This window comes from Arthrobacter sp. NPDC093125 (assembly GCF_044754225.1).
Taxonomy (GTDB): domain Bacteria; phylum Actinomycetota; class Actinomycetes; order Actinomycetales; family Micrococcaceae; genus Arthrobacter.
On record NZ_JBIVOQ010000009.1, the window covers coordinates 57,672 to 115,342 of the forward strand.

The window sequence follows — 57,671 nt, forward strand, 5'->3', positions numbered from 1 at the left end:
TGCGCCTCCATGGCGGCAGCAAGCGTTGCCGGAATGGCGCTAGGCCTCGTGTCGGCACTGGCCGGCTGAGCGAGTGCCAGGGAAGACAGCATGACAGCGGGCAGGGTTGCCGTCGTCGCAGCAATCATCGGAAGGCTCTGCCTGGGGGGCTGCTTTGGCGAGCTGGTCGTCGTCATGGGGAAGATCCTCTTCTCAGCGGCGAATGCTGTCGGTCAGGCACGTGTGACTAATGATACTAGTGTTACTAAAGTTCTTTTTGTTACAAATGTGATCAATGAGAATCTCTCACGATTCTGCCAATAGCACAAGAATCTGCCGTCACGCGGAAAGGGCGGATAAATGGGAGTGTCGCCGCAAGAGTCTCCCCAGAATTCACGTTGGCCGGTTGCTGACTAGGCGCGCAGGCGCCAGCCGTGGCAACCTTGACCCGTGAGTACTGTAGAAAGCCTTGTTGGCGACTGGTTGCCCCTGCCCGACGTAGCCGAGTTGCTGGACGTTTCCATCACCAAAGTCCATGGGTTGCTGGATGAACGCGCCCTTGCTGCCCTCCGGGTGGGCGAACGAAAGATACGTTCCGTACCTGCCGCTTTCCTCCAGGACGGACACGTCGTCGAGAGCCTCAAGGGCACCATTGTTGTCCTGTCCGACGCCGGGTATTCGGACGAGGAGCTGATTACCTGGCTGTTCACTCCCGATGATTCACTGCGGGGCCGGCCGATCGATGCCCTCCGGGAAGGCCGCAAAACGGAAATCCGCCGCCGCGCCCAATCCCTGGCCTGGTGACTCAGTCCCTGGCCTGGTAACCCGCCCACAACTAAGTAGCACGTCAGGTCGTTCCCAGCTCTGGGAACGACCTGACGTGCTACTTAGTTGTGGTACCGGCGGCGAGATTTAAGCGGCGCGGCTGACAGTTGCTTCGGCGAGCTTCCTCAAGGCCGTCTTAGGCAGGTCGTCCAGCGGGAGAAGTTCCAACGCCTCGTAGGCCGCGGCCCCGAACTCTTCAATCAGGACTTCGGTGGCATGCAGGGCGCCAGAATCAGCGATGATCCTGCGGATTTCCGTCACGTCTTCCTCGCCCAGATCGGGACTGCCGAGCTTCGCGTCGATAAAGGCTGATTCCTCCGGCGCGGAAAGGTCGAGGGCAAAGGCCACCAGCACGGTCCGCTTGCCTTCCCTGAGATCGTCCCCGGCCGGCTTCCCGGTGGTGACCGGATCCCCAAATACACCCAGGACATCGTCCCGGAGCTGGAATGCTTCGCCGAGCGGCAGAGCGAAGGCAGAGTATCCGCGGAGCAGGTCATCCGTCGCCCCACCCAGTGCTCCGCCCAAAGCCAGCGGGTGTTCCGTCGAATACTTGGCGGATTTGAACCGGATGATCGACTGGGCCCGGCTCACCGCCCCGGCACGGTCGCGGACCGGACCCGCCACTTCTTCCAGGATGTCGAGGTATTGCCCGGCCATGACTTCGGCGCGCATGAGGTTGAAGATCAGCCGCGCCCGGCTTCCGGATGCCGCCTGCTCACCGATCTCCGTGAAGGCTTCCTCGCTGAAAGACAGGCACAGGTCCCCGGCTAGGATGGCTGCAGCGTGGCCGAAGCGTTCACTGTCCAGGGCCCAGCCCTGGCTCTCATGCAGCTGGCTGAAGCGGCGGTGGACACTTGGACCCCCGCGCCGCGTATCGGAGCGGTCAATGATGTCATCGTGAATGAGGGCCGCAGCCTGGAAGAGTTCGAGGGCCGCCCCCGCCGTGATGACGTCCTCTGCCGCCGCCGGCCCGCCGGCGCCGCGCCATCCCCAGTAGCACATGAGCGCGCGAAGCCGCTTGCCTCCGGTTACCAGGTTCGAGATGGACCCCATGATGGGATCGATGTCCGGGGAGATCGAGGTCATGACAGAGTGCCTCGACGTCAGGAAGTCCGTGAGCCTGCCTGCTACAGCCGCGACGAAGGCTGTCTGTTCGACGCGGAGCTGCTCGGCCACCGTCACTTGATGGACCCGGGCGACACGTTGGCGCCGATCGTGAAGGTGGAGACACTGGCCGTCTGCGGTACCGCGATGTTGACTGTTTCGGTTCCGGCGCGGACGAAGTCCCGGGAAGCTACGGCCCCAACGGCGTTGCCCGGAACGGCCTTGAACCCCTGCGCCTCCAGCGCCTTGGTGTAGAAGGAGATCACCGCCGCCGGCTTGGCGGACACAGAGCCGACCAGGGCCACGGTCGCGGGGGAGGATGACGTGTCGAAACTGCTCGAGACGACCTTTGCTCCCGGCATGAGCGGAAGGAGCTTTTGCGGGAATCCTGCGACTAGCTCACCTATGGTGGCAGAAGTGCCCGGAGACGCCGTCGGGCTGGGCGGTGCCGTGGTGGCCACCCGCGCCGCCTCCGCGACGGACGCGGTTTCGGTGGCCGCGGTTTCAGGGGATGCGGCGGGTCCGGGGGCCGGTGCGCCGCAGGCTGACATCACCACCATCACCGTGCCGGCCGCAAGCAGGCCGAGGCCTGCAGGCATGTGCGTTCCAATGACCTTCACAGGTGCGTTCCTCCTGGGGTTGATGCCGGATCCAGCCTCCAGTTTAGTCAGCCCTTGGGCATAGGATTGCAGACGTGGTGCAGGAGACAGATAAGGAGCAATTCGAAGCGCGTCTTCGGGAGCTTCGGCGCAGCAGCATCCTGCACGTTGATATGGATGCCTTTTTCGTCTCCGTGGAACTGCGCTCACGTCCTGAGCTTCGCGGCAAGCCTGTAATTGTCGGTTTTCCTGGGGACCGGTCAGTCGTGCTGTCCGCCTCCTATGAGGCGCGCGCTTTTGGCGTGAAGTCGGCCATGCCCATGGCGGTTGCGCACCGCTTGTGCCCGCAGGCGGTCATCATTGAGCCGCGGCACAAGGTGTACTACGAAGTCTCGGGGCAGCTGATGGGTATCTTTGAATCCATCACTGAACTGGTGGAGCCGCTGAGTGTCGACGAAGCATTCCTCGACGTCGGAGGTGCCATCCGCCGGCTGGGGTCGCCCCGGAACATTGGGGAGCTGATTCGGCGAAGGGTGGCCAGTGAACTGGGCATTACCGCCTCCGTGGGAATTGCCGCCACCAAATTCGTTGCCAAGATAGCCTCCACGCGCTGCAAGCCCGACGGGCTGCTGCTGATAACGCCCGAGCAGACGGTGCCGTACCTGCACAGTCTCCCTGTCGGTGCTCTGTGGGGTGTCGGCGCCAAGACGGCAGAGGTGCTCGCGAGGATGGGCATCCGGACGGTTGCGGATGTCGCAGCCACTCCCGTCGCATCCCTTAGAAAGGTCCTGGGGGCCACGGGCGAGCACGTTCATCGGCTGTCCTGGGGAATCGATCCGCGGACAGTGACTCCCGTCAGGGTGGAAAAGAGCATCGGGGCGGAGGAGACCTTCGCAGCGGACACCGCTGACGACGCCCAGCTCCACAGGGAACTGTTGCGCCTGTCCCACCGCACTGCTGAGCGCTTGCGGGCTTCCGGGATGGTGGCGCGGACGGTTGCCCTGAAGCTGCGGTACGCCGATTTCTCTACAGTGACCCGGAGCAGGAGAGTGCATACGCCCGTGGACAGCGCGCAGCTGATTTATGCGGTGGTCCTCCAGTTGCTGGAATCCCTGGGAAGCCGGCCCATGACGGTACGGCTGGTGGGGGTCCGCGCCGAGCAGCTCGAGGCTGCCGCGCAAACGTCCCTGCAGCTGAGCTTTGACCGGCGGGATGACAACTGGCGGGCTGCGGAACAGGCGCTGGACCGGGTGGCGGAGAAGTTCGGCAACAAGTCGGTTCTGCCGGCTCGGCTGCTGGACCCGGGGGCGCCCTCCTCCAGACCGCCCCGGAGCGAGTCCGACGCGAAGCCCTGAGGGCCGGAAATACTCCCGGATTTAGGCGTCTCCAGCCGTTTCGGCCGGTGAACAGCGTCTTTCACAACACCGCACAACAAACTATCCTTAGAGATACATAGATTTCGAACGTCTGGACATGTGTGGATCGCCTGACCCGCCCGCGTCCGTATGCTTGGATCCCTGGACCTGCCAAGGATGGAGGGCCGGGAACCAGTACAGCATGTGGATCGTTGACGAGGCAGAAACAACTGGTCCCGGCACGTCCGGACGTTGGCCTACTTAAGGAGGTCGTGATGCCGCTCTCGGAGCACGAACAGAAGCTGCTCGAGCAACTCGAGAGGCAACTGCATGAGGACGATCCCAAGTTCGCCAGTTCCATGGGCTCGGATCCAGGCCGCACCTGGTCCACCCGGCACATTGTGATTGGCGTCCTGGCAACATTGGCCGGAGTCATGCTCCTGCTGGTGGGGGTTTCCCTTCAGAACATTTTCGTAGGTGTCCTCGGATTCATAGTCATGGGTGCCGGGGTGTACTTCGCGACGATGCGCAGTGCTTCGACAGGCAAGGCTAAGACGGGTGGTCATGGAAAGAAGTCCAAAGGCAAGAGTTCGTTCATGAGCAGCCTCGAAGAGCGCTGGGATGAAAGGCGCCGCGGCGAGCCCTGACCTGCTGCGCGTCGCCGCACGTCCAGATCCCTCCACTTTCCCCCCTGTACGGCCTCCACTTTGCACCACCTGGCCCTTCAGACGGTCACAAACGAAGACCCGCTCCGGCGGGTCTTCGGTGTTTAACCGGTCTCTCGTCGTCCGGCGGCCCGTGGAACAGGCCTGAGCGCCCACCCGGCTCCGACACCGCGCAAAATCCCTCCACTTGGCCCCCCGCCCCAATTTCCCCGAAAATTCGGGCCAATCGGGACTTCAAATAGCCTTTCGATTACCCGTGTTGCGTTGACTGTGGGGAGAAGTGGAGTAAAGTGGAGCACGTAAGAGGGTAGTGGCAGCGCGGGGGTTGTTCGGCTTCTGACGGCAGACGGGCGGTGGGCATGTGTTCCTGGGGACACACTCGCCGCGTCTGGATGAGAAGGGGCGCATCATTCTTCCCGCCAAGTTCCGAGAGGAGCTTGCCGGCGGGCTTGTTCTCACACGAGGCCAGGAGCGCTGCATCTACGTCTTCAGCGAGCAGGAATTCGCGAGGGTTCACGAGCAGATCCGGGAGGCTCCCATCTCCAATAAGCAAGCTCGTGACTACATTCGCGTGTTCCTCTCCGGAGCCTCGGACGAGGTGCCTGACAAGCAAGGGCGGGTGACTATCCCACCAGCCCTCCGGGAGTATGCAGGCCTCGGCAGGGAGTTGGCTGTCATCGGCGCCGGCACCCGGGCTGAGATCTGGGACGCCGAGGCTTGGAATGCGTACCTGGCGGAGAAGGAAACCTCCTTCTCCGAAACCGACAACCCCATCGCCGGGATTCTCTGAATACCGGCGGAAATATCTGCACCTGCTTCTTGAACGAGATCTCCAGCCGCCCATCCACCGTTTTCCTGGCTCACTTCCCCGGAGCCAGGCGACGGCCAGGACAGGCGCGGATGGGGATCTGGCTTAAGAAGCATTCCGCTTAAAAGCAAGCAACTGCGAGGCAGGGAGGACGAAGGTATGAACGAGCATGACGACGCCAGGCCTACGTCCGAACGCCATGTGCCGGTCCTGAAGGACCGGTGCATCAATTTGTTGGCCCCGGGATTCGAAGCGGCGCGCCTCCGCGGCGAGACCCCCGTGGCGATCGACGCCACCCTTGGGATGGGCGGTCACTCTGAGGCAATGCTGCAGCGGTTCCCGGATCTTCACCTGGTGGGCATCGACCGGGACGAGGAGGCGCTGGCCCTGGCCGGTGCGAGGCTCCAGCCGTTCACCGCTCGGACGGACCTGGTTCATGCGGTCTACGACGAAATCGCCGACGTCCTGGAGGACCTCGGCATCTCCGAGGTCCACGGAATCCTGATGGACCTCGGAGTGTCCTCGCTGCAGCTTGATGAGCGGGAACGCGGCTTCGCCTATTCCTTCGATGCGCCGCTGGACATGCGGATGGACACGAGCCGCGGGCAGACCGCGGCGGACGTCGTTAACAACTACAGCGAGGAAGAGCTGGTCCGGATCATCCGGAAATGGGGCGAAGAAAAGTTCGCCGGCCGGATTGCAAACCGGATTGTCACAGCCCGGGCCGCAAGGCCGTTCACAACAACCGGTGAACTCGTGGAGCAGATCCGGGCGGTTGTTCCCGCGGGTGCGGCCAAGTCCGGAGGGCACCCGGCCAAGCGGACTTTCCAAGCGCTGCGGATTGAAGTCAACGAGGAACTCGACGTCCTGGAACGGGCAGTGCCCGCGGCGGTGGACGCCCTTGCCATGGGCGGCCGGCTTGTCGTCATGTCCTACCACTCGCTTGAGGACAAGATCGTGAAGGGTGTGTTCCAAGCGGGGTCGAAGTCCTCAGCCCCGCTGGGCTTCCCCGTGGAGCTTGAAGAACACAAGGCAGAGCTGAAGACCCTGACCAAAGGCACGGAAGTACCCACCGCCGTCGAAATCGCCGAGAATCCGCGCGCAGCATCCGCCCGACTGCGCGCTGTGGAACGAATCAGAGCCAGGAGAGCCGCATGAGCACCGCAGCTGCCAAGAACCTCACCTTCGCGCCCGGCCGCCGAGCCGGCGAAGTTGATCCCCTGCTTACTGGTGCCCGCAAGGCCCGGACACCCCTGTCGGTGGTCCGCTCTGCTCCCAGGAAACGCCGGGCGCCCTTTGTGGTTCTCTGCTTCGGGCTGCTGGCGGTAGCCCTGATAGCCGTCCTCGTCCTCAACATCTCTGTGTCTACGGCGCAGTATCAGCTGGTTAAGCTGCGCAGCGACCAGACGGCGCTGACCAAGCAGAACCAGGACCTGACACAGCAGGTGCAAAACTTCCAGGCTCCCCAGAATCTGGCTGCCAAGGCCTCAGAATTGGGAATGGTTGCTTCCACCGGCAAGGGGCAGATCGATCTGTCCACGCTGACGGTCAGCGGCTCGGCTAAGCCGGCGGCCAAGGGAGAATCTGCCGGTGCGGTCATCGCCGCCCCGGCTGTTCCCGGCCAGCTCAACGTGGTGCCGCCTGCGAGCACCAATGAACCGCTCGAAAGCCGGAAGCCGGTCGTGGAAGAAGCCGCGGCGGCCCCGGCAAAGAAGGCAGCCGCAGCCAAGCCGGCGCCTGTCCTCAACGGGGGCACAATCCCGGCGCCGGCCCAAAAGGTACCGGGGCAGTAGCAGGGAGTACGGACGCGGCCAGCGGCCGGGCAGGCAAGAGGTTAGGGATTGATCGTGGCGCAAGGCAAGGCAACCAGGCAGAGGGTCCCCAGCCCGCCGAAAAAAGCCGGCGCGCCAAAAAAGGCCGGCGCGCCGAAGAAACCCGCCAACGCCACGAAGCGGCTGCGGCTCGGGCTGAGCATCATGCTGGCGCTGCTGCTGGTGGTGGGCGGAAAGCTCTTCCTGGTCCAGGGACTGGACGTCGGCGGCATGGCCGAAGCCGCCCTGAGCAACCGGCTGCGTCCAACAGTGCTGCCCGCCGAACGCGGCAGCATTGTTGACGCCAACGGCACGGTCCTCGCCAACAGCGTGATCCGCTACAACATCACGGTGGACCAGGCCGTCAACACCAAAACGGAGTCCTTCAAGCGGCTAGAAACAGTCAACGGCGAAGAAGAATTGGTGACGGTTTCCCGGGACCAGGGCATTTCGGAACTGGCCGCAGTCCTGGGAATGAAAGTGGAGGATGTCCGCGACTCCCTGACCGGGACCAAGACCTACTACATCGTGGCCAAGGACCTCAAGCCCGACGTTGAAGACCGGGTGTCCAAGCTGCAGATCCCGGGCGTCTTCTCCGAGGGAACCAGCAAGCGCGTTTACCCGAACGGCTCTGTGGCCGGCGGCATCGTGGGTTTCCTGGAGAACGGGGACAGGGGTCTGGCCGGCCTGGAGCAGACACAGGATGCCATCCTCCGGGGCGCTGACGGCAAGCGCGTTTTCGAAATCGGCGCCGACGGGCTCCGCATCCCGGTGGGCGTGGACGAGCTGACTCCGGCCCAGGACGGCAAGGACGTCAAGCTCACCCTCAACTCCGACCTGCAGTACTTCGCGCAGCAGGCCATCCAGAGCCAGACGGACAAGCTGAGCGCCGAATGGGGCACCATCATCGTTTCCGATGCCAAGACCGGGGACATCCTGGCCATGGCGGACACCAACGCCCCGGATCCCAACGATCCCGGCAAGGTGGCGGCAAAGGACCGCGGCGTCCGCGCTGTCACCGCCGCGTACGAGCCCGGTTCGGTCGAAAAGATGATCACGGCTGCGGCGGTGATCGAAGAGGGCAAAGCGAAACCGCTGGACACGTTCGTCATTCCGCCCTCCTACGTGGTCGACGGGCAGCAGTTTGACGACTCCTTCAACCACGGCACCGAGAAGCGCACCCTTGCCGGAATCCTTGGCTGGTCTATGAACACCGGAACCGTCATGGCCGGCGAGCGGCTGACCAAGCAGCAGCGCTACGACTGGCTGCGGAAGTTCGGCATCGGCGAGGCCCCGGAGATCGGCCTGCCCGCGGAGGCCAAGGGAATCCTGACGCCCCCGGACCAGTGGGACGGCCGCCAGCAGTACACCGTGCTCTTCGGCCAGGGCGTGTCGCAGTCGACGCTGCAGACGGTCCGCGCCTACCAGTCCATCGCGAACGGCGGAGTGATGCTCCAGCCGAGGCTCATCGACAGCTACATCAACCCCGACGGAACGGAAGAAAAAGTCCCGGCAAAACCTGCCCGGAAGGTCGTCTCCACGGAGACCGCCAAGCAGGTGCGGGACATCCTCGAAAGTGCCGTTACGGAGGGCCAGATCAAGGAAGCCGCGATCGACGGTTACCGTGTCGGCGCGAAGACCGGAACGTCACAGTCGCCCTGTGATGACGGCACTGCTGGCTTCTGCGGCTACACGGCATCGATGGTGGGAATGGCGCCGATGGACGATCCGCGGTTTATTGTTGAGGTGGTCCTGCAGCGGCCCAAAGGTTCCATTTACGGCATCACGAACGGTCCCATATTCCGTTCAGTCATGAGTCAGGCATTGCGGACGTACAACGTTCCGCCGTCGAAGGGCCAACCGGTCAGGCTGCCGCAGTTCGCCAAGTAGTAAACCCGCTTTCAAGACCGCGGCACGCCCGAACCCTTCGTTCTGCTGTGTCCGTTGGTCCACTAGTACCAACGGAGATTCCCTTGTCAGAACACAATGCCCCTGGCACTGCCGATGCCCAGCAAGGGCAGGCCACCCGCAGTGCGTTCCGGCCCTCCGCCGTCGCCCCAGTTGAACTGGGGACCCTTGGCCGGGACATCGGGGTCTCCGTCCCAGGAGCCTCGGCAGCCGTCCCGGTGACAGGGATCTCCCTCAACTCCCGGGCGGTGGAGCACGGCGATCTCTATGTGGCACTCCCGGGGTCTGCGCGCCACGGGGCCGACTTCGCCGCCGCGGCCATTGATTCCGGAGCGGTCGCCGTTCTGACGGACGACGCCGGCGCCCGCATCCTTGCCCTGGCTGCGGACGTATCGGTGCCGGTGCTGGTCGTGGACGAGCCGCGTGCCGTCGTCGGGCGACTTGCCGCGGTGATTTACCGCAGCCAGGCAGCAGACGGAACCGCACAGGCACTTTTCGGGGTCACCGGCACCAACGGCAAAACCACCACCACCTACTTCGTCAACTCGCTGCTCCAGGCCCTTGGCAAGAAAACGGGCCTGATCGGGACCATCGAGATTGTGGCCGGCGGTGAGCCCATTCCCAGCCTCCTGACGACACCTGAGTCCACCGATGTCCACGCCCTGCTCGCCCTGATGCGGGAACGCGGCCTCGACGCGGCATCCATGGAGGTGTCCTCGCACGCCGTTTCCTTCCGCCGGGTGGACGGCGTGGTGTTCGACGTGGTCGGATTCACCAACCTCACCCAGGACCACCTCGATCTGCACGGCACCATGGAGGATTACTTCCGCACGAAGGCGGAGCTTTTCACTGCCGAGCGCGCCCGCGCCGCCGTCGTAACGGTCGACGACGACTGGGGCCGCCGCCTCGCCGCTGACGCAAAGCTTCCGGTCACCACGCTTGCAACGTTGCCTTCCAACGGAACCGCTGCCCCGTCCGCTGAGACGGCTCCGTCCGGGGCAGCCGACTGGACCGTCACGGAGACCCGGCCCCGCGGCCTGGGCACGGAGTTCACACTGCGCGGCAGGAACGGCGTGGAGCTCCACGTGCACACCGGGCTCCCCGGCAGCTTCAACGTCTCCAACGCCGCCCTGGCCCTTGCCATGGTCCTAGCCGGGGGTGCCGAGCCCTCTGACGTTCAGGCCGCCCTTGACGCCACTGACCCCTTCACTGTCGCCGTGCCCGGGAGGATGCAGCTTGTCTCCACCGCGCCCGCGGCAGTGGTCGACTTTGCTCACAACCCGGATGCCCTGTCCCGGGCGCTGGAGGCCGTTCGTTCAGCTGACCCCTCGTCCAAGGTCATCGTGGTGTTCGGCGCCACCGGCCAGCGTGACCAGGGCAAGCGGCCCGCCATGGGGGCCATCGCAGCCCGCCTGTCCGACGTGGTGATCGTCAGCGACGACGATCCGCACGACGAGGACGCCGCCGCGATCCGGGCCGAAGTGCTCGTTGGCGCAACCGACGCCAAGGAAGCTGAGCAGCTCGACTGCCGCATCCTGGAGGTTTTCCCCCGCGACGAGGCCATCCGGAAGGCCGTGGAACTGGCAGCGCCCAACGACACCATCCTGGTTGCCGGCCGGGGGCACGAAGTGTGGCAGGAGGTCAAGGGCGTGAACCTTGCCCTTGATGACAGGGTGGAGCTCCGGAACGCCTTGACGGCACGGGGATTCACCGTTCTTGAAGATGACCGGATAGAGTCCTAGACCGACATGATTGCATTTACTGCGGCGGAAATCGCCGACATTACCAGCGGCCGCCTCCTCGCCGATCCTCAGCTGACCCCCGGCTCAGTGGTTACGGACTCCAGGGAAGCCATCAGTGGTTCCCTCTACGTCGCCAAGCCGGGCGAGAACGCTGATGGGCACGCCTTTGTGGAGGCCGCCTTCAGCCGCGGCGCCATCCTGGCCCTCACGGAGCGCGAGGTTTCCGACGCCACGGGCAGGAGCTACCCCGCCGTGGTGGTCGAGGACGCTGTGCTGGCCATGGGCGCGCTGGCAGCCGAGGCGGTCCGGCGGATCAGGGAACGGCGGCAGTCGGCGGGCGAACCGTTCACGGTGATCGGCATCACCGGTTCTGCCGGCAAGACGACCACCAAGGACCTCCTGGCCGGCATCCTCTCCGGGGAAGCGACCACTGTTGCGCCGCAGGGCTCCTACAACGGTGAGGTCGGGGTCCCGCTCACGGTCTTCCAGGCAGGCTATGACACCCGGTACCTCGTGATCGAGATGGGCGCCACCGGGATCGGCCACATCAGCTACCTGTGCACCATGGTCCGCCCCGAAATCGGCGTGGTCCTGGGCGTGGGCACGGCGCACGCGGGCGAGTTCGGGGGAGTGGACAACATCGCCGTCGCCAAGGGCGAGCTGGTGGAAGCGCTGCCGGCGGACGGCACGGCTGTCCTGAACCTGGATGATCCCAGGGTGGCTGCCATGGCCTCCCGCACCAAGGCCGCTGTCCTTGGGTTTTCGTCCCGGAACGCCGCTGCTGAAGGTCCCGTTGTCCGGGCCCTGCAACTGGACACGAACGCAGCAGGGCACCCGGAATTCGACCTCGGGCTGCCCGGGGAAGAGCCGGTCCATGTCGCAAGCAGGCTCATCGGTGAACACCACGTCGCCAACCTGCTCGCAGCCGCGGCCGCAGCGCACGCTGCCGGTGTTCCCGCGGAGCGCATCGCAGGATCGCTCAGCTCCCAGACCGCCGCCAGCCGCTGGCGGATGGAGCGCACCGAGCGTCCCGACGGCGTGACCATCATCAACGACGCCTACAACGCCAATCCGGAATCCATGCGGGCCGCGCTGCGGACACTCGCGGACCTCGGCCGCGGCCGCCGTACCTGGGCAGTGCTCGGAGCCATGCTCGAGCTGGGCGACGAGTCCATCCGGGAGCACACCGCCGTCGGCACCCAAGTGGTGCGCCTGAACATCTCACGCCTGCTCGTAGTGGGGCGGGAAGCGCGGCCGCTCTACGTCTCCGCCATCCAGGAAGGATCGTGGGGCGAGGAATGCATCTTCGCCGAGACGGCCGACGAGGCCTTCGAAATCCTGGAAGCGCAGCTGGAACCAGGCGATCTGGTGCTGTTCAAGTCCTCCAACAGCGTGGGACTCCGCCATTTGGGCGATCGGATAGCATTACCCCCGAAAACCCCCGCAACCGCCAATGAAGGGAGCGAGCTGCTGTGATTGCACTGCTGATCGGCGCTGGCCTGGCCCTGCTGATGGCATTGGTGGGTACACCGCTGTTCATCCGACTGCTGGTCCGCAAGAGCTATGGCCAGTTCATCCGTGATGACGGGCCGACGTCCCACCACACAAAGCGCGGCACCCCGACCATGGGCGGAACGGTGGTTGTTACTGCCGTGCTCCTCAGCTACGGCCTGACGCACCTCATCATGTGGCTGATGAACCCGCGGTCTGCCGGCCCGTCGGTGTCAGCACTGCTCCTGCTCTTCCTGATGGTGGGGATGGGGCTGGTGGGTTTCCTGGATGACTTCATCAAGATCTCCCGGCAGCGCAGCCTCGGCCTGAACGCCAAGGCCAAGCTGATCCTGCAGGGCGCGGTGGGCATCATTTTCGCCGTCATGGCGCTGTACTTCCCGGACTCCGACGGCCTGACGCCGGCGTCCACCAAGATCTCCCTGGTCCGCGACATTCCCTGGCTGGACCTTGCCTTCGGCGGAACCGTGCTCGGAGCCATCCTGTTCGTCCTCTGGTCAAACCTGATCGTCACTGCGGCGACCAACGGCGTCAACCTGACGGACGGCCTCGACGGTCTGGCCGCAGGCGCCTCAGTGATGGTTTTCGGCGCATATACCCTGATGGGCATATGGCAGAGCAACCAGGCCTGCGGTTCTCCCCGCCAGGCCGGCAGCGGCTGTTACTCCGTGCGGGACCCGCTGGACCTTGCGCTCCTCGCCGCCATCATGAGCGCCGCGCTGGTGGGCTTCCTCTGGTGGAACACCTCACCGGCCAAAATTTTCATGGGCGACACCGGATCCCTCGCTATCGGCGGTGCCATCGCCGGGTTCGCCATCCTTTCCCGCACTGAACTGCTGCTCGCCTTCATCGGCGGTCTGTTCGTGCTCATCACGCTGTCGGTGATCATCCAGGTGGGCTACTTCAAGGTCACCAAGGGCAAACGCTTTTTCAAGATGGCTCCGCTCCAGCACCACTTTGAACTTAAGGGCTGGGCTGAAGTCACAGTCGTCGTCCGGTTCTGGATCCTGGGCGGCCTGTTCGTCGCTGCGGGCCTTGGAATCTTCTACGCGGAATGGGTGGTCCTGCTGTGAGCGACATCGTCACCGGGGCAGCCCGGCTCAAAGACCTGGTCACCTGGGACTCCGACTGGTCGGGGCTCCGCGTGGTGGTTACAGGCATCGGCGTCTCAGGCTTCGCGGCGGCCGACACCCTCATCGAACTGGGTGCCCGGGTGGTGGTGGTGGACGCCGCCACGACTGAGACAGCCCGCGCCAAGGCAGACACCCTGAAGATCGTCGGGGCCGCCGACGTCCTGCTCGGCGAGGACGCTGTGAAGTCCCTGCCCAAGATCGATGGCCTGAAACCGGAACTGGTGGTGACCTCGCCCGGCTGGCGGCCGGACCAGGCTATGCTCGCCGCCGCCGCACGGGCCCACATTCCGGTCTGGGGCGACGTCGAACTGGCCTGGCGGGTGCGCGTCCGGGAAGGGCGCAAGACGGCAGACTGGCTGACCATCACCGGAACCAACGGAAAGACCACCACGGTAGGCCTAACCGAGTCGATGCTGAAGGCCGCGGGGCTGAAGGCGATCGCCGTCGGCAATGTGGGCACCCCGATTCTGGACGCCCTCCGGGACCCCGTCGACTACGACGTGTTCGCCGTGGAGCTGTCCAGCTTCCAGCTGCACTGGTCCGAGTCTGTCTCGGCGGTCGCGAGTGTGGTCCTCAACGTCGCCGAGGACCACGTTGACTGGCACGGTTCGTACAACTCCTACCTGGCGGACAAAGCCAAGATCTACGAACACACCCAGAAGGCCTGCCTGTACAACGCCGAGCAGATCGAAACCGAACGGATGGTGGAGGACGCCGACGTCGTGGAGGGCTGCCGGGCCGTCGGCTTTACCACCGTCACGCCCGCGATCAGCATGCTCGGCGTCGTCGAGGGCCTTCTGGTGGACAGGGCCTTCATTGCCGAGCGCAAGGACAGTGCAGCGGAGCTTGCCTCGATGTCGGACCTTGGCCCGGTGGCTCCCCGCCACATGGTGGCCAACGCGCTGGCCGCAGCCGGGCTGGTGAGGGCTTACGGGATCAGCCCCGAGCACGTCCGCCAGGGTTTGCGGGACTACATCCCCGGTAGCCACCGCATCCAGCCCGTTGCCAAGCAGCAGGGCGTGCTGTGGATCAACGACTCCAAGGCCACCAACCCGCACGCCGCCGCGGCCTCGCTGTCGGCATTTGATCCTGTTGTCTGGATTGCCGGTGGCCTCTCCAAGGGGGTCACCTACGACGAGATCGTGAGCCAGCACGCCGGACGGCTCAAGGCCGTGGTGCTCATCGGCAAGGACACGTCATCCCTCGAAGAGGCACTGGGGCGACACGCTCCGGATGTACCCGTCATCCGGCCCGCCACGGGCGACACTGAAAACGTGCAGTCCGCCGGAACCGGTCAGGACGGCGCGCTGTCCTCCTCCGAGTCCGGCGAAGCCGTCATGGCGCGGGCCGTCGCATCAGCAGCACAGCTTGCCACCTCCGGTGACACAGTGCTCATGGCGCCTGCGGCTGCCTCCATGGATCAGTTCTCTTCCTACGCTCACCGTGGCGACGCCTTCATCGAAGCAGTCCGCGGGCTCGTGGAAGGGCAGGCTCAGACCGGCAAGGAGTAGGAATGGTCAGCACGCCCACACGGCCGGTGAAGCGGCCGACGGGAAGCACCGTGCTGCAGCGGCCGCTTCCTGGGAAGTTGCTGCGCGGATACCGCCGCTTCTGGTCGGCCCTTGAAGGGACCGGCAAGTCCCGCAACGGCTCCACCTACTACCTGATTCTGGGCACGACCCTCGCCCTGACGGCCATCGGGATCATGATGGTGCTGTCTGCCTCCAGCGTCGAGGCCATTGCCGCCGGGGAGTCCCCCTATTCGGCGGCCCTCAAGCAGGGGCTGTTTGCGGGGATCGGCATCTTCTTCATGTTTATGCTGTCCCGGATCAATGTGGTGTGGCTCAAACGGCTGGCCTGGCTGGGCATTTTCATCTCCTACGGCCTGCTCGGCCTGGTGCTGCTGATCGGCACCAGCGTGAACGGCAACAAAAACTGGATCGAAGTCGGCGGGTTCTTCACCCTGCAGCCATCCGAGGCCGCCAAACTCGCCCTGGCGCTCTGGATGGCCACGGTACTTGCCAAGAAGTCCAAGCTGATTCACCGGTGGCAGCATGCGGTGATTCCTGTGGTGCCGGTGGCCCTGGGCGTCATCGGACTCGTCCTCGCCGGCAACGACCTTGGCACTGGCATGATCATCATGATGATCATGGCGGCCGCACTGTTCTTCGCCGGTGTGCGCCTGTACCTCTTTGGCTTCGCGGCAATAGTGGCGGTCATAGGCACCGCTTTCATGGCCATGACCAGCTCCAACCGCATGTGCCGCATCACCTCGTGGTGGACAGGCCAAAGCTGCGGCGACGGAACGGATGCCAACTACCAGTCCACAAACGGCCTGTACGGGCTCGCCTCGGGCGGCTGGTTCGGCGTCGGGCTCGGCCAGAGCCGGCAAAAGTACAGCTGGATTCCGGAAGCCCACAACGACTTCATTTTCGCCATCATCGGTGAGGAGCTCGGACTGGTGGGGACCGTCGTCGTCCTCATTCTCTTCGCCATCCTCGGCGCCGCGATCTACCGTGTGGTGGTGGCGCAGGAGGATCTCTTCCACCGCGTCCTCGCCGGCACCATCATGGTCTGGCTGCTGGGCCAGGCCACGGTCAACATGGCGGTGGTCACCGGCCTCGTCCCGGTGATCGGCGTTCCGCTGCCCTTCATCTCCTACGGCGGATCAGCCCTGCTCATGTCGCTCTGCGCAATCGGCGTAGTGTTGTCACTGGCCCGGGAACAGATGGCTCCCAACCTTCGGCCCCGGAAACTGTTGCCGCCGCTGCGGAAGCGCGGACGCAAGACACCCCGTACGAAAGCGTAAACGTCTCCTGATGAAATCCGACACCTTATCCGTGGTCCTCGCCGGCGGTGGAACGGCGGGCCATATCAACCCGCTGCTCGCCATTGCTTCGGCCATCCGCGAAGCCCGCCCCGACGCCCGGCTGCTTGCAGTCGGAACGTCCTCGGGCATGGAAACCAGGCTGGTTCCCGCGGCCGGACTGGAACTCGCCACGATCGACCGCGTCCCGTTCCCGCGCCGCCCCTCGGCCGACCTGCTGCGGCTGCCCGCCCGTCTGGCAGGCGCCGTCAGGCAGGCCGGCCGGATCCTGGACGAAGCCGGGGCCGACGTCCTGGTGGGGGTGGGCGGCTACGTCTGCACGCCGATGTACCTGGCCGCCTGGCGCCGAAAAATTCCGATCGTCATCCACGAGGCCAACGCCCGCCCGGGGCTCGCCAACAGGGTAGGCGCACTCTTCAGCAAACACGTGGCTGTTGCGTTCGCCGGCACACCGCTGCGCCACGCCCGGCATGTCGGCATGCCCATGCGGCGCGAAATTTCGGCGATGGTCCGGGGAACCGCCCGGGCGGAAGCCCTGGGCGCCCTCGGGCTGCAGCCTGAAAAACCGGTACTCATCGTCACGGGCGGCTCTTCCGGCGCGCAGAGCATCAACCGGACGGTGGCCGCTTCCCTGGATACGTTGGCGGAAGCCGGAATCCAGACGCTCCACATCACCGGCCGGGGCAAGGCGCTGGAGGACAGCGACGGCAATGTCCTGCAGGCGGAGGGCTACCGCCAGCTCGAGTACGTCGACGGCATGGAGTCGGTGTACGCTGCCGCGGACCTGCTGCTCGCCCGGTCCGGAGCGGCCACGGTGAGCGAGGTCGCCGCCGTCGGCGTTCCCGCCGTGTTCGTCCCGCTGCCCATCGGCAACGGCGAGCAGGCACTCAACGCCGAAGGGCTGGTGCAGGCCGGCGGCGCCCTGCTGGTGGCCGACCGCGAGTTCACCCCCGAGTGGGTGCGCGGGCAGCTCATTCCGCTGCTGACGGACCGGGCCCGGCTTGAAACCATGGCAGCAAACTCCGAAAACCTTGGCATCAGGGATGCCGACCGGCTGATGGCCGGTCTCGTACTGGAAGCGGTATCCGCATGACCGGCAACGGCGTACTTCAGCAGGAAGCGCTTGGGCGCGTACATTTCATCGGGATCGGCGGCGTCGGCATGTCCGCCGTTGCCCGGATCATGGTGGCCCGGGGTGTGCCGGTAAGCGGCTCCGACGCGAAGGATCTGCCCGTGATGGCCGACCTCGCGGCTGCCGGGGCCACGATTGCGGTGGGCTATGCAGCGGAGAACCTCGGCGGCGCCCAGACAGTCGTCGCAGGCTCCGCCATCCGGGAGGACAACCCGGAGCTTGCCGCCGCCCGGGCAGCAGGCCTGCCCGTGCTGCACCGCTCGGAGGCGCTGGCCGCGACCATGGGCGATGACCTCGTGGTCACCGTGGCCGGCACACACGGCAAGTCCACCACAACGTCGATGATCGCGGTGCTGCTGCAGGGTGCGGGTTTGGACCCGTCCTTCGCGATCGGCGCCAACGTTCCGGCGCTCGGCGTCAATGCGGCAAGCGGCACGTCAAAGGTTTTCGTGGCGGAAGCCGACGAGTCGGACGGCTCGTTCCTGAATTACCGGCCGAAGATCGCCGTCGTAACGAACGTCGAACCGGACCACCTGGACCACTACGGCACGGCCGAGGCAGTCTATGCCTCCTTCGACAGCTTCACCGCCCTGCTGCCGGCGGACGGGGTGCTCATTGCCTGCGCTGACGACGCCGGAGCGCTGGCATTGGCGCGCCGCACCGCAGAGCGGAACAACACCCGTGTGGTGCTGTACGGCACGTCCGGGGACGCTGAGATACGGCTGTCCGACGGCGGCCCCGGCGACGTCGCCATCACGACGGCGGCCGGCAGCCTCCCGCTGTCACTGCAGGTCCCCGGCCGGCACAATGCGCTCAACGCCGCTGCCGCCATGGCGGTGGCCTTGGAGCTGGGCGTGGAACCAGGCACTGCGGCAGCGGCGCTGGCAGGCTTCTCCGGTGCCTCACGGCGGTTTGAATTCAAGGGCGAGGGCAGGGGAGTGCGCGTGTACGACGACTACGCCCACCACCCAACGGAGGTGCGTGCTGCCCTCGCCGCCGCACGGTCTGTGGCCGGGAACCACAAGGTCCATGTCCTGTTCCAGCCCCATCTGTTTTCCCGGACGCGTGAATTCGCCAAGGAATTCGCTGAAGCCCTGAATGCGGCGGACACTGCCTTGGTACTGGACATTTATCCGGCCAGGGAAGATCCGATCCCCGGCGTCACCAGCGGCCTGATCGCGGAGCATCTCGGCGCGGGCGGGCACCTGACGGATGGAGGAGCAACTGCAGTGGCTGCTGTGGCCGCAGCTGCACAGCCCGGAGACGTGGTGCTGACCGCGGGCGCCGGCGACGTGACAGCTTACGGGCCGCTCATCGTGGAGTCGCTCGCTGTGGAGTCGCGCAGTGGCTAGCACCCGCCGGCCAACCTATCGGCCCACCGGTCCCGGAACCCGGGGCAAGGAAGCGGAATCGGCGGCTTCGGGATCACAGGCGCCGCAGTCCGGGGTGTCCGAGTCCGGGGCACGGGAGTCCCGGAACGGGCAACCGGGAGTGATCACCGCCTCCAAGAGCGCGAATGTGGAGCCTGCCGGTTCGCAGCCCGAAGGGCAAAAAGCAGCCTGGCACAAAGCGCCCGGGCAAAAACCAGCCGGGCAGAATGCCGGTTATCAGAACGCTGCAGGCCAAATGGCCGGAAAATGGAAGGCCGGGAAGCAGAGGCTTGCTGACCGGAAGTCCGCAGAGCAGAAGGCCGCAAACGAGAAAGCCGGTGCAGGGCCAGACAACGTCCTCGCCTTTCCCGAGCCCAAAGGCAAGCGGATCAGGCGGAGCGCCATTATCGCCGCGTGCGTCGTGGCGGCGCTGGTGGCCGGCGTGCTGGTGGCCGCCGTCTACTCGCCCCTGCTCGCCGTCAGGACGGTGACCGTGAGCGGCACCAAACTGCTCAAGCCCGCACAGGTCCAGGCGGCCCTCAAACCGCTGCAGGGAAAACCCCTGCCCCAAATCAGTGACGGGGAAGTTGACGTGCTGCTCAAGCCGCTCGTGCAGATCAAGTCGGTGACCACGCAGGCCCACCCGCCCTCGACACTCGTGGTGCAGGTCCAGGAACGCATCCCGGTGGCGCTCGTGAAGCGCGGGGAGGAGTACATTCTGGTGGACGTGGAGGGTGTCCGGCTGAGCTCCACAGCCGATCCTGCCAGTGTGAAACTGCCGGTGATTGACGGCGGCGCCGGTGCAATCGGTAAGGATCTGTTCCAGGCCACTGCCGCCGTCCTGGGTGCTTTGCCCGCCAGCGTCCTGGCCAAACTTTCCAACGCCTCCGCGAAATCCGTTGACGCGGTAGAACTGAAACTCATTGACGGACAGACCATCGTCTGGGGCAACGCGGGGGAGAAGGAGCTGAAGGCACGCGTGCTGGAAGCCCTGCTGAAGGTTCCGGCTGACCCTGCCAATCCTGTCAAGGTCTACGACATCAGCGTTCCCCGGCACCCCGTGACTCGGTGACGGACTGACACGCCGTATTTCGCCGGGATTAGTACGACACGCTGCGGCGGTTATTGAATGTACGAAGCATAGGAAATAGCGTCACAGACAGAGTTACTTGACATAACTATAACCTTCAACTCGAAGGTTAAGGTTCGAAGCTTCAAGCTCGACTCCATCAGTTTTCGCAATAGGACACGAACAAGGGACACGTAACGTGGCAGCTCCGCAGAATTACTTGGCCGTCATCAAGGTCGTCGGCATCGGCGGCGGTGGCGTGAACGCAGTCAACCGCATGATCGAGGTGGGTCTCCGCGGTGTCGAATTCATCGCGATCAACACCGATGCCCAGGCGCTGCTGATGAGCGATGCCGACGTCAAGCTTGACGTCGGGCGCGAACTGACGCGCGGGCTTGGCGCTGGCGCCAATCCCGAGGTCGGCCGGCAGGCTGCCGAAGACCACGCTGACGAGATCGAGGAAGTGCTCCGCGGGGCCGACATGGTCTTCGTGACGGCAGGCGAGGGCGGTGGAACGGGCACCGGCGGCGCTCCCGTGGTCGCGCGCATCGCCCGGTCCCTTGGCGCCCTGACCATTGGTGTCGTGACGCGCCCCTTCACCTTCGAGGGACGCCGCCGCGCGGGCTCCGCCGAGGCCGGCATCGACGCGCTGCGCGATGAAGTCGACACGCTGATCGTCATCCCCAATGACCGCCTGCTGTCCATCAGCGACCGCAACGTCTCGGTGCTGGACGCGTTCCGCTCGGCTGACCAGGTCCTGCTGTCCGGTGTCCAGGGCATCACGGACCTCATCACCACCCCCGGGCTGATCAACCTCGACTTCGCCGATGTCAAGTCCGTCATGCAGGGTGCCGGTTCGGCGCTCATGGGCATCGGCTCCGCCCGCGGCGAGGACAGGGCTGTCAAAGCTGCCGAGCTCGCTATTGCGTCGCCGCTGCTTGAAGCTTCCATTGACGGTGCGCACGGCGTGCTGCTCTCGATCCAGGGCGGTTCCGACCTCGGCCTGTTCGAGATCAACGAGGCTGCCCGCCTGGTGCAGGAAGTGGCGCACCCCGAAGCCAACATCATCTTCGGTGCCGTGATCGACGACGCCCTCGGCGACGAGGCGCGCGTCACAGTCATCGCGGCCGGTTTTGACGACGTCAAGGCCACCTCGCCGTCCATGGACCAGTCCCAGCCGCAGGCCGCCCCGCAGCGCCCCGCTGTTCCGGCCGCTGCGCCGAGCCAGGCGCCCTCCGGCAACCCGCAGGTCCACGTCCAGCCGGTGCACGCCGGAGTCGGTGCCGCCACCAACCTGGGCAGCTGGGGTCAGCGGTCGTCCGCGGTTCCCGCAGACTCAGGATTCGACGTCGACCTTCCGTCCGTTGTTGAGCCCGATCTCTCCGGCGGCCGCCAGGATGACCTGGACGTCCCGGACTTCCTGAAGTAGGAAGCCTTCCCTGACTGTCAGCGGGCGGCCGGAGCTGCGATCCGGCCGCCCCTGGAGCATGTTCCTGTGTCAAACTTCCCTGAACCAAAGCTTTCCTGATTGTCGGTGTTTTTGATTGTTGTCGGTGTTCTGATTGTTCCTGTGGCGCTCTGAAGTTCTTCCCGGTGTGTCGGTGGCGTTCACCGACACCACGGCAGGCAACCTCGCGTTGCACGTGGGCGACAACGGGCCGTCCGTTCTGCAGCGGCGCGACGAACTAAACGCTGCCGCAGGGATTGCCCCGCGCAGCTTCCGTTACATGAACCAGGTTCACGGTAACCACGTGGCTCTCATGGGTTCTGCTGCGGAGACACCCACAGCAGATGCGATGGTGTCCCGCTCGGAACCGCTGGCCGTCATGGTGGCAGACTGCATCCCCCTCGTTCTTGTCGCTGAGTCGGACTCCGGCCCGCTGTTGGGAGTGGTCCACGCGGGCCGCCCGGGACTGGCTTCCGGGATCATTCCAGCCGCGGTGGAGCAGCTGAGGGTTGCGGGTGCGAAGAACATCCGCGCCTGGCTCGGGCCGTCCATCTGCGGTGCCTGCTACGAAGTGCCCGCCGACCTCCGGGATGAAGTCTCCGCCGTCGTGCCGTCTGCCTGGGCCACCACAACGTGGGGAACGCCGGCGCTCGACCTTCCGGCAGGCGCAGCAAGCCAGCTTGAAGCGGAAGGCGCGGTCATCGAATATCGGGGACCCTGCACCCTTGAAACCGAATCCCTCTACTCCTATCGAAGGGACCAGCGGTCCGGCCGGTTCGTGGGGCTGGTGTGGGCACATGACTGAGACTCCTGAAACAGACCCCAGGACGGCACAGCTGAGGCAGCGCCTCGAAGCGGTGAACCTGCGCATTGCGGAGGCCGCCGTCGCCGCTGGGCGCAGCGGCGACGCGCCGCGGCTCATCGTCGTGACCAAGTTCCACCCCGCAGATGATGTCCGCAGGCTCGCCGGGCTCGGAGTGTCGGACTTCGGCGAAAACCGGGACCAAGAGGCGTCGGAAAAGGCGGCCACGCTCAGCGGACTGGATGTCAGGTGGCACTTCGTGGGCCAGCTGCAAAGCAAGAAATCCAAAAACGTGGTCCGCTACGCCCATGCCGTTCACTCTGTGGACCGTCCCCAGCTCGTGGAAACGCTGGGCCGGGCCATGTCAGCGGAACAGGAGGCGTCTGGCCGGGGCCCTCTGGAGTGCTTTATCCAGGTGAGCCTGGAAGACGACGCCGGGGCGCATCGCGGCGGAGCCGCACCCGCCGACGTTGCGTTGCTGGCGGACCAGGTGGAAGCCGCCGCCGGCCTGCAGTTGGCCGGGGTCATGGCGGTTGCTCCCCTGGGCGCCGACGCGGACCGTGCGTTCGCGAAACTGGCCGATATTTCCGCAGCGCTTCGGGCAGACCACCCCGCCGCAGCAGGCATTTCAGCGGGCATGAGCCAGGACCTGGAATCCGCCATCCGCCATGGTGCGACACACCTGAGAATCGGCTCGGATATTCTCGGTTCGCGCCCGGCCGTGCGATAGCGTCTGAGTATTGGAAGTGAATGGCGGGGATTTCCGATGCTGTCAGACGTTTGGGCGGCCCGCTTACGGACACGATTAGGAGTCGACCATGGCTGGCGCTCTGCGCAAGACAATGATCTATCTTGGGCTCGCCGATGGCGAAGAGCACTACGAGTCTGAGCTTTCCACCCAGCAAAAGGACGAGGACCACATGGAGCCTGACCGCGAAGAACGCCGTGCCCCGGCACCCGTCCGCGAGGTCGTCCGTGAAGTGCCCGCCCCCGCCGAAGAGGAATACCGCGCACCCGTGACACCCATCAAACGTGCGGCTTCCAGCCGCGAGGAAAGCACCGGACTCCGGCAGATCACCACGATCCACCCGCGGTCCTACAACGACGCCAAGCTCATCGGCGAAAGCTTCCGCGACGGCATCCCCGTCATCATGAACGTCACCGACATGGGCGAAGCCGACGCCAAGCGCCTTGTGGACTTCTCGGCGGGACTGGTTTTCGGTCTCCGCGGAAGCATCGAGCGTGTCACCAACAAGGTGTTCCTGCTGTCGCCGTCGTACGTTGAGGTCATCGGTGATGACAAGAAAGCCAGCGATACCACCGCCAGCTTTTTCAACCAAAGCTAGGGAAAACGCTCCGGATGCCAGGCAGGACTCCTGCCTGGCATCCGTGCTGACATAGTATTTGAGCTGACGCAGTGGTTCAGCATCAGGCCGGGCCGACATGGATGCCGCCGCATCCGGAATGAACATGGAGATTTTGATTAGCTCATGGGACTAGTATTCGGGCTCATCTATATCGTCCTGCTGTTCATCTTCGTGGCACTCATCGTGCGGCTGGTGTTCGACTGGGTCCAAATGTTCGCACGCGAATGGCGCCCGCGAGGGGCAGCACTGGTCGCGGCGCACGCGGTGTACTCGGTCACGGATCCGCCGCTGAAGGTGCTCCGCCGGGTCATCCCGCCGCTGCGGCTCGGCGGTGTCTCCCTGGACCTGGGCTTCCTGGTGCTGTTTATCGCGCTCAGCATCGCAATGGCAATCACCAGATCCTTCGCATAGCTTCACTGCAGCGTCTGTTCCCGGAAGGAACTGCTGACTGCGCTGAAAATCTCCGGTTTGACACTACGTGTTGAATTAGAGGAACCAGACCATATTTAGGTACCGTAGTTTTGAACGGCCGGAAGGCCTACTGACTAACTAGACCAACGAGGTGACCAGATGGCTTTGACGCCAGAAGACGTTGTCAACAAGCGCTTTCAGCCGACCAAGTTCCGCGAAGGCTACGACCAGGACGAGGTCGATGACTTCCTGGACGAAATCGTGGTTGAACTGCGCCGCCTGAACCAGGAAAACGACGAACTTCGCAAGAAGCTCGCCGAGGTTTCCGGCGGCAATCCCGCTGCCTCCGCAGCAGTGGCGCCTGTCGTTGAGAAGGTTCCGGCTCCGGCTAAGGCCGACAAGGACGAAGCACGTGCGAAGGCCGAAGCCGAAGCAAAGGCCGCAGAGCTTGCCAAGAAGAAGGCTGCCGAGCAGGCTGCACCCGTGGCAGCACCGGCTCCCGCTGTAGGTGGCGGCAACGTCTCCGAGTCCGCTGCCGGCCTGCTCGCCATGGCCCAGCAGATGCACGACCGCCACATCGCTGACGGCCAGGAACAGCGCGACAAGATCATCGCCGAAGCACAGATCGAAGCCAGCAGCCTCGTCAACGATGCCCAGGAGAAGTCCCGCAAGATCCTCGGCGCACTCGAGCAGCAGCGTTCCGTCCTCGAGCGCAAGGTGGAGCAGCTCCGCGGCTTCGAGCGCGACTACCGCTCACGCCTGAAGGCCTACATCGAAGGTCAGCTCCGCGACCTGGACGCCCGTGGCTCCGTCGCCGCCCCCGAGGTCGGCGAAAGCAACGCTACCGTTTAGCACGTATTCTGAAAGCCGGTGGCTGAGGATTCCTCGGCCGCCGGCTTTTGTGATTAACCTCGGTTCCCGAACGAAAGCACCATGACAGACGAAATCGCCGCTGACGCAGCGCACCCAGCCTCCCCGCGACCACGGCCCCGCCGGGCAGTCCTGCTCTCCCTGTTCGCCGGACTGGCTGCCTTCGCGTACATCTTCGACCAGCTCACCAAGCTATGGGTCACAAGCACCATGGTCGAAGGCGAACGCGTCCCGGTTCTGCCCCCGCTGCTGCACTGGTACTTCATCCGGAACTCAGGCGCCGCCTTTTCCATCGGCGAAAACGTGACGTGGATCTTCACCATCATCATGGTGGCCGTCTCGGTGGCCATCCTGTTCCAGCTGCGCCGGCTCGGCTCGGCGTGGTGGGCTGTGGCTTTGGGCCTCCTGTTCGGCGGTGCCACCGGCAACCTGACCGACCGGTTGTTCCGCGAACCTTCTTTCGCCATGGGGCACGTGGTGGATTTCATCCAGCTGCCTAACTTCGCGATTTTCAACATTGCCGACTCGGCCGTGGTGTCCTCAGTGGTCATCATCTGCCTGCTGACCCTGCGGGGGATCGGGCTGGACGGCTCCCGGCACTCAGCGGGCAAGCACGACGGAGGCAAGAATGTCTGAGCAGCTTGTGGTCCCTGACGAGCTCGACGGCAGCCGCGCGGATGCCGGTCTGGCCAAACTGATGGGCATGTCCCGGTCCCTGGCAGCGACGCTTATCGCTGAAGGCAATGTCGTCAGCGGCGGAAAACCTCTGGGGAAGTCTGCCAGGCTCGCGTCCGGCACCGTGCTCCACGTGACAGTCCCGGTACGGCGGGACCCCTTGGAAGTTGTGGAGGAAGAAGTGGAAGGCCTGAAAATCCTGCTGGATGACGACGACTTCGTGGTCGTTGATAAGCCGGTGGGTGTGGCCGCGCACCCGTCGCCCGGCTGGGTGGGGCCGACCGTCGTCGGAGGACTTGCCGGCGCCGGGTACCGCATCTCGACGTCCGGCGCGTCCGAACGTGCCGGCATTGTCCACCGTCTCGACGTCGGCACGTCCGGTGTCATGGTGGTTGCCAAGTCAGAAGATGCCTACACAGCGCTCAAGCGGGCCTTCAAGGACCGCACCGTCGACAAGGTCTACCACGCTGTGGTCCAGGGCCTGCCGGACCCCCTGCAGGGCACCATCGATGCTCCCATCGGGCGGCACCCCGGCCATGACTGGCGCTTTGCCGTCATCGAGGAGGGTAGGCCGTCTGTCACGCACTACGAGGTCCTTGAGGCCTATGGCAAGGCGACCCTGGTGGAGGTCCATCTGGAGACAGGCAGGACCCACCAGATCCGTGTGCATTTCGCTGCGCTTCGGCATCCCTGTGCCGGTGACCTCACCTACGGCGCCGACCCGCGCCTTGCCGCCACCCTTGGCCTGACCCGGCAGTGGCTCCATGCCCGGCAGCTTGGCTTCGACCACCCCAGAACCGGTGAACGGGTGACTGTGACCAGCGAGTACCCGGAAGATCTGGCCTATGCGCTGCAGGTTCTGGAGTCCGGCAACGCCTGAGGATCGGGTTGGCCGGCGCCAGGTTGGCGGGTCGGGTTTGCCGGACAGTGCGCGTGGTCGCCGTGGATGTCGGGCACCGGCACTAGAATGGTCCGGTGACTTCCAGCAATGACTCGTTCGTACATCTCCACACCCACACCGAGTACTCCATGCTGGACGGTGCGGCCCGGCTCGGCGAACTGTTCGACGAAACCGAGCGGCTGGGGATGCCCGCCCTCGCCACCACGGACCACGGCTACCTGTTCGGGGCCTTCGATTTCTGGAAGAAGGCCACGGACAAGGGCATCAAGCCCATCATCGGCGTCGAAGCGTATGTGACGCCGGGGACCGCGCGTGGTGACAAGGAACGCGTGCGCTGGGGCGAGGAATCCCAGCGCAAGGACGACGTTTCCGGCGGTGGCTCCTACACCCACATGACGCTCCTGAGCTACAACAACGTGGGTATGCGGAACCTGTTCCGTGCCTCGTCGATTGCCTCGCTCGACTCTGTCTTCGGCAAGTGGCCAAGGCTGGACCGGGAGCTGCTCAACACGTACTCCGAAGGGCTCATAGCCACCACCGGCTGCCCGTCGGGCGAGGTTCAGACCCGCCTTCGGCTTGGCCAGTACCGCGAGGCGCTGGAGGCGGCCGCGGAGTTCCGCGACATCTTCGGCGCAGAGAACTACTTCTGCGAACTGATGGACCACGGCCTGGACATCGAGCGCCGGGTCACCGGAGACCTGCTGCGGCTGGCCAAAGACCTGAACCTCCCGCTCGTAGCCACCAACGACCTCCATTACACGCACGAGCACGACGCCAAGGCGCACGAGGCCCTGCTGGCCATCCAGTCCGGTTCCACGCTGCTGGAACCCACCTACGACAACGGCGGCTCGCGCTTCGCCTTCTCCGGCAGCGGCTACTACCTGAAGTCTCCCCGGGAAATGCGTGAACTCTTCCGCGACCACCCGGAAGCCTGTGACAACACCCTGCTCATCGCCGAACGCTGCGAGGTGTCCTTCAACACGGACGCCAACTACATGCCCCGATTCCCCTGCCCGCCGGGGGAGGACGAGACATCCTGGCTGGTCAAGGAAGTGGACAAGGGGCTGCAGTACCGCTACCCCGCAGGGATCCCTGACGAGGTCCGCAAGCAGGCCGACTATGAGCTCGGTGTCATCACCTCGATGGGCTTCCCGGGTTACTTCCTGGTGGTTGCCGACTTCATCAACTGGGCCAAGAACAACGGCATCCGCGTGGGACCGGGCCGTGGTTCCGGTGCAGGCTCCATGGTGGCTTACGCCATGCGCATCACCGATCTCGACCCGCTGAGGCACGGCCTGATCTTCGAACGCTTCCTCAACCCCGACCGCGTCTCCATGCCCGACTTCGACGTCGACTTCGATGACCGGCGCCGTCCGGAAGTTATCGACTATGTCACCCGCAAGTACGGTGATGAACGCGTCGCGATGATTGTCACGTACGGCACCATCAAGACCAAGCAGGCCCTCAAGGACTCCTCGCGCGTCCTCGGGTACCCCTTCAGCATGGGCGAGCAGCTCACCAAGGCACTGCCGCCCGCCGTCATGGCCAAGGACATCCCGCTCGCCGACATTCAGAACCCCGAGTCCAAGCGCTACAGCGAAGCCGGCGACTTCCGGCAGCTCATCGCAACGGACCCCGAGGCAGCCAAGGTTTTCGAGACTGCACTGGGCATTGAAGGCCTGAAGCGCCAGTGGGGCGTCCACGCCGCCGGCGTCATCATGTCCTCGGACCCGATCATCGACGTGATCCCGATCATGCGCCGTTTCCAGGACGGCCAGGTCATCACCCAGTTCGACTACCCGACGTCCGAAGGCCTTGGCCTGATCAAGATGGACTTCCTGGGCCTCCGGAACCTGACGATCATTTCCGATGCCCTCGAGAACATCAAGATGAACCGCGGGGTCGACCTGGATCTCGAAAACCTCGAGCTCGATGACGCACCGTCCTACGAACTGCTGGCACGCGGCGACACCCTGGGCGTGTTCCAGCTCGACGGCGGCCCGATGCGGTCCCTGCTCAAGCTGATGAAGCCTGACAACTTCGAAGATATCTCCGCTGTCCTGGCGCTCTACCGGCCGGGTCCCATGGGCGCCAACGCCCACACGGATTACGCCCTTCGCAAGAACGGGATCCAGGAAGTGATCCCCATCCACCCCGAACTCGAGGAACCCCTCAAGGAGATCCTCGGCGGGACGTACGGCCTGATCGTCTACCAGGAGCAGGTCATGGCCGTGGCGCAGAAACTGGCCGGCTACTCGCTGGGCCAGGCAGACATCCTGCGCCGCGCCATGGGCAAGAAGAAGAAGTCGGAACTGGACAAGCAGTTCGCGGGCTTCTCCCAGGGCATGCAGGACAACGGCTACTCCATGGAAGCCGTCAAAACCCTGTGGGACATCCTGCTGCCGTTCTCCGACTACGCCTTCAACAAGGCACACTCCGCCGCCTACGGCGTGATCTCCTACTGGACCGCGTACCTCAAAGCGCACTACGCACCCGAGTACATGGCTGCGCTGCTGACGTCCGTCGGTGATGACAAGGACAAGTCCGCGATCTACCTGAACGAATGCCGTCGCATGGGCATCACGGTGCTGCCGCCCGACGTTAACGAGTCGGCCCTGAACTTCACGCCAGTGGGGAACGATATCCGCTTCGGGATGGGCGCCATCCGCAACGTCGGCGTGAATGTCGTGGAAGCCATGGTTGCCGCCCGCGAAAAGGAAGGCGCGTACACCTCCTTCAAGGACTACCTCATGAAGGTGCCGGCCGTCGTGTGCAACAAGCGCACCATTGAGTCCCTGATCAAAGCCGGCGCCTTCGACTCACTGGGCCACCACCGGCGCGCCCTGGCCATGGTCCATGAAGAGGCCATCGATTCCGTCATCACGCTCAAGCGCAACGAGGCGATCGGCCAGTTCGACCTCTTTGCGGGCTTCGAGGACACCGAATCGGAAGCGTCCCTGAGCATTGAAATACCGGACCTTCCGGAATGGGAGAAGAAGGACAAGCTGTCCTTCGAACGGGACATGCTCGGGCTGTATGTCTCGGACCACCCGCTGCAGGGCCTGGAAGGGCTGCTGAGCCAGCACGCCGACCAGTCCATCACCTCGATCATCGCCGAGGACGGGCCGCAGGACGGTGCCATCGTGACGATTTCCGGGATGATCACGTCGCTCAGCCGCAGAATCGCCAAGGCCAGCGGCAATGCCTACGCCAGGGCCGAGATCGAGGATCTCGGCGGGTCGATGGAAGTGATGTTCTTCGGCCAGGTGTACGGACCGATTGCATCCGTCCTCGCCGAAGACCTCATTGTGGTGGTCAAGGGCCGCCTGCAGCGGCGCGACGACGGCGCCGTCACCCTGAACTGCATGGAACTCTCCGTCCCCGACCTGAGTGAGGGCGCCAACGGTCCCATCGTCATCACGATGCCGACTCACAAAGCCACCGAGGCCGTGGTCACGGAACTGGGCGACGTGCTGCGTAACCACCGCGGAAACTCCGAAGTGCGAATTAACCTCATGGGTGACACCAGGGTGGAGGTCATGGCCCTGCCCGTGCACCTGCGGGTCAATCCCAATCCCTCGCTCTTCGGGGACCTGAAGGTGCTGCTGGGGCCAGCGTGCCTGGACTTCTAGGCAGGTGCTTGTTGTTCGGCGAACCTCCGACGGGCCAGCTGGGTTCGTAGTCTCTAGATTTGGCAGTCTTTAGATTTCGTAGTCCAGGGGCACAGGCTGTCCGTATGTGCCGGAGTGGTACAGCAGGGGAGTGCCGTCCTCGCCCACCTCGCCTTCCACCACTTCCACCACGACCACCGCGTTGTTTTCAAAGGACAGGCGCATCTGGATCTTTCCGATCAGCCAGCCGGCAACATCCTTGAGGATCGGCACCTCATGCGGGCCCAGCGCCCAGTGGTCTCCGGCGAAGCGCTCCTTAGTGCGCGCGAAGCGGTCGGCCAGTTCCTGGTTCTCAAGGCCCAGCATGTGAACGCCGATAAAGGTCGTGTTTGCCACCGCCGGCCAGGAGCTCGAACTGCGTGCCATGTTGAAGGTGAAACGCGGCGGCTTGGCGGAGAGCGAGGCCACGGACGTCGCAGTGAACCCGTACGGAACGCCGTTGTAGTTCACTGTGATGATTGCAACGCCCGCCGCATGGCGGCGGAACATTTCCTTGAACGTGCCTTCAAAGGCAGCGTCATCCGCGGTCACTGTAATCGATCTCCCTGCTGGACTGGTGGGGTGTTGTGGTCCTACTACAAGAGTATTGGCCGCCGCGGCGTTACGCTGATTCCTGTTCCCGCAAGGCCATCCGGCTCAACACACGCAAACATTTGTTAGCGTTTCTTCATGACCCCGCCCGCACCCGCATCTCCTGTCGGACCACCTGAAGCGGCGGAGGCTGCCCTGCGGCGCACCTTGGCCCGGCGCGCTGCCCGCAGTTCACGGCGGCAGCAGCACGCTACACGCGGGTGGCTGTGGCCAGCCGTTATTGCCGGGTCCGGAGTGCCGGCAGGTGTCCTGTGGTGGGTGCTTGCCCCCGGCGGCCTGAATCTTCTGTCGGGCAACGAAGCCTTCGCGTCAGGGACCAACACGCAGGTGTGGCTGCCGCGGGATCTCGTGCTCGCGGGACTTTTTATGGTCGCGGGCTGTGTGGTTGCTGTGCTGCTGGCGGGCCGGAAGGACGCAGGATCCCGCCGGATGCTGCTGCTGTCCGTCGCGGCCAGTGCCGCGGCGGCAGTGCTCGCCTGGCAGACGGGGCTGCTGGCCGGCCACTGGCTCGGCGGCCCGCAGGACACCTCGGCCAGCGCAAGCGTCGCTTTCTCGCTTCGGGCCTACCCGGCTTTGCTGCTGTGGCCCGCGGCGGTTGCTGGCGGCTACTTCGCCATCAGCCTGCTCGAAGTGCTGCACCGGCCCCGGGACCGGGGCGCAGACAGCGGCGGCCGTGTATGACAGCTGCGCTGCTATGCACAGCAGCGCGGTCCGGCCTTCCGGGGCGCGTAAAATGAACCGGTGACTACTTCTCCGGAGAGCCCCGCACGCCCGACTTCCCCCACCGTCGACTTCCGCACCGTGGACCTTCGTGGCCGCCGGCTGAGCCTCGCGGAACTCCGTGAGGCTGTGCCGCGGGCCCGGCACGAAACGGTCGCGGATGCCGAACAGAAGGTCGGGGCCATCATCACTGACGTCCGTGAGCGGGGCTATGCGGCGCTGACAGAGTTGGCACTCCGTTTCGACGGCGTGGAGCAGGTGCACCCGCGGGTGTCCGCCGAGGCGCTGCAGTCGGCGTTGACCGGACTTGACCCGGCTGTCCGGTCCGCCTTGGAGGAATCCATCAGCCGTGCCCGCCGCTTCGCTGACGCCCAGCGCCCCGGCGACGTCGACGTCGCCTTGGGCGAGGGCGCCATCGTGAGCCAGAAGTGGGTGCCGGTCGCACGGGTGGGTCTGTACGTTCCGGGAGGCCTGGCCGTCTACCCGTCGTCAGTCATCATGAACGTAGTCCCCGCTCTGGCAGCCGGCGTGGAATCCATTGCACTGGCGTCACCGCCGCAGAAGAACTTTGGCGGCCTGCCGCACCCCACCATCCTGGCGGCCGCGGCGCTGCTGGGCATTGACGAGGTCTACGCGATCGGCGGCGCACAGGCTATCGCAGCGTTCGCCTACGGCGTGCAGGGCGCCGAGCGTGAAGCCGCCCTGGAACCCGTGGACGTCGTGACCGGGCCGGGCAACATCTTTGTGGCAACCGCCAAGCGCCTCGTCAAGGGCGTCGTGGGGATCGACTCCGAGGCCGGCACCACCGAGATTGCCATTCTGGCCGATGCCACGGCCCGGCCCGCCTTCGTTGCCGCTGACCTGATAAGCCAGGCCGAGCACGACCCGAAAGCGGCCTCAGTGCTGATTACCGATTCGGAGCAGCTCGCCACTGACGTGCGGGAGGAGCTTGACCGCCAGGCCCTTGCGACGAAGCACAGTGGAAGGGTGCGTGAGGCCCTCTCCGGCCCGCAGTCCGGCGTCGTCCTGGTGGATGGCCTTGACCAGGGCATCGCCGCCTGCGACGCGTACGCGGCTGAACATCTTGAAATCATGACGGCGGAAGCCCCTGCCGTCGCGGCGCGCATCAGGAACGCCGGGGCCATCTTCGTCGGGGACTACAGCCCCGTGAGCCTGGGGGACTACTGTGCAGGTTCCAACCACGTGCTGCCGACCAGCGGAACGGCAGCGTTTTCCTCGGGTCTGAACGTGACTACATTCCTGCGCGCCATCCAGGTCATCAACTACACGGAGTCGGCGCTCCGGGAGGTCAGCAGCCACATCGTGAGCCTGTCCGGCGCGGAAGACCTGCCCGCCCACGGCGACGCCGTGACGGCGCGTTTCAGCGACGGACGCTAAGCACTAGATGTAGTAATTACAGGCTTGTTATTCGGCTATATCTAGTCGTAAACTGGTGGCGGTAGAGAAGCCGGGCACGCGCCCGCGCCGCCGCTGCGCACAGGGAAGGAACAAACGTGTACTGCCCGTTTTGCCGCAACCCTGACTCGCGCGTTGTGGACAGCCGCATGGCCGACGATGGTTCGTCGATCAGGCGGCGCCGTCAATGCCCCGAATGCGGCCGGCGGTTCACCACGGTCGAAACCACCAGCCTTTCCGTTATCAAGCGCTCCGGCGTCGGCGAGCCGTTCAGCCGCAGCAAGGTCATCAACGGTGTCCGCAAAGCGTGCCAGGGCAGGCCGGTCAGCGAGGACGACCTCGCCATGCTCGCCCAGGAAGTCGAGGAGAACATCAGGGCTTCGGGGGCGGCGGAGATCGATGCCCACGAGGTGGGCCTGATCATCCTTGGTCCGCTGCAGAAGCTCGACAAGGTGGCGTATCTTCGCTTCGCCAGCGTGTACCAGGCGTTCGAATCACTGGAAGACTTCGAATCCGCCATTGCGCTGCTGCGGCATGAGGGAGAAGTGGACGCCAAGCGGGCCGAAGGCAAGAGCCCGGAACAGAGCACGCTCTAAACTCCCGGTGACGGCAGCGGAGGGGAAGCCGCATAAGCCGACACCGGCTCCAGTAAAAAACCGAAGGCGGCAGACGTAAAGTCTGCCCCTTCGGTTTTCTGTTCGGGCGTTCCGCCGGCTGGAATTACTCCCGCTGGCATTGCCCCGGCCGGATCTACTTCGCGAGCTCGTGCTTCACGGCGATCTCAAGGGCTGCCCCTACGATGCCGGCTTCGTTTTTCAGCTTGGCGGGAACGATGGGCGTGCGCAGCTTCAGCCGCGGCAGGTACTCATCGGCACGCTTGGAAATGCCGCCGCCGACAATAAACAGTTCCGGGGAGAACAGGAACTCGACGTGCGAGAAGTAGCGCTGCAGCAGCACGCTGTACTCCTCCCAGCTGAGTCCGTCCCGCTCACGTGCCACGGCAGAGGCCTTGCTTTCGGCGTCGAATCCGTCGACCTCCAGGTGGCCAAGCTCGGCATTCGGTACCAGCTGGCCGTTGAAGATGAACGCGGAGCCGATGCCGGTGCCAAGCGTGATGACGAGGACGGTGCCGTTGACGCCCTCTCCGGCGCCGTAGCGCGCCTCGGCGAGGCCGGCGGCGTCGGCGTCGTTGATAACTTCCACCGGACGCCCCAGCCGTGCCGTAAGCAGCGCGTCGATGTCAGTGTTGATCCAGCTCTTGTCCACGTTGGCGGCAGAGTGGACCACACCGTGCTGGATGATGCCGGGGAATGTGACGCCTACCGGGCTGTCCGCTTCCGGCGCGTCAGGGCGCGCAGACAGTTCTTCGACGACCTTAGCAACGACTTCAACGACCGCTGCCGGGGTGGCCGGCTGGGGCGTCGCCAGGCGGAAGCGGTCGCCGATCAGTTTGCCCTTCTTCAGGTCAACAATGCCGCCCTTGATTCCGGTACCGCCGATGTCGATGCCGATCAGCGGTGCGTTCTTGTGGGTCTTTTCGTCCGTTTTGGCCAATGGGATTCCGTTCGTGGCAGGGTTGTGGGCTCGGGCGGGGCAAGGGTCGCTTGCCGGGGGAGTCTGTGGCAGGTGACGGCCAGGGGTCAGGGAAGGGTGAGGATCTCGGCACCCGTTTCGGTGACGAGCAGCGTATGTTCGAACTGGGCGGTGCGCTTGCGGTCGCGCGTCACGACCGTCCAGTCGTCTGCCCACATGTCCCACTCAACGGTGCCAAGCGTGAGCATGGGCTCAATGGTGAACACCATGCCCGCCTCGATCACAGTGTTGTAAGCAGGGGCGGCGTCATAGTGGGGAATGATCAGGCCGGTGTGGAAGGCTTCCCCGACTCCATGGCCGGTGAAGTCACGCACAACGCCGTAGCCAAAACGCTTGGCGTAGGACTCGATGGCACGGCCGATCACGTTGATTTCCCGCCCCGGCGCAACCGCTTTAATGGCACGGTTCAGCGATTCCTGCGTCCGTTCCACCAGCAGGCGCGATTCCTCGTCCACATCCCCGACAAGGAAGGTGTAGTTCGTGTCCCCGTGCACTCCGCCGGTGAAGGCGGTGATGTCGATGTTGAGGATATCCCCGTCCTTGACCACGGTGCTGTCCGGGATCCCGTGGCAGATGACCTCGTTCAGCGAGGAGCACAGGGACTTGGGGAAACCGCGGTAGCCCAGGGTTGACGGGTAGGCATTGTGGTCGAGCAGGAATTCATGGCCGATGCGGTCGAGTTCGTCGGTGGTGACGCCGGGGACAATGTGCTTCCCCACTTCGACGATGGCCTGGGCCGCGACTTTTCCGGCGACGCGGATTTTCTCAATGGTCTCGGCCGACTTCACCTCAGAGCCGGTGAACTTGGCCGGCCCCGGCTTACCGACGTACTCAGGACGCGGTATGGAAGCGGGCACCGGGCGCTGGGGGCTGACGGATCCCGGGGTCAGCGTGCCGGTTGGTGCGGTCGAGGCTAAGGAAGGCATAGATTGATCATATAAGGCAGGGCAGATTGGCATGTAAATTAATGCGGCACCGGGGCCCCGCGGCGTTCTACGTTACGTGGATCACTCCGGCGCCATACTGAAAGCAACGGCGCCGGACTGAAAGCAAAGGACCGGCCGCCCAGCGGAAGCGAGGAACTCGATGCCCCAGTACTGGTACAACGTGAAGACGCATGAGGTCGAAGAGGACGCCATGTCGGACTGGACCCAGCTCATCGGCCCGTACAAAACCCGGGAAGAGGCCGAACACGCCCTGGAGAAGGTCCATGCCCGCAATGAGGCGTGGGAAAAGGGCGACGAGGACTAGCTTCCTGACGGACCGCTGGAAAACGGGCCCCTAGAACGAGTGTTCCGGGCCTGGGAACTGCCCCGACCGGACGTCGTCGCCGTAAGCTTTGGCTGCATCACTGAGGGTGGTCCGCAGGTCCGCATACTGCTTGACGAACTTGGCCATTTTGCCGCCCCGCAGGCCTGCCATGTCCTGCCAGACGAGCACCTGGCCGGTGGTGACATTTCCTGCGCCGATTCCGATGGTCGGCACGCCGACGGCGGCATCGACGGCCGCGGCCGTCTCGGCCGGAACCATCTCCATGAGCACGCAGAAGGCGCCGGCGTCAGCCAGCGCTACGGCGTCGTCGATCAACCGCTTTGCATCGTCACCGCGGCCCTGCACGCGGTAGCCGCCCAGCGAGTGTTCGCTCTGGGGCGTGAAACCGATGTGCGCCATGACGGGAATGCCGGCCTGCACCATGGCGCGGACAGTATCAGCGTAGAACGCGCCCCCTTCAATCTTCACGGCATGTGCGAGCCCTTCCTTCAGGAAGCGCACGCCGGTGGCGACTGCCTGCTGGGCGGACACCTCGTAGCTGCCGAACGGCAGGTCCGCCACCACCAGGGCGCGTTTTGCGGACCGGGCCACGGCGAGACACAGGGGGAGCAGCTCGTCAACGGTGACAGGGAGGCTGGATTCATTGCCGAAAACGTTGTTCGACGCCGAATCACCCACGAGCAGCACCTCGATGCCGGCTTGGTCGAAGATCTCCGCCGTGTACTGGTCATACGCCGTCAGCATCGCGAAACGCTCGCCGTTGGCCTTCGCCTGCTGCAAGTGGTGCGTGCGGATCCTGGCAGCCGGTTTCCGGGGAGCTCCCGACGACGGCGGTCCCCCCGCCGCAGGACCGTTGCCGTAAGGGGCGGGTACTTCTGCGGACGCGCTCGAGTCAGGACTGCTGCTGGTGGAGGCCATAGGCTAGAGCGTAAACCGAGACCCGTTGTCCTAGCTACCGCGGCCTCTGCCGGGGCCGGGTGATTCCGCTCACAGGGGCGTGCTACACCAGGCCCTGCAAAACACCCTTTGGTGCATTTAGGGGCGCCTGCGGCTGCTGTGCGTGTTAACGCTGTGTTACGCGGTACACCTGCGCCGACATCGGGACTGAATGCTGAGTAAAGTGAATCGTGAGCTGCCGCCGGCCTCGTTAATTACGTTGGGCCGGGGCATGGACGTTGACCCGGAGAAGAGGCCTTCATGGACCGCCAGCAAGAGTTTGTCCTGCGCACGATCGAAGAGCGCGACGTACGTTTTGTGCGTCTGTGGTTCACCGACGTCGTGGGTTCACTCAAATCGGTGGCGCTGGCGCCTGCTGAAGTTGAAGGCGCGTTTGAAGAGGGACTGGGCTTTGACGGGTCCTCCATCGAAGGCCTGGCCCGGGTGTTCGAATCAGACATGCTCGCCCAGCCTGACCCGGCCACCTTCCAGATCCTGCCCTGGCGAGGCGAAACCGAGCAGACGTCCAGGATGTTCTGCGACATTCTCACGCCCGACGGCGAGCCCTCCGCCGCTGACCCCCGCAACGTCCTCAAGCGCACCTTGGCCAAGGCCGCCGACATGGGCTTCACGTGCTACACGCACCCCGAAATCGAGTTCTACCTTCTGAAGTCCCAGCAGCCCGGACCGGACGGCGCCCCGATTCCCGTGGATGAAGGCGGCTACTTCGACCACGTGCCCGGCGGCGTGGCCCAGGACTTCCGCCGCACGGCCGTCACCATGCTTGAGTCGGTGGGCATCTCCGTGGAGTTCAGCCACCACGAGGCCGGCCCCGGCCAGAACGAGATCGATCTCCGCTACGCGGACGCCCTCCAGACCGCGGACAACATCATGACGTTCCGTACGGTGATCAAGGAGGTGGCGCTCCAGCAGGGAACCTACGCGACCTTCATGCCCAAGCCGTTCACGGCCCACCCGGGTTCGGGCATGCACACACACTTCTCGCTGTTCGAGGGTGACACCAATGCCTTCTATGAGGCAGGTTCCGAGTTCCAGCTGTCCGAGACCGCCCGCCAGTTCATCGCCGGCATCCTCAAGCACGCCCCGGAATTCACCGCCGTGACCAACCAGTTCGTGAACTCCTACAAGCGTCTGTGGGGCGGAGGAGAGGCCCCCAGCTACCTGAGCTGGGGCCACAACAACCGCTCTGCACTGGTACGCGTGCCCCTGTACAAGCCCGGCAAGGGACAGTCCGCCCGCATCGAATACCGTGGCATCGACTCCGCCGCCAACCCGTACCTCGCCTACGCCGTGCTTCTGGGTGCCGGGCTCAAGGGCATCGAGGAGGGCTACCAGCTTCCCGCCGCGGCCGAAGACGACATCTGGTCGCTGAGCTCAGCGGAACGGCGGGCCATGGGCCACGACCCGCTGCCCGCGAGCCTGCATGACGCAATCCGCAGCATGGAGGACTCCGAGCTCATGCCGCAGATTCTGGGCGAGCAGGTGTTCGAGCACTTCCTCCGCAACAAGCGGGCCGAATGGCAGGACTACCGACTTCAGGTGACGCCGTATGAACTGCAGCGCAACCTCGCGATCCTGTAGGCGGTTGCCGTGAGCCTGGCCCGCCGCCTCATCTCCGCCGGCTTCAGTGACCTGGAGAAGGGCGAGCGGTTCCTCGCGGCCCCGGAACTTGAGGGCATCGACCAGGACGTGCTGTTCGCCGGTCTTCAGCTCGCCGCGAGCCCGGATGCTGCGCTGCAATCGCTGGTCCGGCTGATTGAAAAGCATCCGGACCTGAGGAAACTGGCGGCCGCTGACACTGACACCAGTGAACCCCTTTACCGGGTCCTGGGTGCCAGCGAAGCTCTGGGCGAGTTCCTCATCCGGCACCCGGAACACCTGGAAGCCTTCGACGTCAAGGTCAGCCCGGAACCCATCCAGGCGCCGGCTGACGAGCTGCGCACGGGGCTGCTGAAATCCGTGCAGGCAGACCCGAGGGCCTCCCGTCCGGTTGCGGGAATCACCGGCCCCGAGGCATACGAGGCCCTGCGCACCGCATACCGGCGCGGCGTGGTCGACCTGGCCGTCAAGGATCTCTGCGCGGCGGACCCGCTGGACTTCATGCCGGCCGTCGGCGCCGAACTCGCTGACCTGGCCGGCGCTGCCATCGAAGCCGCCCTGGCCGTCTCCCGTGCGGAGGCGGGCGCGCAGTTCAACCCGGAGGAGGTTGCCGACGTCGGCCTTGCTGTGATCGGCATGGGCAAGTGCGGTGCCCGCGAACTCAACTACATTTCCGACGTCGACGTCATTTACGTGGTGGAGGCCGGGGAACTGGAGGACGCGCGGGCAAGCAGCGTCGGCACCGCGCTGGCTTCGGGTATCTCGCGTGCAATTTCCTCCCCGGCCCGCGAGCCCGGCCTGTGGGAAGTGGATGCCAACCTGCGTCCCGAGGGCAAGTCCGGGCCGCTTGTCCGCACGCTCGATTCACACCGGAGCTATTACGCCCGCTGGGCGGAGAGCTGGGAATTCCAGGCGCTCCTGAAGGCCAGGACAATTGCCGGCGACGCCGACCTGGGCAGCCGGTACGAAGAAGCCGTTTCGCCGCTCGTATGGTCGTCCGCCGGCCGGGACGGATTTGTCGAGTCGGTGCAGGCCATGCGCCGGCGCGTAACTGAACACATCCCCGCCGCAGAGGAGCAGCGCCAGATCAAGCTGGGCCGCGGCGGGCTGCGGGATGTCGAATTTACGGTGCAGCTCCTCCAGCTTGTGCACGGAAAATCCGACGAGTCGCTGCGGTGCCGTGACACGACATCCGCGATCGCTGCCTTGTCAGCCGGCGGGTACATCGGCAGGGCGGACGCCTCCGCGTTCGACCGCGCCTACCGGTACTTGCGGCTGCTGGAACACCGCATCCAGCTGTTCCAGCTGCGCCGCACCCACCTCATGCCGGTCAAGGAACCTGCGCTGCGTGCCCTGGCCAAGGCCGTTTTGGGCCCGTTCTCCACCGACCGGCCGCACCCCGACGCCCTCATGGCTGCCTGGCAGAAGACAAAGCGCTCGGTCCGGGAACTGCACGACCGGATCTTCTACCGTCCGCTGCTCAACACCGCCGCGAAACTGAGCAGCGAGGATGCCCGCCTGACCCCTGAGGCAGCGCAGGGCCGGCTTGCCGCGCTCGGCTACCGGGATCCGCAGGGCGCCCTGCGGCACATCGAGGCGCTCACGGCGGGCGTCAGCCGGCGCGCCGCCCTGCAGCGGCAGCTGCTGCCCATCCTTCTGGGCTGGCTCGCCGAAGGCGTGGATCCCGACGCCGGCCTGCTCGCCTTCCGCCGTATCAGTGAAGCCCTTGGCACCACGCACTGGTACCTCGGCATGCTGCGGGACTCCGCCGCAGCGGCAGAGCGGCTCTGCCACATGCTCTCCAATTCCCGGCTCATTGCCGACCTTCTGGAAGTGTCGCCCGAATCCGTGGCCTGGCTGGGGTCAGACAAGGACCTCACTCCGCTGAGTTTCGAGGCGCAGTGGCAGGAAATCGTGTCCAAGATGTCCCGCCACGCCGAGCCGGAAAGCGCCATGAGGCTGATCCGGCTGATCCGGCGGCGCGAGATCCTGCGCATCGCCATCGCGGACAGCGCCGGACTGCTCGCCCAGGACCAGGTGGGTGAGGCCCTCGCCGACACTGACCGCGCCGCTATCCTCGGCGCGCTGCGCGTGGCCGAGAACATTGTGTCGGCGGCAGGGCCCCTGAAGACCGCGGTGCTGGTGGTGGCCATGGGCCGGCAGGGCGGCAAAGAAATCGGTTACGGATCCGACGCCGATGTCCTGTACGTGCACCGCGCCTTGCCCGGCTACGCGGACGGTGAAGCCCAGGAGCAGGCGGCAAAGATCGTGGGCCATGTCTCCAGCCTCCTCACCCAGCCGCTGCGGCCGGCCATCATGGCAGAGCGCGTGCTCTCGGTGGACGCGGACCTGCGCCCCGAGGGCAAGAGCGGCGCGATGGTGCGGTCGCTGGAATCGTACGCCGAGTACTACCGCCGGTGGTCCCTGGTCTGGGAAGCGCAGGCGCTCCTGCGCGCCAGGCCGATCGCCGGGGATGACCGGCTCGCGGATGACTTCCTCAGGCTCATCAATCCGATCCGGTACCCGGAGTCGCTCGCCGAGGCGGACATCCGGGAGATCAGGCGCATCAAGGCCAGGGTGGAGTCCGAACGCCTGCCGCGGGGCGCCGACCCTGCCCGGCACCTCAAGCTAGGCCGGGGCGGACTCAGCGACGTTGAATGGCTCGTGCAGCTGCTTCAGCTGCAGCACGCGGGGCAGCACCCGGAGCTGAGGACGACGTCGACGCTTGGGGCCTTGGAGGCCGCTGCCGGCCTGGGCTTCATCGAAGCCGCCGACGCCGGGTTGCTGGCCGAGGCCTGGCGGCTCGCGAGCCGCATCCGCTCCGCCAACGTCATCTGGACGGGGCGTGCCTCGGACCTGCTGCCGTCCTCACGCCGGGACCTGGAAGCGGTGGCGCGGTGGTGCGGGTACGAGGAAGGGATGGCCACGGCATTTGAGGAGAACTATCTGCGTGTGAGCCGGCGCGCGCGGGCTGTCTTCGAGAAGGTCTTCTACGGTCATTGACCTCCGCGGTGGAACGCGCTCCGGAGGGCTGACATGCTCTGGGGCGGGTGCTAGGTTGGCCCCATGGCTACCCAAATTTTCGTAAATCTCCCTGTCTCGGACCTGAACAAATCGGTGGCGTTCTTCACGGCGCTCGGGTTCACCTTCAACCCGGACTACACCGATGAAAACGCCACGTGCATGATCATCAATGACAATGCCTACGTCATGCTGCTGGTCGAGGGCTTCTTCAAGACCTTCACCTCGAAGGACATCGTGGATGCCAAAGGCAGCACCGAGGTGATCATGGCCTTTTCCGCCGACAGCCGTGAGGGTGTTGACGGCATGTACAACAAGGCGATCGACGCCGGTGGCTCCTCGTCCCAGCCCGCCCAGGACTACGGCTTCATGTACAGCCGCAGTTTCGAGGACCTCGACGGTCACCTCTGGGAGGTCATGTGGATGGACCCGGCCGGTCCCCAGACGGATGTTGCGGCCTCCGCCGCCGAGGCCTAATGACGCTGCCCGGGACGCGGGTAGTCTCAGAACATGCTTCCCGACATCTGGCTGATCTCCCTGAAGGACCTTGACGACGATGCCCGCTCAATCCATCTCGGCGAAGTGGCCATGATGGAGCTGGGCGCGGGCCAGAATGACTTTGTCGGCGATCCTCTGCGGATGATGCTGGCAGGGCTGGAAGAGGAGTCACGCCGTCCCTATGTGATCGAGTCCGGCGGGGAGGCTGCCGGCGTGCTGACCCTGCAGACGGGTGCGGCGACACTGGCAGGATGGCCGGATGACCACTCGGTCTGGCTGCTCCGAGGGTTCCTTATCGACCGGATCCGGCAGGGGAGGGGGCTGGGGACGGCAGCCGCGGCAGCAGCTGTGGCTGCCGCCGCAAAACTCACGGCGAGGCAGGGAAGCGGAGAGTCCGGCGTCGTGCTTTCGGTCAATGAGCGCAACAAAGCCGGCATTGGCGCCTACCGCAAGGCCGGTTTTGAGGACCGCGGACTGTACCTGGGCGGTGACGCAGGTCCGCAACGGACCATGTACGCAGGGTTCTGAAGAGTGCTTATAGACTGCTGGAGTACGTGTTCCTCGACCTTTAGGAGAAGTTCATGAACTACAGCGGAAGTCCGTCCGAGAAGGCAGTGGCGGCTGGCGAGCTGGACAGGACCCATGTCGGGCAGTCGGTGAGCTTTCAGTCGAACGATTTCACGGTGGTGTTCGGAAAGATCGCGGGTATTGCACGCACGGAAGCCCAGGTGTACCTGACGCTGGAAGGCGTGGGAGGCGGAACCCACCTGAAGGATGAGTATGATCTTCCGGTCGGCCAGCACGTTTACCTGCAGCTTGATCCGCTCAGCAATGCCGGAAAGACCATCTCCGACGCGGAGAAGATCATCAAGGAGAAGTTCGACGAGCTCAAAAAGAACCTCCTTGACCGGGAACAGAAGTCTGATTCCCAGTAGCAGCGGTTTTTAGCACGGCCCTTTATAGAGCCGCTGCTGGAACGGTGTTTCAGCCGGGCAGCGGAGAACCCCGCACCGCTTCGGCGATGCGGGGTTCTCTTCGGTATTGCCGTTGCTACCTGATAAAACGGGACTGGCTAGAGGCCGCAGTAGAGCTCGAATTGGACAATGCTTATTGCTCTGGCTGTAGACCGTTGAAACTCTCTAGATGCAGTACTTCTATCCAGTGGGGGAAATTTACTGGGTTCCGAAAATGCCGCGAGCCGGCCTGCATTCGTCTACGCCTGTCGCGGTAGCTGGCGGATGTCTTGAGCTGTCCTTGATCCGCCGTGCGTATAGTCCGGTGCAGCCGTCGTCCGCAATTGATGCACGCTTTCTGCGGCTTCGGTTAGGTGGCCCGCCCTGCACCCCAATGAGGGCGGGCCACCGCCCTATTAACTAAGTAACTAAGCAATCCCCGCAACTGGGGGACATGCGAGGATTGCCAGTGATACCTAGCTCTTATTTAGCAACTCAACTTGATCAGCCTGCTGCCGGGTTACACGCCGTTCATGTGCTTGCCGTAGCATCGCGCCTACCGTCACCGTAACGGCCCATTCGGGCTCTACGGCGGCGCTAGGTGGCCCGCTCCGCGCGTGGGGGGCAGAGCGGGCCGCCGAAATGGCAGGATGAACGACATGAGCGACATCATCGACTTCCTCAATGCCCGCATCGCCGAGGACGAGACAGAAGCGCGGCGAGAACTTGAACAGCTTGCCATGACCGAAGCAAAGGCTGACCTCCGAGCTTTCGCCGAGTGCGAGGCGAAGCGGAAGATCATCGCCCACCACGAGCGCATCGACTGGGACAACGAACCATCCCGCGACCGGGACTACATGGAGAAGTTCCTCCGCATCGTCGCCGAGGTCTACGCTGGCCACCCCGACTACCGGGAAGAATGGCGACCTTGAGTACCCTTCATGTCGAAAAGGTGCTGGCAGGCCGGGGTCTTACTAAAGGTGTCTTCGTGTTCTACCGTTGCGGCTATGAAGCTGAACGTGGTCTATAGAGGTGGAGACAAGGACGGACAGTCCGACCTTCAAGAAACACCGGACTTCCCGATGGATCTTCCTGAGGGACGTTACGTCTTGACCTACAGGCATGCCATGCAAGCACCAGAGCCGACAGAGGCAATAGCTTCGTGGGTGCCGTACGAGGACGGGACCGAGTAGAACTAAGCACCGCACGCAGCATCATTTCTTTCCGAGCTGATGGGATGTTCGACGATGCTGGAGTGGGCAAAATGTCCTCTGGACAAGTGATATTTTGCAGTAGCTGGACGGCAAAGAACCCCGCATCGTGTCTGGCGTTGCGGGGTTCTTCTCGGTCAGTGCCACGCGAATTGGGGGCCGCGGAAGCACTGGGGCCAAGCTACCGTCAGTATCCTTAGTATTCCAAATTGAGGGCGTAATCCGTTCATAGGTCTTAGAGGACACCATCGCGGTCGGGTCATGACCTGCGGCATTACTTTGCTTCACTGCTCATTGCCCAAGACCTTGACGTGAAGGTGGCTCCAGAAGAGTTTCAGGCATTCCTCTGCCAAGACCACTCTTGATGCGTACGGCCATATGTGGCCAGACAAAGAAGAGTCCGCACGGGCTGCCGTTGCGGAAGTGCTGGCAGCCCGTGCGGACTCTCTGCGGACTAAACCTGGTTTAGCCCTTTGCTTTAGCTAGACGCCGTAGTAGAGCTCGAACTCGTAGGGGTTCGGGCGCAGGGACAGCGGACGGATCTCGTTCTCGTACTTGTACTCGATCCAGGTGTCGATCAGGTCCTGGGTGAACACGCCGCCGGCCTGCAGGAACTCGTTGTCCTCGCGCAGGGCCTCCAGGGCTTCCTCGAGGGTGCCCGGAGCCTTGGGGATGTCCTTGGCTTCTTCGGCGGGGAGCTCGTAGAGGTCCTTGTCGATCGGAGCCGGCGGTTCAATGCGGTTGCGGATACCGTCGATGCCGGCCATCAGCTGGGCAGCGAACGCCAGGTACGGGTTGGAGGAGGGGTCCGGAGCGCGGAACTCGATGCGCTTGGCCTTCGGGTTGGTGCCCGTGATCGGGATGCGGATACCGGCGGAGCGGTTACCCTGCGAGTAGACCATGTTGACCGGGGCCTCGAAGCCCTTGACCAGGCGGCGGTAGGAGTTGACCGTCGGGTTGGTGAAGGCCAGGACGGCGGAAGAGTGCTTCAGCAGGCCGCCGATGTACCAGCGGGCGGTGTCGGACAGGCCGGCGTAGCCCTTCTCGTCGTAGAACAGCGGCTGGCCGCCGTTCCACAGCGACTGGTGGCAGTGCATGCCCGAGCCGTTGTCACCGAAGACCGGCTTCGGCATGAAGGTAACGGACTTGCCCCAGGCGTCAGCGGTGTTCTTGATGACGTACTTGAACTTCTGCAGGTCATCAGCCGCGTGGGTCAGAGTTGTGAACTTGTAGTTGATCTCAGCCTGGCCGGCGGAGCCGACTTCGTGGTGGCTGCGCTCGACCTCAAGGCCGGCCTCGTCCAGGGCGACGCACATGGCGTCACGCAGGTCAGCCTGCTTGTCGGTGGGGGAGACCGGGAAGTAACCGCCCTTGACCGGGGTCTTGTAGCCCAGGTTTCCGCCTTCTTCTTCGCGGCCGCTGTTCCAGTGGGCTTCCTCGGAGTCGATCTTGTAGAAGCTGCCCTCGGGGGAGGACTGGTACTGCACGTTGTCGAAGACGAAGAACTCTGCTTCGGGAGCGAAGAAGGCGGTGTCTGCGATGCCGGTGGAGGCGAGGTAGGCTTCAGCCTTCTCGGCTACGCCACGGGGGTCGCGGTGGTAAGGGTCACCGGTGCGGGGGTTCACGATGGAGAAGTTCAGCGCAAGGGTCTTCTCCATGCGGAACGTGTCCAGGAATGCGGTGGTGACATCCGGGATCAGCTGCATGTCAGACTCAGCAATGCCCTGGAAGCCGCGGATGGAAGATCCGTCGAAGAGCTGGCCGTTGACGAAGAAATCAGCGTCGACGCTCTTGGCCGGCACGTTGAAGTGCTGCTGCACGCCAGGAAGGTCGGTGAAGCGGATATCGACGAACTTAATATCTTCGTCCTGGATGAACTTGAGGACTTCGTCCGCAGTCTTGAACATCTATGCTCCTTACGCATATGTAATAACTGGCTGGAGGCCTATGTGGTCCAGCGCAATCGTGGTGCAGCGCAGTGGAACAGGCGAAAAACACAAAAGTGCCCCCGCCTCCAGCTCGCTGGCAACTGTTACCACCCTAGGGACAAGGGGTTTCCCGTCCGTGTCGGCTTTGTTTCCGGCAGGTTACATAACCGCCTGATATGTAAACGCTATACGGTGTCCACACTGTGGTCTATCCGCATCCACGATTCGGGAGCCGGGACTGCGCGGGACGGGACAACTGACCGGTAAACTTGGACGGTGGTAGATCGCAGAGACATTGGTTCCTGGCTGAGCGGACCGGACACATCCGGCATTTCCAAGTACCCGGGGGAGCGCCTGGGACTTCCGGAATCGGGTCGCGGATCCATTGCCCGCGCCGGGCGCCGGATCGTGGCGATCGTCATTGACTGGACCCTGGCCCTGCTGATCAGCAACTTCCTTTTTTCGGGCGATTCGTGGGCAACACTCGCGGTCTTCGCAGCAGAACAAATCCTGCTGATTGGAACTCTCGGCTACAGCATCGGCCACCGCGCCATGGGGATCCATGTGGTCCGGCTCGGCGGCACGCCCGCCGGCCCCCTGGCAGCCCTGGTCCGTACGCTGCTGCTGTGCCTGGTCATTCCCGCCGTGATCTTCGATCCGGACCAGCGGGGTCTGCACGACAAGGCCGCGAAGACCGTCCTGGTCCGCATGTAGCTAGACGTCGGCGGTTTCTTCGCCGGCCGGTTCCCTGACGCTCCGTTCCTCCTCCGCCGCTGCCTGCCTGCCAGCGGGGGCTGCGCCCGCCGCGGTCAGGTAGCCGCGGCTTTCCGCCCAGCGTTCGAACAGCACTGTGGCAAACGGCAGGACTGCCGAGAAACCGGCGAAAAGCGCAACGAGGAACGGCCAACGCTGCAGCCGCCACAGGACGAGGGCCGTCAGGCCATAGCCGATGAACAGTGCCCCGTGGATCGGGCCGGCGATTTCCACGCCCAGCTCAGTGGTCTTGGCGATCCATTTGAAGTACATGCCGGCCAGCAGCGCTGCCCAGCTGAACGCTTCTGCAAGGGCGAGCATACGGAAGATGCGTACGACGGCGGTGGTTGACGGTGCTTTCACAGGATCTCCGGCTCTGTTGGTGTTTTCGGCGGACGCGGGCAGCATGCAGCTTCCGCCGGTGTCTGGCAAATGAAAGCGCCCCGGCCGCCGGAGGAGGTCCGGCCGCCGGGGCGGATCAGGAAGTTTAGCGTCCGCGCTGCGGGCGGGCCTTGTAGGGATCAACGCCCTTCGGAATGGGGAGCCGGGTGCCGAGGGACGAAATGCGCTTGGACACTGCGCTGACCTCGATCTTGGTGAGCTCCTTGTCCAGCTTGTTCATCTTCTTCGCGACCTGGCTGATGGGCGTCTGGCCCTCCCCGCGGCCGCTCTCGATCACATGGATGGTCACGTTGGGGAGGATGCGCGCAAGCTTCTTGCGCTCAGAGTCCAGCAGCGGCTTGACGCGGTGTGAGGGGCCTTCGCTGACCAGCACGACGCCGGGACGGCCGATGGCGCGGAAGACAGCGTCCTGCGTGCGCGGGTTGACGGCGACCGGCTGTTCTTCGGTGATCCAGCCGCGCTTGAGCGTGCTGAGGGCAGCCCCGGACGCGCCGGGCTGGTTTTCGATCTGGGCGAAAGCCGCCCGTTCCGCGCGGCGCGACAGGATGAATGTAGCGGCGAGGAAACCCAGCGGAATGCCGATGATCAGGCCGGTAATCCAGTTATTCAGCAACAGGCCAACGACGAGGCTGACGGCGACGACACCCAGGAAGGCCAACAGCATGAGCCACGGGACCATGGGATCGTGGCGGCGCGTCATGTTGAAGACTTCGCCGATCTGCTTGAGCCGGCTGGGCTTCTTGACCTTCGCTTCCTTGGGCTTGCGCGAGAAGAGGCCGCGCTTGGGAGCGTTAGCTGCCGGGGAGTTGTTGCTGGAATCAGGGGATTTCGCCATAGTGCCTTAATTCTACGTGATCCACGACAAAGGACCGGACGCCGGATACTTCCGGCGTCCGGTCCTTTGGGCGGTCAGATGTGTCCTGCTAGGAGTGCGCCGCGAGCAGGCTGCTGGCTTCCTGGCGGGTGGTTCCGGAGGACTCGATGTGGGCGAGTTCGGCGGGGATTTCCCGGCCTTTCTTGCGCATCGCGGTGGCCCAGAGCCGGCCGGCCCGGTAGGAGGAGCGGACCAGGGGGCCGGACATGACGCCGAGGAAGCCGATCTCCTCCGCTTCCTGCTGCAGGTCCACGAATTCCTGCGGCTTGACCCAGCGGTCCACCGGCAGGTGCCGTTCGGAGGGGCGCAGGTACTGGGTGATGGTGATCAGGTCACAGCCGGCCTCGTGCAGGTCCCGGAGGGCCTCGGAGATTTCCCCGCGGGTTTCGCCCATGCCCAGGATCAGGTTGGACTTGGTGACCATGCCCAGGTTCCGTCCCTGGGTGATGACGTCCAGGGAGCGTTCGTAGCGGAACGCGGGGCGGATGCGCTTGAAGATCCGCGGCACGGTCTCGACGTTGTGGGCGAACACCTCGGGTGCGGAGTCGCAGATCGCGGCAATGTGCTCGGGCTTGCCGGAGAAGTCCGGGATCAGCAGTTCGACGCCGGTGCCCGGGTTCAGCTCGTGGATCTTGCGGACCGTTTCGGCGTAGAGCCAGACGCCCTCGTCGGCGAGGTCGTCGCGGGCCACGCCGGTGACGGTGGCGTAGCGCAGGGCCATGGCCTGCACGGAGCGGGCGACCTTGGTGGGTTCGAACATGTCCACCGGGGAGGGCTTGCCGGTGTCGATCTGGCAGAAGTCACAGCGCCGGGTGCATTCGGAGCCGCCGATCAGGAAGGTGGCTTCCTTGTCTTCCCAGCACTCGAAGATGTTCGGGCAGCCGGCTTCCTCGCAGACGGTGTGCAGGCCTTCCTTCTTGACCAGGCTTTTGAGCTGGACGAACTCCGGGCCCATCTGGACCTTGGCCTTGATCCATTCCGGCTTGCGCTCCACCGGGGTGGCCGCGTTGCGCTGCTCGATACGCAGCATCTTCCGGCCTTCTGGTGCCAGTGTCACAGGAGAACTCCTTCGGGGGTTGCAACTAAAGCGTCTTCATTCTTGCGCAGTTCCTCGATGATCCGCGAAACAAGATCAGCCGGAGCCACGTCGCGGCCGGTTTCCCGGGCGATGGTGGTCACTCCTGCATCGGTGATTCCGCAGGCGATGATCTGGCCGTAGGGAGCGAGGTCGTTGTTGCAGTTGATGGCGAAGCCGTGCATTGTGACACCCTGGTTGACCCTGATGCCGATGGCCGCGATCTTGCGGGCGGGGCCTTTGTGGTCTTCCTCGATCCAGACACCGGCGCGGCCCTTGATCCGGACGGCCTGAATGCCGTAGTCGGCCAGGACGGCGATGATGACGGCCTCGAGCCGCTCGACATAGTCGCGGATTCCGGCCTTGTTCTTCAGTTTGATGATGGGATAACCCACGAGCTGGCCGGGTCCGTGCCATGTGAGCTTGCCGCCGCGGTCCACCGGTACCACGGGAGTGCCGTCGAAGGGCCGCTCGTGGTCCTCCGTCAGCTTTCCGGCCGTGTAGACGGCGGAATGTTCGAGGAGAAGTACCGTGCTGGCGGCCTTGCCTGCCAGGACGTTCTCATGGATTTCCCGCTGGAGGTCCCAGGCCTTCGAATAATCCACGAAATCAGGGGCGAGACCCAGCTGTCTGAACTCAAGAGTCATGGCATCCAGCTTAGACCTTGGCCGGGTCCCTCCCGGCTAGTGTGTGCCCAACCTCTCACTCGCTGAGGCCCTTCGGACCCGGCTGCCGCACCTGTGGATAACTTCTGCGGGAACAGCCAGATTCCGGTAGTCATTAAGGCATGGATGCTGAGGGGCAGGATACTGATCCGGCAGGACGTGAGCCGAAGGTGGCGGGCTACCTGGTGCGCCGCCGGCTGGGCGCCGGCGGGAGCGCCGTCGTCTGGCTGGTGGAGGAGGAAGCCACCGGGCGGCAGCTGGCCCTGAAGTGCTTCGGCCCGCTGTTCCACGAGCCCCGGCCCACCTCCCACTCGTCGCGATCCCACCCGCCTCAACGCCACCAGTCCCGTCCCCGCAGTTCCAGTGCAGGTGTGTATGCCGAGGAGGATATCCGCCGGGAGCTGCTGATCATGTCCGTCCTCGACCACGGGCACCTGGTCAGGGCGCATGAGGTTGTCAGGGTCGGTGAGGGCCCGGACACCGCTTTGGGAATCCTGATGGACTACGCCCCCGGCGGCTCGCTCGGGCAGCTGGTCGCGGCCCGCGGACGATTGAGCGTCGGCGAGACGGTGACCGTGCTGACGCCCGTTGCCCAGGCCTTGGCTTATCTACATGGCAAGGGATTCACGCATTCGGATGTGTCGCCCGGCAACGTTCTCTTTTCCGGGCACGGGAAGCCCCTCTTGGCCGATGTCGGCGTGGCCCGCATGGTGGGCGATCCGGCCGGGGTCTCAGATGCCGGGACGGCAGGTTTTCAGGATCCCTCCCCGGTGGATGCCGTCCGGGCGGGCCTGCAGCCCGGGCGAGACGTCTATGCCGCAGCCGCCGTGGGCTGGTACTGCCTCACCGGGGCTCCGCCCCTCCCGGCGGCGGCCCGGCCGCCGCTGTCCGTGCTGGCTCCCGATGTTCCCCCTGAGCTTGCCGCGGCGCTGGAGGCAGGCCTCAACGAGGACCGGCGGCAGCGGCCCGATGCGACAGAGCTTGCGACGGCGGTCTACCGGAGTGCGGCGGCAGCACCTGTTGACCTTTCCCGCTCGGTGGATCCGAGCGTCCTGCCGCAGCTGCTGACACGCAGGCCTGAGCCGCCACCACGCAGCCGTCATCGGGAGCGCCTGAGCGCCTGGCGAAGACGCCTCCACACTTCCGGGCTGGCGAAAGCGCTCCGGCCGCGCAGGAGTACCAGTGCCGGGACGTCACCGCGCAGGCGTGCGCGGCGGTCCGCCGCGCCCTCCCGCAGTCGCGCGAGGGCGGTGTGGGCCGCCCTGGCCGCCGTCGCTGTCATTGCAGATGTGTGGCTGCCGCTGCCACCCTCACCAGAGCTGCTGCCGATTCATGTTCCGGGCGCCGCTGAGGCAGGAGTGCCGAGTCCGGGCCCCGCTGAACCCAGTACTACGGGTCCGAAGGCAGGCGGTCCGGTTCCGGCCGCTGTGCCCGCTGCCGTCCGTCGCCAGGTGCAGTCGGCCAATCCCGTGGAAGCCGTCAAGGGACTCGCAGCACTCCGTTCCTTCGCCTTGAGCCATGGCAGGCTGGAACTGCTCCGCGAGGTGAACGCCGGCAACTCCCCGGCAGCTGCAGCCGATGCGGGCATCAGCACCAGGCTGCAGGAGTCCAAGTCGGTGCTCGAAGGTTTCTCCACCACCCTTTCCGGCATTCGACTCCTTCCGGAAAGCTCAAACGAACGGGCTGTGGTTGCCGTGACGGCTGTGACCTCCGGTTACGTGCAGCGGCCCCCAGCGGGAACTGCGGCCACCAGCCCTGCTCCAGCGCCGATTGACCTGCGGCTCGTCCTGCTCAAGGTAAAGGGCAAGTGGTTTATCTCAGAGATACTCGCGGCACGGTGATGCGGCTGCCACGCGCCCGCACTCCCACTCGACGCCGCCACGCCTTTCATTCCCCGCCGGCCACCCACGCGGCGGCCTCCCGGAGGGCCGGATGCTGCCACTTGAACCCGGCCGCACTTAGGCGGGACGGCTCCACCTTCTGGCTGGCCAGGAGGAGCTCGTCCGCCAGCTTGCCCATCACGAGCCGCAGCGCGGGCGCCGGGACTCGGAGCGCCGCGGGCCTGTGCAGGGCCGCCGCCAGTTCCCTCACCAAGGCATTGACGTCGGCGGCTTCGGGGGCGGAGACAATGACCGGGCCGGACAACTCTGACGCCAGAAGGAATCCGAATGCCGCGGACAGGTCCGGCAGCGTGATCCATGGCCAGTACTGGCGGCCGTTGCCCAAGGGACCGCCGATCCCCAGCCGCAGCAGCGGAAGCAGTTTCCCCAGGGCTCCGCCGGACCGGTTCAGCACCACGGCGGTCCGCGGGGTTACCACCCTCACACCGTCCGGAGCCTCGCGGGCGGCGGCCTCCCATTCGATGCAGATCCGGGCAAGGATGCCGGAACCGGCGGGGGATTCGTCGTGGAGGACGGCCGCGCCTGCGTCGCCGTAGTAGCTCGTTCCGGACTGGCTGATGAAGACTTGCGGCGGCGCATCGAGGTGCTTCATCGCCGTGGCCAGGGTCCGGGTCGGGTCCAGCCGTGAACGGAAGAGTTCGTTGATGCGTCCGGGCGTCCACGGCCTGTCACCAATGCCGGCGCCGGACAGGTTGATGACGGCGTCGGCGCCCTCAAGGCAGGCAGGGTCGAGGAATCCGGACGACGGGTCCCAGCGGATTTCGGCGGGGGAAGCGGGCGTCCTGCGGACCAGCCGCGTGACGGCATGTCCGTCGTCGGCGAGGCGGGCGGAGAGGGGGCTGCCGATGAACCCGGAGGCGCCGGCCATGACGATACGCATGATCCATCTCACCATGTCCGGCACGGTGCGGCGCCTCCCGGATGCCCCTGTTGACTTTGACTATGATCAAATGATGACCTCTTCGAGCTACTTCCGATTCCCGCACGTTCACGGCGATCTGGTCACGTTCGTGGCCGAGGACGACGTCTGGATCGCGCCCCTCGGCGGCGGCCGCGCCTGGCGCATTTCCTCCCTGCAACTTCCGGCCCGCAATCCCCGGTTCACGCCGGATGGCAAGAAGCTCGTGTGGTCGGTCGTGCAGGGAACGGCGCCTGAGGTCGTCATCGCCGACGTCGACGGCGGCGGGTACCGCCAGCTGACCTTCTTCGGCCACAGCACCACGAGGGTCAAGGGCTTCACGGCCGCCGGTGAGGTGGTGGTCACCAGTGCGTTCCGCCAGGCCGAGAGCCGCCATACCCATGCCTACCGGCTGTCCACTGACGGCGGGTGGGCGGAGGAGCTGCCCTTCGGGCCCGTTGAATCAGTAGCCTTCGGCCCCGAGGTCGGAGACGAGAAGCCCGTGGTGGTAGCCAGCGTGCTGTCGAGGGAGCCGGCGTGGTGGAAGCGTTACCGGGGCGGCACGGCCGGGAAACTCTGGATCGACGCGGACGGCAACGGCGAGTTTGAGCGGCTGCTTCCGGACCTCGAGGGCAACCTCGCCGATCCGATGTGGGTGGACGGCCGGATCGCCTTCCTTTCGGACCACGAGGGCTACGGCAACCTGTACTCGGTCCTGCCTAATGGCAGTGACCTGCGGCGCCATACGGACCATGAGGACTTCTATGTTCGCCACGCCTCCACGGACGGCAAGCGCGTGGTCTTCGAATCCGCCGGAGAGCTCTGGATCCTGCACGATCTTGGCTCCGACGCCGTCCGGATGGACATTTCGCTCGGTTCGGCTTCCCAAGGACGCCGTCCCTCCTTGTTGAAGGTCAGCAAGCACCTTGGCGACGTCCGTCCCGACGCCGGCGGAGCAGCCAGCGCGGTGGAGGCGCACGGAACCATCCACTGGCTGCGGCACAAGGACGGCCCCTCCCGCGTGGTGGAAGCCACCCCCGGAGTAAGGGCACGCCTTCCGCGTCCCCTCAGCGAAGGGCGCATCGCCTATATTGCGGACCACGACCATGAGGAAGCCCTGTACATCAGGGAGATTGCACCGCGGCTGGCCCCCGCCACTCGGGCCGGCCAGGCTGCCGTGACAGCGACCAATGCGGACGACGCCGCTGAACAGCCGGTTTCGGGAACGCCCGCGCCGCTGCCCAGCCCTGTTTCCGCGTCCGGCGTCGTCGGCCAGGGCGTTGAGGTGCCCGTGGCGGACGATTCCCGTGCCGACGTCGCCCCGGCCGCCGAAAGCGACGAGACCGGTACCGCAGCGTCCACCGGCACGACGCCCATCCGGATCGCGTTCCCGCAGCCGTCGCGCGCCAGTGCCATGGAAGCCAGCCCCGACGGCCGCTGGCTCGCGGTGGGCACCTCGTTCGGAGATGTCTACATCGCCGACACCCGCGAAGGCACCCTCACCCCGGTAACCAGTATCGGTGAGGGAAGCATTGACGCCCTGTGCTGGTCCCCGGACTCTGCCTGGCTCGGCTGGGCGGAGCCCGTCACGTCGTTTGGCTCCCGCAGCCGCCTCCGGATGACGCAGGTGGGAGCAAACGGACAGGGCGAAAAGCAGCCCATCGTCGACGTGACAGACGGCCGCTTCCGTGACCAGTCGCCGTCGTTCACTCCCGACGGTAAATTCCTCGCCTTCCTGTCCAACCGCAGCTTCGATCCGGTATACGACGGGCACTCCTTCGACCTTTCGTTCCCGAGCCCGATCAAGCCCTACCTCGTGGCCCTGGCGGCTGACACGGCATCGCCGTTCGGTCCTGACGTGGACCTTTCATTTGAGGAAGGGACCGGAGAAGAGGGCACGGAGCAGGACAAACCTGCGCCCGTCCGCGTGGACGCAGAAGGACTTTCCCACCGGGTCATCAGTGTTCCGGTCCGGCAAGGCAACTACGCGTCGCTGGCTGCGGCCGAAGGCGCGCTGCTGTGGCTGGACTGCCCCCTGTCCGGGGTCACCGGAGACGGCAAGGCCAGCCTTGAGGACAAGGACGAGGCACCCAGCCTCGTCCGGTTCGATCTCGCCAAGCGCAAGAGCGCAACCATCGTGGACTCCCTCGACAGTTACATCGTTTCCGGCGACGGCAAGAAGGTGGTGGCCGTCCACGAGAAGCAGGTCCGGGTGGTGCCCTCGGATGCCAAAGCGGACGAGGAATCCGGACAGCTCGTCAAGGTGGACCTTTCGCGCATCCGCGTGAAGATGGACCCGGTCAGTGTCTGGGGACAGGCCTTCGACGAAGCGTGGCGGCTGCAGCGGGACTTCTTCTGGACCGAGGACATGGCAGGACAGGACTGGGAATCGGTCCACAAGCGCTACCGGCCGCTGGTCGAGAGGCTCGGTTCCCACGACGATCTCGTGGATCTGCTGTGGGAACTGCACGGGGAGCTTGGCACATCCCATGCCTACGTCCGCCCCGCCGCGGCCACCGAGAACGGCAGCAATGGCCAGGGCCGCCTCGGCGCTGACCTGTCGTTCAACGGAGAGGGATGGGAGATTGTCCGCATCCTCGCCGGTGAGTCCTCGGACCCCATGGCGACGTCGCCGCTGGCCCGTCCCGGCGCCGCCGCCAAGGCAGGGGATGTCCTGCTGGCGGTCGACGGCGTGCAGCTCACGGAGACGCTGACGCCTGCCATGCAGCTTGTGGGGGCGGCCGGCCGGACGGTGGAACTCACCGTACGCAACGGGGCCGGCCACGGTGCCGCGGCAGGCGGGCAGCGGCGCATTGCCGTGGTCCCCATCAAGGACGAGGAACGCCTGCGTTACCAGGACTGGGTTGCGGCGAACCGCCGAACGGTGCGCGAAGCGTCGGGAGGGAAGTTCGGCTACCTCCACGTCCCGGACATGATGGCCAACGGCTGGGCTCAGCTGCACCGCGACCTCGACACCGAAACCGCTCTCGACGGTCTCATCGTTGACGTGCGCCGCAACCGCGGCGGCCACACCAGCCAGCTTGTGGCTGAGCTGATCGGCCGCAAGGTGACGGGCTGGAGCATGCCGCGCGGTGAGAAGCCGCGCACTTATCCGCACCACGCCCCGCGCGGTCCCGTCATCATCCTCGCCGACGAATTTGCCGGGTCCGACGGCGACATCATCACCCAGGTGTCCAAGCTGCGGGGGATCGGCCCTGTCATCGGAACCCGCACCTGGGGCGGCGTGGTGGGCATCGACAGCCGATTTACGCTCGCCGACGGCACCGGGGTCACCCAGCCGCGCTACGCCACCTGGTTTGGCGGGGGAGTGGGCTGGAACGTGGAAAACCACGGCGTTGCACCCGACATCGAGGTGACGTTCCCGCCGCACGCCTACGCAGCCAACCGGGACCCGCAGCTGGAATACGGCATCGGCGCGCTGAAGGAAATGGTCCAGGAGATCCCCACTGACCGTCCGCCGGCACGTGAAGGCTACCGGCGGCTGCGGCCCGCACCGTTGCCGGCCCGCCGGCACACGGCTGGCTGACGCTCCGGCGGCAAAGCGCGCGGCATAGGCGCAGGCACAAAAAGGCCCTGTGGGTTCTGGTTTGTCCAGAACCCACAGGGCCTTGCTGTCGGCGCTGCCCGCCGCCGTCAAGCGGCTGGGACATCGCGCCGGGAATCAGGAAGCGGCGAGCGTGGCGTCGAGGGTGATGTCGATGCTGGCGAGGGCGCCGGAAACAGGGCAGCCGACCTTGGCTTCCGCTGCGATCTTCTGGAACTCATCTTCGGAGATGCCCGGGACCTTGGCATTCAGGGTCAGATGGCTGCCCGTGATGCCCGTGCCCGGTACGAAGGTGACATCCGCCTTGGTGTGGACCTCTTCCGGCGTGTGGCCGGCCTGGGCGAGGGCGTGGCTGAATGCCATGGAGAAGCAGGCCGAGTGTGCGGCAGCGATCAGCTCTTCCGGGCTGGTCTTGCCTTCCGAAGCCTCGGTGCGGGCCTTCCAGGTGACCTCGTAGGTGCCCAGTCCGGAGCTGTCGAGCGTCGTGTTGCCGGCACCCGTCATCAGGTCGCCGTTCCATATTGTGTGTGCGGTGCGTGTTGCTGCCATGTCCACTCCTTAACTAGGGATCAGTCCAACTACAAATCAGTCCAGGCCCAGGCTGCCGCCCGGCCCTTCCTGCTCAATCCTAGGGATTGGCAGGTACGGACGCACGGGTTGTCCGCTGTCAGAGGATTATGACCGGGCCCGTCGCCAGTTCAGCGGGTTCACTGCCAGAGAGTGGCGATCGCGATGTTCAGCAGGGCAAGGCCGCCCACGCTGTGTGCTAGGCCCTTCGAGATGGGCTCGTCCTTCTTGTACTTGCGGCGTCCAATGAAGGCCAAGACGATGACGGCCAGTGCAATGGCAAACTTGATGCCCAGCTTGAAATAGTTGGCGTCCATGTCCAGGGCGGGAATCAGCCCCATCATCACGATGCCGGTGAGCAGCTGCAGCGCGGCGCCGTCGAACTGCCGGGGGTGGACGGTGGGCTTCTTCATGTTGCCGATCCAGATGCCGACGATCATGGCGGCGCCGACGATGTGCAGGAAGACCATGATGTTATAGACGATGTTCATGGCACCAGTGTAGCCAGAGCATTCTACGCTCCGTAGTAGGACCGCCGGTGGGTCTGGCAAACCGTATCTGCCCACGTCGGCGGGGTGTTCTGCCGGTGCAGCAACAGCAGCGGACCCTGAAACAGCGGCGGGTGTCCGAAAGCGGCGCAGCAAAAAACGGCGGCTGCCGGCCGGTGGTTTCCCACCGGATGGCAGCCGCCGTTTGACGGTTTATTGAGCCTTGAGGCCCCGCGTCCTAGAGGCCCTACGTCCTAGAGTCCGAGGTCCGATTCGAAGGCACCCTCTTCGAGTCGTGCCTTCAGCGTCTGCAGGAAGCGTCCTGCGTCGGCACCATCCACCAGGCGGTGGTCGTAGGTCAGCGACAGGTACATCATCGAGCGGATGGCGATCGAGTCATCGCCGTTCTCGTCCTGCACCACGACGGGCCGCTTGACGATGGCGCCTGTGCCCAGGATGCCGACCTGCGGCTGGTTGATGATCGGCGTGTCAAACAGGGCGCCGACCGAGCCGATGTTGGTGATGCTGAACGTGCCGCCGGACAGCTCGTCCGGGCCGATCTTGCCGTTGCGGGTGCGGTCCGCAACATCGGCGATCTTGCCGGCCAGGCCGGCAAGGTTGAGGGTGCCGGCATCGGCAATGACCGGGACCAGCAGGCCCTTGTCGGTGTCGACGGCGATCGCCAGGTGCTCGGCGTTGTAGTAGGTGATTTCCTGCTTGTCTTCGTCGTACGCAGCGTTGAGC

53 protein-coding genes (2 of these 53 cut by a window edge) are annotated in these 57,671 nt (G+C 65.0%); 37 read left to right on the forward strand and 16 right to left on the reverse strand.

Features of this window, described 5'->3' with window-relative positions; genetic code table 11:
• On the reverse strand, positions 1-176 hold the 5' portion of the coding sequence (locus tag ACIP9X_RS15890) for a LysM peptidoglycan-binding domain-containing protein (RefSeq protein ID WP_400480714.1). Its footprint begins 1,150 nt before the window's first position; 176 of the gene's 1,326 nt are visible here — the first part of the coding sequence; its start codon is at positions 174-176; its stop codon lies off the left edge, out of view.
• A gap of 253 nt (positions 177-429) precedes the next feature.
• Here ACIP9X_RS15890 and ACIP9X_RS15895 point away from each other — a divergent pair, with 253 nt between their 5' ends.
• The gene (locus ACIP9X_RS15895; RefSeq protein ID WP_400480715.1) at positions 430-783 is read left to right on the forward strand and encodes an Rv2175c family DNA-binding protein; all 354 of its coding nucleotides are present in this window, start codon (positions 430-432) and stop codon (positions 781-783) included.
• Between the two features lie 108 nt (positions 784-891).
• On the opposite strand, the gene ACIP9X_RS15900 is transcribed toward ACIP9X_RS15895, so the two are convergent.
• Both ACIP9X_RS15900 and ACIP9X_RS15905 read right to left on the reverse strand, forming a co-directional pair.
• A complete protein-coding gene (locus ACIP9X_RS15900; RefSeq protein ID WP_400480716.1) occupies positions 892-1,986 on the reverse strand; it encodes a polyprenyl synthetase family protein in 1,095 nt (364 codons plus the stop codon).
• Positions 1,983-2,528, reverse strand: a complete 546-nt coding sequence (locus ACIP9X_RS15905; protein ID WP_400480717.1) for a hypothetical protein — start codon at positions 2,526-2,528, stop codon at positions 1,983-1,985. Before ACIP9X_RS15905 ends, ACIP9X_RS15900 begins: the two co-directional genes overlap by 4 nt.
• Before the next feature lie 74 nt (positions 2,529-2,602).
• Between ACIP9X_RS15905 and dinB the strand changes: the two genes are divergently transcribed.
• The 23 genes from dinB (at position 2,603) to dnaE (ending at position 29,941) form a co-directional block, all read left to right on the forward strand.
• Positions 2,603-3,862: a DNA polymerase IV gene (gene dinB, locus ACIP9X_RS15910; RefSeq protein WP_400480718.1), complete on the forward strand. Its 1,260-nt coding sequence runs from the start codon at positions 2,603-2,605 to the stop codon at positions 3,860-3,862.
• A 275-nt stretch (positions 3,863-4,137) separates the two neighbouring features.
• A complete protein-coding gene (locus tag ACIP9X_RS15915; protein WP_400480719.1) occupies positions 4,138-4,509 on the forward strand; it encodes a DUF3040 domain-containing protein in 372 nt (123 codons plus the stop codon).
• 379 nt (positions 4,510-4,888) lie between these two features.
• Positions 4,889-5,317, forward strand: coding sequence for a division/cell wall cluster transcriptional repressor MraZ (gene mraZ / locus ACIP9X_RS15920; protein WP_400480720.1), 429 nt, complete (start codon positions 4,889-4,891; stop codon positions 5,315-5,317).
• A 177-nt stretch (positions 5,318-5,494) separates the two neighbouring features.
• Entirely contained in the window at positions 5,495-6,493 is a 999-nt protein-coding gene (gene rsmH / locus ACIP9X_RS15925; RefSeq protein WP_400480721.1) for a 16S rRNA (cytosine(1402)-N(4))-methyltransferase RsmH, read from the forward strand.
• Complete coding sequence (locus tag ACIP9X_RS15930; protein ID WP_400480722.1) at positions 6,490-7,128, forward strand: hypothetical protein; 639 nt, start codon at positions 6,490-6,492, stop codon at positions 7,126-7,128. The genes rsmH and ACIP9X_RS15930 overlap by 4 nt, the downstream gene beginning before the upstream one ends.
• Positions 7,129-7,290: 162 nt before the next feature.
• Complete coding sequence (locus ACIP9X_RS15935) at positions 7,291-9,036, forward strand: peptidoglycan D,D-transpeptidase FtsI family protein (RefSeq protein WP_400480792.1); 1,746 nt, start codon at positions 7,291-7,293, stop codon at positions 9,034-9,036.
• Between the two features lie 83 nt (positions 9,037-9,119).
• Positions 9,120-10,796 (forward strand): UDP-N-acetylmuramoyl-L-alanyl-D-glutamate--2,6-diaminopimelate ligase, encoded by a 1,677-nt coding sequence (locus ACIP9X_RS15940; protein WP_400480723.1) that lies wholly within the window; start codon positions 9,120-9,122, stop codon positions 10,794-10,796.
• 6 nt (positions 10,797-10,802) lie between these two features.
• Positions 10,803-12,272 (forward strand): UDP-N-acetylmuramoyl-tripeptide--D-alanyl-D-alanine ligase, encoded by a 1,470-nt coding sequence (murF, locus tag ACIP9X_RS15945; RefSeq protein WP_400480724.1) that lies wholly within the window; start codon positions 10,803-10,805, stop codon positions 12,270-12,272.
• Positions 12,269-13,378, forward strand: coding sequence for a phospho-N-acetylmuramoyl-pentapeptide-transferase (gene mraY / locus ACIP9X_RS15950; RefSeq protein WP_400480725.1), 1,110 nt, complete (start codon positions 12,269-12,271; stop codon positions 13,376-13,378). The genes murF and mraY overlap by 4 nt, the downstream gene beginning before the upstream one ends.
• The gene (gene murD / locus ACIP9X_RS15955; RefSeq protein WP_400480726.1) at positions 13,360-14,949 is read left to right on the forward strand and encodes a UDP-N-acetylmuramoyl-L-alanine--D-glutamate ligase; all 1,590 of its coding nucleotides are present in this window, start codon (positions 13,360-13,362) and stop codon (positions 14,947-14,949) included. Before mraY ends, murD begins: the two co-directional genes overlap by 19 nt.
• A 2-nt stretch (positions 14,950-14,951) precedes the next feature.
• Positions 14,952-16,247, forward strand: a complete 1,296-nt coding sequence (gene ftsW / locus ACIP9X_RS15960) for a putative lipid II flippase FtsW (protein WP_400480727.1) — start codon at positions 14,952-14,954, stop codon at positions 16,245-16,247.
• A gap of 10 nt (positions 16,248-16,257) precedes the next feature.
• Positions 16,258-17,358, forward strand: a complete 1,101-nt coding sequence (gene murG / locus ACIP9X_RS15965) for an undecaprenyldiphospho-muramoylpentapeptide beta-N-acetylglucosaminyltransferase (protein ID WP_400480728.1) — start codon at positions 16,258-16,260, stop codon at positions 17,356-17,358.
• Complete coding sequence (gene murC, locus ACIP9X_RS15970; protein ID WP_400480729.1) at positions 17,355-18,749, forward strand: UDP-N-acetylmuramate--L-alanine ligase; 1,395 nt, start codon at positions 17,355-17,357, stop codon at positions 18,747-18,749. The genes murG and murC overlap by 4 nt, the downstream gene beginning before the upstream one ends.
• Positions 18,742-19,839, forward strand: a complete 1,098-nt coding sequence (locus tag ACIP9X_RS15975; protein ID WP_400480730.1) for an FtsQ-type POTRA domain-containing protein — start codon at positions 18,742-18,744, stop codon at positions 19,837-19,839. The genes murC and ACIP9X_RS15975 overlap by 8 nt, the downstream gene beginning before the upstream one ends.
• A gap of 196 nt (positions 19,840-20,035) precedes the next feature.
• Positions 20,036-21,265, forward strand: a complete 1,230-nt coding sequence (ftsZ, locus tag ACIP9X_RS15980; RefSeq protein ID WP_400480731.1) for a cell division protein FtsZ — start codon at positions 20,036-20,038, stop codon at positions 21,263-21,265.
• 133 nt (positions 21,266-21,398) lie between these two features.
• On the forward strand, positions 21,399-22,088 hold the full coding sequence (locus ACIP9X_RS15985) for a polyphenol oxidase family protein (RefSeq protein WP_400480732.1): 690 nt from the start codon (positions 21,399-21,401) through the stop codon (positions 22,086-22,088).
• Positions 22,081-22,815 (forward strand): YggS family pyridoxal phosphate-dependent enzyme, encoded by a 735-nt coding sequence (locus ACIP9X_RS15990; RefSeq protein WP_400480733.1) that lies wholly within the window; start codon positions 22,081-22,083, stop codon positions 22,813-22,815. The genes ACIP9X_RS15985 and ACIP9X_RS15990 overlap by 8 nt, the downstream gene beginning before the upstream one ends.
• 88 nt (positions 22,816-22,903) lie before the next feature.
• On the forward strand, positions 22,904-23,431 hold the full coding sequence (locus ACIP9X_RS15995; protein WP_400480734.1) for a cell division protein SepF: 528 nt from the start codon (positions 22,904-22,906) through the stop codon (positions 23,429-23,431).
• Between the two features lie 144 nt (positions 23,432-23,575).
• Positions 23,576-23,863 (forward strand): YggT family protein, encoded by a 288-nt coding sequence (locus tag ACIP9X_RS16000; RefSeq protein WP_400480735.1) that lies wholly within the window; start codon positions 23,576-23,578, stop codon positions 23,861-23,863.
• A gap of 159 nt (positions 23,864-24,022) precedes the next feature.
• Complete coding sequence (locus ACIP9X_RS16005) at positions 24,023-24,715, forward strand: DivIVA domain-containing protein (RefSeq protein ID WP_400480736.1); 693 nt, start codon at positions 24,023-24,025, stop codon at positions 24,713-24,715.
• 81 nt (positions 24,716-24,796) lie between these two features.
• Entirely contained in the window at positions 24,797-25,369 is a 573-nt protein-coding gene (gene lspA / locus ACIP9X_RS16010; protein ID WP_400480737.1) for a signal peptidase II, read from the forward strand.
• A complete protein-coding gene (locus ACIP9X_RS16015; protein WP_400480738.1) occupies positions 25,362-26,288 on the forward strand; it encodes an RluA family pseudouridine synthase in 927 nt (308 codons plus the stop codon). The genes lspA and ACIP9X_RS16015 overlap by 8 nt, the downstream gene beginning before the upstream one ends.
• A gap of 95 nt (positions 26,289-26,383) precedes the next feature.
• On the forward strand, positions 26,384-29,941 hold the full coding sequence (dnaE, locus tag ACIP9X_RS16020) for a DNA polymerase III subunit alpha (RefSeq protein ID WP_400480739.1): 3,558 nt from the start codon (positions 26,384-26,386) through the stop codon (positions 29,939-29,941).
• 69 nt (positions 29,942-30,010) lie between these two features.
• Here the strand turns inward: dnaE and ACIP9X_RS16025 are convergent, their stop codons facing one another.
• The gene (locus ACIP9X_RS16025; RefSeq protein WP_400480793.1) at positions 30,011-30,469 is read right to left on the reverse strand and encodes a flavin reductase family protein; all 459 of its coding nucleotides are present in this window, start codon (positions 30,467-30,469) and stop codon (positions 30,011-30,013) included.
• A 180-nt stretch (positions 30,470-30,649) separates the two neighbouring features.
• Between ACIP9X_RS16025 and ACIP9X_RS16030 the strand changes: the two genes are divergently transcribed.
• From ACIP9X_RS16030 to nrdR, 3 genes are all read left to right on the forward strand, one after another.
• Positions 30,650-31,252 (forward strand): hypothetical protein, encoded by a 603-nt coding sequence (locus ACIP9X_RS16030; protein ID WP_400480740.1) that lies wholly within the window; start codon positions 30,650-30,652, stop codon positions 31,250-31,252.
• A 60-nt stretch (positions 31,253-31,312) separates the two neighbouring features.
• Positions 31,313-32,689, forward strand: a complete 1,377-nt coding sequence (hisD, locus tag ACIP9X_RS16035; RefSeq protein WP_400480741.1) for a histidinol dehydrogenase — start codon at positions 31,313-31,315, stop codon at positions 32,687-32,689.
• A gap of 116 nt (positions 32,690-32,805) precedes the next feature.
• Positions 32,806-33,303, forward strand: a complete 498-nt coding sequence (gene nrdR, locus ACIP9X_RS16040; protein WP_400480742.1) for a transcriptional regulator NrdR — start codon at positions 32,806-32,808, stop codon at positions 33,301-33,303.
• Between the two features lie 154 nt (positions 33,304-33,457).
• Here nrdR and ppgK read toward each other — a convergent pair whose 3' ends face one another.
• Positions 33,458-34,261, reverse strand: coding sequence for a polyphosphate--glucose phosphotransferase (ppgK, locus tag ACIP9X_RS16045; RefSeq protein WP_400480743.1), 804 nt, complete (start codon positions 34,259-34,261; stop codon positions 33,458-33,460).
• Between the two features lie 86 nt (positions 34,262-34,347).
• Complete coding sequence (gene map / locus ACIP9X_RS16050; protein ID WP_400480744.1) at positions 34,348-35,226, reverse strand: type I methionyl aminopeptidase; 879 nt, start codon at positions 35,224-35,226, stop codon at positions 34,348-34,350.
• 160 nt (positions 35,227-35,386) lie between these two features.
• Here map and ACIP9X_RS16055 point away from each other — a divergent pair, with 160 nt between their 5' ends.
• Positions 35,387-35,551 carry an SPOR domain-containing protein gene (locus tag ACIP9X_RS16055; protein WP_400480745.1) on the forward strand — a complete coding sequence of 55 codons (165 nt, stop codon included), beginning with the start codon at positions 35,387-35,389 and terminating at the stop codon, positions 35,549-35,551.
• Between the two features lie 30 nt (positions 35,552-35,581).
• Here ACIP9X_RS16055 and panB read toward each other — a convergent pair whose 3' ends face one another.
• The gene (gene panB / locus ACIP9X_RS16060; RefSeq protein WP_400480746.1) at positions 35,582-36,490 is read right to left on the reverse strand and encodes a 3-methyl-2-oxobutanoate hydroxymethyltransferase; all 909 of its coding nucleotides are present in this window, start codon (positions 36,488-36,490) and stop codon (positions 35,582-35,584) included.
• 279 nt (positions 36,491-36,769) lie between these two features.
• On the opposite strand from panB, the gene glnA (ACIP9X_RS16065) reads away from it, so the two are divergent.
• From glnA (ACIP9X_RS16065) to ACIP9X_RS16090, 6 genes are all read left to right on the forward strand, one after another.
• On the forward strand, positions 36,770-38,110 hold the full coding sequence (gene glnA, locus ACIP9X_RS16065; protein ID WP_400480747.1) for a type I glutamate--ammonia ligase: 1,341 nt from the start codon (positions 36,770-36,772) through the stop codon (positions 38,108-38,110).
• Between the two features lie 9 nt (positions 38,111-38,119).
• On the forward strand, positions 38,120-41,131 hold the full coding sequence (locus tag ACIP9X_RS16070; RefSeq protein ID WP_400480748.1) for a bifunctional [glutamine synthetase] adenylyltransferase/[glutamine synthetase]-adenylyl-L-tyrosine phosphorylase: 3,012 nt from the start codon (positions 38,120-38,122) through the stop codon (positions 41,129-41,131).
• Positions 41,132-41,194: 63 nt separating this feature from the next.
• Positions 41,195-41,626, forward strand: a complete 432-nt coding sequence (locus ACIP9X_RS16075) for a VOC family protein (RefSeq protein WP_400480749.1) — start codon at positions 41,195-41,197, stop codon at positions 41,624-41,626.
• A gap of 33 nt (positions 41,627-41,659) precedes the next feature.
• A complete protein-coding gene (locus ACIP9X_RS16080; protein WP_400480750.1) occupies positions 41,660-42,175 on the forward strand; it encodes a GNAT family N-acetyltransferase in 516 nt (171 codons plus the stop codon).
• Positions 42,176-42,228: 53 nt separating this feature from the next.
• Positions 42,229-42,582 carry a hypothetical protein gene (locus ACIP9X_RS16085; protein WP_400480751.1) on the forward strand — a complete coding sequence of 118 codons (354 nt, stop codon included), beginning with the start codon at positions 42,229-42,231 and terminating at the stop codon, positions 42,580-42,582.
• A 677-nt stretch (positions 42,583-43,259) separates the two neighbouring features.
• Positions 43,260-43,532 carry a DUF6221 family protein gene (locus ACIP9X_RS16090; RefSeq protein WP_400480752.1) on the forward strand — a complete coding sequence of 91 codons (273 nt, stop codon included), beginning with the start codon at positions 43,260-43,262 and terminating at the stop codon, positions 43,530-43,532.
• A 761-nt stretch (positions 43,533-44,293) separates the two neighbouring features.
• Here ACIP9X_RS16090 and glnA (ACIP9X_RS16095) read toward each other — a convergent pair.
• Entirely contained in the window at positions 44,294-45,718 is a 1,425-nt protein-coding gene (gene glnA, locus ACIP9X_RS16095; protein ID WP_400480753.1) for a type I glutamate--ammonia ligase, read from the reverse strand.
• A 297-nt stretch (positions 45,719-46,015) separates the two neighbouring features.
• Here glnA (ACIP9X_RS16095) and ACIP9X_RS16100 point away from each other — a divergent pair, with 297 nt between their 5' ends.
• Positions 46,016-46,453, forward strand: coding sequence for an RDD family protein (locus ACIP9X_RS16100; RefSeq protein ID WP_400480754.1), 438 nt, complete (start codon positions 46,016-46,018; stop codon positions 46,451-46,453).
• On the opposite strand, the gene ACIP9X_RS16105 is transcribed toward ACIP9X_RS16100, so the two are convergent.
• The 4 genes from ACIP9X_RS16105 to lipB all read right to left on the reverse strand — a co-directional run bounded on the left by ACIP9X_RS16105 (position 46,454) and on the right by lipB (position 49,490).
• Positions 46,454-46,855, reverse strand: coding sequence for a DUF3817 domain-containing protein (locus ACIP9X_RS16105; RefSeq protein ID WP_400480755.1), 402 nt, complete (start codon positions 46,853-46,855; stop codon positions 46,454-46,456). It abuts the gene before it with no gap.
• Positions 46,856-46,979: 124 nt separating this feature from the next.
• Entirely contained in the window at positions 46,980-47,729 is a 750-nt protein-coding gene (locus ACIP9X_RS16110) for a DUF4191 domain-containing protein (RefSeq protein ID WP_400480756.1), read from the reverse strand.
• Between the two features lie 88 nt (positions 47,730-47,817).
• Complete coding sequence (lipA, locus tag ACIP9X_RS16115) at positions 47,818-48,825, reverse strand: lipoyl synthase (RefSeq protein ID WP_400480757.1); 1,008 nt, start codon at positions 48,823-48,825, stop codon at positions 47,818-47,820.
• Positions 48,822-49,490, reverse strand: a complete 669-nt coding sequence (lipB, locus tag ACIP9X_RS16120; protein ID WP_400480758.1) for a lipoyl(octanoyl) transferase LipB — start codon at positions 49,488-49,490, stop codon at positions 48,822-48,824. Before lipB ends, lipA begins: the two co-directional genes overlap by 4 nt.
• A gap of 140 nt (positions 49,491-49,630) precedes the next feature.
• Here lipB and ACIP9X_RS16125 point away from each other — a divergent pair, with 140 nt between their 5' ends.
• On the forward strand, positions 49,631-51,349 hold the full coding sequence (locus ACIP9X_RS16125; RefSeq protein WP_400480759.1) for a serine/threonine-protein kinase: 1,719 nt from the start codon (positions 49,631-49,633) through the stop codon (positions 51,347-51,349).
• A gap of 46 nt (positions 51,350-51,395) precedes the next feature.
• Here the strand turns inward: ACIP9X_RS16125 and ACIP9X_RS16130 are convergent, their stop codons facing one another.
• The gene (locus tag ACIP9X_RS16130) at positions 51,396-52,289 is read right to left on the reverse strand and encodes a TIGR01777 family oxidoreductase (protein ID WP_400480794.1); all 894 of its coding nucleotides are present in this window, start codon (positions 52,287-52,289) and stop codon (positions 51,396-51,398) included.
• Between the two features lie 73 nt (positions 52,290-52,362).
• Here ACIP9X_RS16130 and ACIP9X_RS16135 point away from each other — a divergent pair, with 73 nt between their 5' ends.
• A complete protein-coding gene (locus ACIP9X_RS16135) occupies positions 52,363-55,854 on the forward strand; it encodes a S41 family peptidase (RefSeq protein WP_400480795.1) in 3,492 nt (1,163 codons plus the stop codon).
• A gap of 135 nt (positions 55,855-55,989) precedes the next feature.
• Here ACIP9X_RS16135 and ACIP9X_RS16140 read toward each other — a convergent pair whose 3' ends face one another.
• The 3 genes from ACIP9X_RS16140 to sucB form a co-directional block, all read right to left on the reverse strand.
• On the reverse strand, positions 55,990-56,421 hold the full coding sequence (locus tag ACIP9X_RS16140) for an OsmC family protein (RefSeq protein ID WP_400480760.1): 432 nt from the start codon (positions 56,419-56,421) through the stop codon (positions 55,990-55,992).
• A 158-nt stretch (positions 56,422-56,579) separates the two neighbouring features.
• Positions 56,580-56,930, reverse strand: coding sequence for a hypothetical protein (locus tag ACIP9X_RS16145; RefSeq protein WP_400480761.1), 351 nt, complete (start codon positions 56,928-56,930; stop codon positions 56,580-56,582).
• A 251-nt stretch (positions 56,931-57,181) separates the two neighbouring features.
• Positions 57,182-57,671, reverse strand: partial view of a 2-oxoglutarate dehydrogenase, E2 component, dihydrolipoamide succinyltransferase gene (sucB, locus tag ACIP9X_RS16150; protein ID WP_400480762.1) — the end only. It continues 1,268 nt past the right edge of the window; only the last 490 of its 1,758 coding nucleotides appear in the window; its start codon lies beyond the right edge, outside the window — the gene reads right to left on this strand; its stop codon occupies positions 57,182-57,184.

Excerpts from the sequence above, each read along its gene's own strand:
- murF (WP_400480724.1), top strand. The coding sequence starts at position 10,803 with ATGATTGCATTTACTGCGGCGGAAATCGCCGACATTACCAGCGGCCGC.
- ACIP9X_RS16015 (WP_400480738.1), top strand. The coding sequence starts at position 25,362 with ATGTCTGAGCAGCTTGTGGTCCCTGACGAGCTCGACGGCAGCCGCGCG.
- ACIP9X_RS16125 (WP_400480759.1), top strand. The coding sequence starts at position 49,631 with ATGGATGCTGAGGGGCAGGATACTGATCCGGCAGGACGTGAGCCGAAG.
- ACIP9X_RS16025 (WP_400480793.1), bottom strand. The coding sequence starts at position 30,469 with ATGTTCCGCCGCCATGCGGCGGGCGTTGCAATCATCACAGTGAACTAC.
- ACIP9X_RS16075 (WP_400480749.1), top strand. The coding sequence starts at position 41,195 with ATGGCTACCCAAATTTTCGTAAATCTCCCTGTCTCGGACCTGAACAAA.
- ACIP9X_RS16110 (WP_400480756.1), bottom strand. The coding sequence starts at position 47,729 with ATGGCGAAATCCCCTGATTCCAGCAACAACTCCCCGGCAGCTAACGCT.
- glnA (WP_400480747.1), top strand. The coding sequence starts at position 36,770 with ATGGACCGCCAGCAAGAGTTTGTCCTGCGCACGATCGAAGAGCGCGAC.
- glnA (WP_400480753.1), bottom strand. The coding sequence starts at position 45,718 with ATGTTCAAGACTGCGGACGAAGTCCTCAAGTTCATCCAGGACGAAGAT.
- lipB (WP_400480758.1), bottom strand. The coding sequence starts at position 49,490 with ATGACTCTTGAGTTCAGACAGCTGGGTCTCGCCCCTGATTTCGTGGAT.
- murD (WP_400480726.1), top strand. The coding sequence starts at position 13,360 with ATGGGTGGTCCTGCTGTGAGCGACATCGTCACCGGGGCAGCCCGGCTC.
- ACIP9X_RS15990 (WP_400480733.1), top strand. The coding sequence starts at position 22,081 with ATGACTGAGACTCCTGAAACAGACCCCAGGACGGCACAGCTGAGGCAG.
- map (WP_400480744.1), bottom strand. The coding sequence starts at position 35,226 with ATGCCTTCCTTAGCCTCGACCGCACCAACCGGCACGCTGACCCCGGGA.
- ACIP9X_RS15995 (WP_400480734.1), top strand. The coding sequence starts at position 22,904 with ATGGCTGGCGCTCTGCGCAAGACAATGATCTATCTTGGGCTCGCCGAT.
- ACIP9X_RS16130 (WP_400480794.1), bottom strand. The coding sequence starts at position 52,289 with ATGCGTATCGTCATGGCCGGCGCCTCCGGGTTCATCGGCAGCCCCCTC.
- ACIP9X_RS15930 (WP_400480722.1), top strand. The coding sequence starts at position 6,490 with ATGAGCACCGCAGCTGCCAAGAACCTCACCTTCGCGCCCGGCCGCCGA.
- ACIP9X_RS16055 (WP_400480745.1), top strand. The coding sequence starts at position 35,387 with ATGCCCCAGTACTGGTACAACGTGAAGACGCATGAGGTCGAAGAGGAC.
- ACIP9X_RS16080 (WP_400480750.1), top strand. The coding sequence starts at position 41,660 with ATGCTTCCCGACATCTGGCTGATCTCCCTGAAGGACCTTGACGACGAT.
- rsmH (WP_400480721.1), top strand. The coding sequence starts at position 5,495 with ATGAACGAGCATGACGACGCCAGGCCTACGTCCGAACGCCATGTGCCG.
- ACIP9X_RS16030 (WP_400480740.1), top strand. The coding sequence starts at position 30,650 with ATGACCCCGCCCGCACCCGCATCTCCTGTCGGACCACCTGAAGCGGCG.
- lspA (WP_400480737.1), top strand. The coding sequence starts at position 24,797 with ATGACAGACGAAATCGCCGCTGACGCAGCGCACCCAGCCTCCCCGCGA.
- ACIP9X_RS16145 (WP_400480761.1), bottom strand. The coding sequence starts at position 56,930 with ATGAACATCGTCTATAACATCATGGTCTTCCTGCACATCGTCGGCGCC.
- ACIP9X_RS16140 (WP_400480760.1), bottom strand. The coding sequence starts at position 56,421 with ATGGCAGCAACACGCACCGCACACACAATATGGAACGGCGACCTGATG.
- murG (WP_400480728.1), top strand. The coding sequence starts at position 16,258 with ATGAAATCCGACACCTTATCCGTGGTCCTCGCCGGCGGTGGAACGGCG.
- ACIP9X_RS16085 (WP_400480751.1), top strand. The coding sequence starts at position 42,229 with ATGAACTACAGCGGAAGTCCGTCCGAGAAGGCAGTGGCGGCTGGCGAG.
- ACIP9X_RS16005 (WP_400480736.1), top strand. The coding sequence starts at position 24,023 with ATGGCTTTGACGCCAGAAGACGTTGTCAACAAGCGCTTTCAGCCGACC.
- ACIP9X_RS16135 (WP_400480795.1), top strand. The coding sequence starts at position 52,363 with ATGACCTCTTCGAGCTACTTCCGATTCCCGCACGTTCACGGCGATCTG.
- ACIP9X_RS15915 (WP_400480719.1), top strand. The coding sequence starts at position 4,138 with ATGCCGCTCTCGGAGCACGAACAGAAGCTGCTCGAGCAACTCGAGAGG.
- ftsW (WP_400480727.1), top strand. The coding sequence starts at position 14,952 with ATGGTCAGCACGCCCACACGGCCGGTGAAGCGGCCGACGGGAAGCACC.
- ACIP9X_RS16000 (WP_400480735.1), top strand. The coding sequence starts at position 23,576 with ATGGGACTAGTATTCGGGCTCATCTATATCGTCCTGCTGTTCATCTTC.
- panB (WP_400480746.1), bottom strand. The coding sequence starts at position 36,490 with ATGGCCTCCACCAGCAGCAGTCCTGACTCGAGCGCGTCCGCAGAAGTA.
- murC (WP_400480729.1), top strand. The coding sequence starts at position 17,355 with ATGACCGGCAACGGCGTACTTCAGCAGGAAGCGCTTGGGCGCGTACAT.
- ACIP9X_RS16090 (WP_400480752.1), top strand. The coding sequence starts at position 43,260 with ATGAGCGACATCATCGACTTCCTCAATGCCCGCATCGCCGAGGACGAG.